A 57,671-nucleotide genomic window follows, 5' to 3' on the forward strand; every position below is an offset into this window, starting at 1 on the left:
TGGTGTTCTTTAGCTGAATTTATCAATCCAGAAATGGTTCCTCCAGTACCAACTGCACAACAAATATAATCGATTTTTTCATCTTCATTTGTTAAAATCTCTTCACAACCCTGTACCGCTAATGCATTCGTCCCTCCTTCTGGAACGAGATAAAAATCACCAAATTCTTTTTTTAAATGTTTGATAAATGCTTCGGAAGTTTTATTTCGGTAGGCTTCTCTAGAAATAAATTGAAACTCCATACCATTATCGAACGCATTTTTTAAGGTTTTGTTTTGAGCAAGTGTCTTCTCTAGATCTTTTCCTAATTCATCACCTCGAATAATTCCTATGGTTTTAAATCCAGCTATTTTTCCTGCAGCAGCAGTAGCAGCAATATGATTTGAAAAAGCGCCTCCAAAAGTTAACAGTGTTTCTTTTCCTTGTCGTTTTGCTTCTTCAATATTGTACTTCAGTTTTCTGAATTTGTTCCCTGAAACAAATGGATGAATAGTATCTTCTCTCTTTACAAAAAGCTCAATTCCTTTGTTTGCTAAAACAGGCAATTGAATTTGCTGATTTATGGGTGTAGGTATGTTGAGTTGAAAAAGCATTCAAAAAAATTAACACCACAAAAATACAGGTTTAATCTATTTCTAGCTTATATCCTACTCCGTGAATATTGGTAATTTTTATAGAAGCATCCTCTTTTAACTTTTTACGAAGTTTTGAAATATAGGTATCTAAACTTCTACCTACCACAACGCCATTTTCTTCCCAAACTTTTTTCATCAACTCCTCTCTTTTAATCACTTCGTTGGGTCTGTCAATAAAAATAGTTAATAACTCGCATTCTTTATTAGATAACGGAATTTCTTCCGCTTCTTTAATCAACTTGTTTTGTTCAGGATAAAATGTAAACCTCCCTAAACTTAACGAATTGTTCAAAGCTGTGTCGGTAACTATTTTTCTTTTCTTTTTTTGATACACACCAAAACCCAAAACCGAAATTAAGAGTACGAATCCGTAGAAGAAATATTGATTCTTATTTTCCTTTTTAAGAAACTGGACATCTATAAAATAGCAACTGGTAGGCAACACTCTTCCCTTACAAGGTACAATGGCATTTTCTTCACTCTGCATCATTTCGTAACTGTAGGCTACTTCCTCATTCAAACATTCTTTGACCTCAATACGGTAGTTGGATGGTAATTCTGATTGAGAAAAACTTCTTTTTACAATCGCTACCAAACTATCAGGTGATACCTGTAAATTACTTTGAAAGGTTAATTGATATTTATGCTTGTTTAGTTCTTTTATAGGCAACACCAATGAAGTAGAATCTTGATTGGTTAACAACAATTGATGCCCCACATTTCGCAATGAAACTCTTACTTTTTCAGTAAACTCATTATTGGTTTTACAAGAAATAAGTTGTACTGAAATTAAAAATATACCTATATAAAAAATAGCTCTCTTACTCATACAACTTACAAATAACACATTTTTTCTCTTCTTTTTAAGAGAATTGACATTTCTTTTACACTTTTTTGACATTTTTTCACACTTGTTTTTCCGACCAGAGGGAGGAATCTCATTAATAGCAGTGACTCACAATCTTAAGATTTCTCAGTCGCTCATAAAACCGCTTATTCGAAATGACATTATTTTACTATATTGAAGCTCGAAAATTGAAATGAAATAAAATTGCTGAAATCTCTTCTTATCGCATTATAATACAGGGATAACAAAACTTTTATTTCTTATATAACGAGTTGCCAGTAATTTGAAAAAAAACAAGACGAAATAAAATTTATGAAAAAAATAGTAGCGCGGGAATTTTTAATTCTTCTTGGAACATCAATTTTATTTTTTATCACCTTGTTTGTATGGATAAAAATCAATCAATGGAATTTGAGTAATGAACGCAAAATCAAAATTGAAATTAGTAATCTGAAAAAACAAGAAAATTTTCCTTACAGATTGAAAATTAAGTCATTCGTTGTGAGTGAATCCTTGCCAAATAAAATATATGAGAAAAGACAAAACCTTTATAAATATTTAAAAGAAACAAAACTAACAAATAAGGATTTTGAAAATTTTTCAAATACTTACATAAACGAAAAAAGCACAATTCAATTACATCAATTTTTGGTCGATAATGATTTGACAGATTTATCACAAATTGACTTTCATCAAAAATATTTTGGAGATTTAGCCTTTAAAAATATTGATTATAATGACAACACATTTGTGACTGATTTGAAAATAGATTCTACTTTAGCTATGCGAACTTACGACTTGTTTAGCGTATTAAAAGAAAATAAAATTTCAGTTTCTAAAGAAGAATTTTACACGAAAATATCTAACGATAGTGAATCAGAAAAATATTTAGAAAACATAAATTCTTCAGAAATTCAACTAAAAAAAATACAAAACTCATTTTTCAATAAAACAATAACAGAGAATTCTATTAAAATATTGATTTTAGGCTTCATTTTAGTTTTCTTTGTTTTAAGATATTTAATTTACGCTACTAAATGGAGTTTAAGGCAAATAAATCAAAATGGATAAAAAACTACTGGCAACACTGTGTATAATTAACGACTGGTTCTCGCCTACTTCTGAAAATCCTCGCGGATTTTCTTTTAGGTCTGTATTTGCTAAATTTGGTACTTAAACACGCCACAAATCATACACAAAAACCGTTACAACCAAAACAAAAAATATGCACTTAAAAGATAAAACAGTTTTAATTACTGGAGGAGCTTCTGGAATTGGTAAAATAATGGTTCGTTTACTATTAGAACGAAAAGCCAAAGTTATTATCTGGGATATTAACCAAGAGAATATTGATAAAACAGTAACGGAGTTTTCTAACCTAGGAGAACTATTTACGTATACCGTTGATATTTCAAGCCTTGAACAAATTCAAGACACCTCTAAAAAAGTTAAAGCAGAAATTGGTGTTGTTGATGTTTTAATCAACAATGCAGGAATTATAGTTGGTAAATATTTTAAAGACCATACAGCAGCTGACATTGCTAAAACCATGGAAATTAATGCAAATGCGCCAATGTTTATCACACTTGAGTTTCTTAAAGATATGCTGGATCGAAATTCAGGGCATATTTGCAATATTGCTTCGTCTGGTGGACTGGTTTCAAACCCTAAAATGTCGGTGTATGCAGCTAGTAAATGGTCGCTTATCGGTTGGTCGGATAGCCTGCGTTTAGAGATGGAACAACTGAATAAAAAAGTGAATATTACCACAATATTGCCTTACTACATTAATACTGGTATGTTTGACGGTGTAAGGTCTAAAATTCCAATTCTTGAACCTGAAGCAACAGCATTAACCATTGTTAAAGCAATTGAGAAGAATAAAAAGCTAATCAGTATTCCTGGTTACATTTACAGATTTACACGTTTTGCTCAAGCGGTAACGTCAATTACTATTTTTGATTGGTTTGCAGGAAACGTCTTTGGAATTTATAAAACAATGGAACATTTCTCTGGTCGAAAAAAGTAATATTAAAAACTAGCTACTTGTTCTTCTACTTGCTCCCACTCTTCCATTAACTCATCTACTTTAGCTTTTTTGGCTTTGTAGTTTTCAAAGAAGTTAGGGCGAGCAGCAACTTCGTCGTAGTTCTGAGCGAGTTCTAAATCTATTTGTTCAATTTCAGCTTCTAAATCCGCTATTTGGTTTTCTATTTTATTGAGCTTATTTTTTAGTTTTTTAAGCTCCTTTTCTTGCTCTTTTGATAATTGATACGCTTCTTTTTTAGATGTATCTTTTTCGTCTTTTACCACCGTTCTTTTTTCAGCATCACGTAAACTTTCCATTTTGTGTTGCTCTAAGAAGTAATCGATATCGCCTAAATATTCTTTTATTTCTCGATCTTTAAATCCATACACGGTTGTAGTTAACCCTTGCAAGAAATCACGGTCGTGAGACACTACGATTAAGGTTCCATCAAAGTTCTGTAAGGCTTTCTTTAATACGTTTTTAGAAGCAATGTCTAAGTGGTTGGTAGGCTCATCCATTATCAACACATTAAAAGGTGATAATAACAACTTACACAAGGCTAAACGATTTCGTTCTCCTCCTGATAGTACTTTGGCTTTTTTATCTACCGCTTCTCCACCAAATAAAAAGGCTCCTAACATGTCTCTCACTTTTAATCGGTTGGTATCATTGGCAGCATCTTCCATAATTTCCAACACCGTTTTTTCAGGCGGTAATTCTTCGGATTGGTTCTGTGCAAAATAACCTATCTCTACATTATGTCCGAGTTTTAAACTTCCTTCAAACGGAATTTCCCCCACCATCATTTTTGCTAAAGTAGATTTTCCTTGCCCGTTTTGACCAACAAAAGCAATTCTGCTATTACGCTCGATGAGTAAATCAACATCTTTTAATACTTCTTTTTCTCCGTAGTTCTTCGTTAAGTTTTCAGCTTCTACAATAATTTTACCTGGTTCTTTTGAAATTTCAAAACGAACATTCATTACTGCATTATCATCTTGATCAACTTCAATACGCTCTACTTTCTCCAGCTTTTTAATCAGCGATTGCGCCATGGAAGCTTTACTAGCTTTTGCACGGAATTTTTCAATCAACTTTTCGGTATGTTCTATTTCCTTTTGCTGATTTTTCTGTGTTTGCAACTGCTTTTCTTTGATCTCAGCACGTAGTTTTAAGAACTCAGAATACGGTTTTTTATAATCATAAATCTGACCTAACGAAATTTCTATGGTACGATTGGTTACGTTATCTAAGAACATCTTATCATGCGACACCAATACGATAGCCCCTGCATAGTTCTTCAAAAAGTTTTCTAACCAAATAATCGACTCGATATCTAAGTGGTTGGTAGGCTCATCGAGTAATAAAATATCGTTGTTCTGAAGAAGAAGTTTTGCGAGTTCGATACGCATACGCCATCCACCAGAGAAGGTATCCGTCAACTTATCAAAATCTTCACGTTGAAATCCTAATCCTTGTAAAATCTTTTCAGTTTCTCCTTGGTAGTTATATCCACCAAGTAGCTCATAACGTTCTGTTTTCTCGTTTAAATCAACAATTAATTGATTATACGCTTCACTTTCATAATCAGTTCTTTCCGCTAATTGACGGTTGATTTCATCAAGTTCTAGTTCAATTTCTTTAATTTCAGTAAATGCTTGGTAGGCTTCTTCTAAAATAGTTCTTCCATAATCAAAATCAATATCCTGACGTAAAAAACCGATACGCACATCTTTATCAAATGCCAACGTACCACCACTACTTTCAATATCTTTTGCCAAAACTTTAAGTAGCGTAGATTTACCTGCTCCGTTTTTTCCAATCAATCCAATACGATCTCCTTTAATTAATTTAAAGGTGATTCCAGAAAACAAATCTGTTCCCATAAAGGAAACTGATAAATCGTGTACGTTTAACATAATTTTAGCAAATTACCAAGGTTTTGTAACTGTGGTTACAAAATACTGTTTTATTTTTGTTGAAATTTGTGCAAACTTACAAAAAGCAAATAGTTAATCGAACTTAATATCTATAAGAAATGTTTGGAAAAGGAAGTAAATTATACAGTATTTTCAACAGCAAATGCCCTCGTTGTCATGAAGGTGAATTTTTCAAGTACAAGCTAAATTTCAACCCAAAAAAAATGACTACGTTACACGAAAATTGCCCTAAGTGTAACTTTAAATACATGATGGAACCTTCTTTCTTTTTTGGCGCCATGTATGTTAATTATGCATTGGCAGTAGCACTTTTTGTTGCTATTTTTATTATAGCAAAGGTTTTTATCGGATTGTCTATTTTACATAGTTTTATTGCTATTGTAATTGTTTCTTTAATCTTAACTCCAGTTACTATTCGTCTTTCAAGAATTATATGGATTAACCTTTTCGTGAGTTACAAAAAAGATGCTAAAGAATTACAATCAGAAAAGTAGTCTTGTTGGCTATTAGCTCTTTGCTTTTAGCCTACAAAAACTAAATCAAAAAATCTAGCGATCTAACAATCCAATCATCTAAGATTCTAAAAATCTTTTAATATCAATCTCACTATCTAGTTTTTCACCGTTTTCAAGGTGATTAAACAAATTTTCAGCAACAGTTGGCGCTACCATAACTCCACGTGTACCTAAACCGTTTAAAACCGCTAATTGAGCGTATTTAGGGTGAACGCCTACTAAAGGCCTTCTATCTTTTACCGTAGGACGTATTCCTGCTGATTGCTCTATCACTGTATAAGGCACGGAAATAATTTTCTGAAGCTTATCTTCCAACTCTTTTCTCCCTTCTTCTGTTGGAATAGAGGTTTTATCTGTCCAATTAAACGTTGCTCCAACTTTATAGTTATCATTTCCTAAAGGCATTACAAAAACACTTCCTTTTAACAAAAAATCAATTTGTAAGTCGGGTGCATGAATAGTTATTGTTTCTCCTTTAGTTCCGTTCAATGGTAAATAATTAAAAAACGGATTCTTTTTCAATCCAAAACCTTCACTAAACACAACCTGTTTAGCAATGATATCTTTGTACTGAACTTCTGAATTTTCTTCAACATTTAATTTTGAATAGTCAAAAGCTTCTTCAACAAGATTCCCTAAGGAGTTGATATACTCTTTATAGGCAGTAACTAGCAATGGTGTATCTATTCTTCCTGTTCCTGTTAACTCTCCAAATCCATAATCGCCAATTACTCCTTTAATTTTTTCTTTTTGAATCGTAGGATTCATATAATGAGATAACATCGGCTTGTCTGAAGCTATAAACCAATTATTCTCATCCCCCACACTTGTAAACACCTTTTTTGTCTTGAAACTATAATCTAACGTTATGTTTAATTTTTCTTCTAACTTTTTATAAAAAGGAAGTGCTTTTTGCAACTGCTCATGTCCGTTCCACACAGGTGTAAATCGCTTTAAAATTACAGGATTATAAACCCCTCCTGCTACTACAGATGATACTTGTGAGTTGTTCTCAAAAACTACAAAACTCTTGTTATTCTCTATCAGTTTTTCTACTAATGCTATTCCTGACAGTCCTAACCCAACAACTATATAATCTACCTTTCTATTCATACTTCAAAAATACTATTATTACAACAAAAAAGAGCTTGCAATGCAAGCTCTTTTTTGTTTATGTATATAGCAGAATTCTAGTAATTCCACATATCCATTTCACGATCACGAATACCTTCTTTAATTCTATTCGCTTCTAATAATTGGAATAAAGAGTTTCCACGGATATAATCAGAAATAGCTCTGTCTCCATAAATATTTTCTTCCTTTAGAATTGTAGAATTAAAACGTCTTGCGTTTAACAAGTTGTCATAAGAAAGTGGTTGTGCTGAATTTTCAGGATTGAATACTTTAGAATTGTGTAAAGTTTCTCTTGCATCTGGAAAATATACCCAGAACAATTCGTATACATTTTCTTTATCGTCAATTTCTTCAACTCCCATTACTTGTACGTCTGGTCCCATAGGAGCTAAGGCTAATAAACGATACTTTAACTCACCTTGACGCTTATCAAAATACCATAGACCTTTTAACATATATCCTTTGATATCTTGAGATTGTACATAGTAAGGATCAACATAATCACCATTTTGGCGCTCGTTATAAGTCATTACTTTAACTTCCTCCATCCCTATTTTAGTAGTGAAATAAGAGTCGTTATAAACTTCTTTAATTTCACCATTTTTAATTCCTTTTAATAGAGTATCGAATAACGAACGTCTTGTTAATCCGGCATTCATAGTATCAATTGGAAAATAATATGGCAGATTTATTTTTTGATTTAAATCTACATATTCCCACACCACTTTAGACCATAACACATCTCTATCACTAATATAGCCATAAGGAAGTGGTTTGTCATCTTCTGAAGCGATTTGTGCTTCAGATTTAAATCCAATTTCATCTACCTTTTTAGCATTTAAAAGGTTAGCTTGTGCACTTGCATAACTTGTTGCTGCAAATGCGAATAAAACCATATAAAAACGCTTCCAATTCATACTTTCTTGTTTTTACTTATTAATTTGTAATTTCTATAGCAACAGGTAATACTTTTTTGATGCTATAATTAGAGCCAGAAACTGATGCTTTAATATCAAAAATAGTAATTACATCATTTCTTCTAGCTTTTGATAACGCTGCTTTTGCTCTAGGACTTAATCTGGTTCCGTTAACTGGAATAGCTACTTGACCAGGAACTTTAATTTTAAAGCTAGATACGTTTAATTTTAAATCGAATAAGAAGTCTGGTAAACCAGCTGCAACACTAACATTTCCTAAACTTGCCTTTGGCATTTTTACTGTACCGTATTGTCCTCTTACCATACCTACCGCTGGTGGTATGTCTTTAATTCTAAATTTCTTTACAGAACGTACTCCTTTATCTGATCCTGCTGGTGTACCAGTTACAACGATATTTACTTCGCTTCCTTTACCTGGATACATTGCATATTTATCTCCACTTACTCTTTTTAAACCTGGAGCTGATGCACTAATTTTATTACTTGGTACTCCTGGAATAGAAATAGTTAATGGGTTAGATAAACCACGATATACTACATTCATCTTATCTGCTGAAACTAATGCTTCGTTTGGTCTTGGAATTACAGCATACGCTCCTTTGATATCTATCTTAACAATAGAATCTCCTTCTTTAAATTGGAACTCTCCTTTTAATTCTTTATCTCCTACGTTTCCTGCTGGACCGTCTAAGATAACTTGACCTGCTTGAATTTTTTCTTTCTCAATTTCTTCACCATTTACGATAACTTTCTCTGCAGTTAAGTTAGGGTCTTTCTTTCCTAAAACAATCTTACCTGATAAGTTTTCTCCTGGATAGTACGCGCTCTTATCGAAAACAACCATAGCCTCATACTTGGTCATAGAAACTGCACTTTCAAGCTCTCCTTGTAATAACGCTGTTAACGCATCAGATTCTGTAGCTTTAATATCTGCTTGAATTTGAGTTAATTTTGTTAAAGAAGCAATTAATGGGAAACCTTCATAGTTATACTTTAACCAATCGATTTTATCTCCATCTTTATTAGTTACTTTTTCTGTACTGAAACGAGCTGCTACTACATCAGCAACATCTGTTCCTTCTAAAGCTGTCATTGCTTGATTTCTAAATCCGTCAATTTTAGCTACAAATTCTTTACCAGCTTCAGTTACTTTTCCACCTTTAAAGAATAATTCGTCTAAAAACTTAGACTTATCCATTGTTTCATATGCTGTTTTATCTTCTAAATCACCTGTCATCCGGCTCTTTAAATCTCCAACATATGCATGTAATTCATCCGCAGCTACTTTTAGCTTATCTGTTTTTTCTTTAGCCTCTCCATACTGCTTTGCTTGTTCAGCAGCTTTTTGAGCTAAAGTTTCATAAGCCGTTTTATTTTTTTCTGTTGACTTTATGTTTGCTTCGGTTAATTTTTCATTCATTAATCCAAAGGCTGATAATACCTCTTTACTCATATTCATTGCTAACATTGCAATAAATACTAAGTACATCAGGTTAATCATCTTCTGCCTTGGTGATAGTTTTCCTCCTGCCATATTAATTAGTTTGTTTCGTTAATTATTTAGATAAACTAATTAATTACTTGTTAGACATTGCAGATAACATTCCACCGTAAACTCCATTTAACGAAGATAAGTTCGTTGCTAACGATTGCATTTGCTCTTGTAAACGTTGAGAGTTTTCAACCATAGCAGAGTTTAAATCAGCTTGCTTACTAGCATTCTCTACTTGAGTTTGGTATAAACTGTTTAAAGATTCCATTTGAGCTGCTGCTCTAGACATTTGTTCGTTATAGCTGTTTGTAGCTGAAATTGATTGAGAAGCTGATGCTAATGGCTCTACCGCTCCTTGAAAACTCTTAATGCTATCTCCTAAACGAGATACTAATTGTGCGTCTAATTTAGCTTCACTTAAGATATTATCTAATTTTTGAGATAACATACTTTGTGCTTCAGCAGGAGTCGTTTCTTTTGCTTTTTTTCCTGTTGGTTGTCCATCTGCTAATTCTGGATATACTTTAGTCCAATCTAAATCGTCTTCTACTGCTTCGAAAGCTGATAATGCGAAAACTGCTGCTTCCACAATCATACCTATCATTAATACTTCATTTCCAAAAGGCCAGTGTAAAATTTTAAATAATGCTCCAATGATAACTACTGCGGCTCCTAAACCGTAAGCCATATTGAACATCTTCTTAGTTGATTTTGATTGTGCCATAATTTTAATTTTTAAATTTTTGGGGATTAATATTTATTCTTGTTTTCTTCTTAATTACTCTTGTTTGTTCCTAAATAGTCTTGAACAGTTCTAAATCCGATATAACTTCTTGCTGTGTCTGCATATTCCCAATCACGAGAACTTACTTCTAAGAAATAGGCTACATCTTTCCATGAACCTCCACGGATAATTTTCCTTCTATTTTCCTTAATCTCTACGTTCGGGTTCATTGTAGACCCCATGTAGTAAGACATTTGGTTATACGCTGTATTTGTCCATTCAGAAACATTACCTGCCATATTGAATAATCCATATTCATTTGGATTGTACGACATTGCTTCTACCGTATATAAAGCTCCGTCTGCTGCATAGTCACCACGTACTGGTTTAAAGTTTGCTAAGAAACATCCTCTATCACTTGTAGTACTTGGCCCTCCCCAAGGATATTTAGCATAGTCTAAACCTCCACGAGCTGCATATTCCCATTCAGCCTCTGTTGGTAATCTGAACGCTGGTACTAATCCTAACTTTCTTCTTGAACGTTGGAAGTTATTTTTAGTTTGAGTTCTCCAGTTACAAAATGCTTTTGCTTGATTCCAAGTTACACCTACTACTGGGTAGTTTTCGTATGCTTTGTGAGCAAAATACTCTTGGTGCATTGGATCGTTGTATGAATAGTTGAAGTCTTTAATCCAAACTGTGGTATCTGGATATACGTTAATTACTTCATTCTTTAAGAAATCTTTTCTGTTCTTCCCTGTTCTTGCTGCTGCTTCGTTATCAAACCAGTAGTATCTGTAGTTTAATAATTTAGTATTGAATGTTCTAATTCCGTTTAAAGCCTCATCTTTCTTAATATATAAAGAATCCATTACTTCTACGTAATCAGCATCTGGGTATTCAGGTGCTTCCCAAATAATTTCTTCTTCCCAGTTTAATGGTTTTAAAGAATCTAAACCAGCTCCTAACTCGTAGTAGTTTTCACGCATGTACTTTTCGTAAGGAGTTTCATTTACTGTATCTTTTGATGCAAACGCATATAATTGAATACCTTCTGCTCTTCCTGCTCCTTCTCCTTCACCAGCTCCCATTGATGCAAATTCTGCTTGGTACGCTAATTTAGTTCTTGTAATAGAATCTCTTACCCAGAATACGAATGCTTTATACTCACTATTTGTAATTTCTGTTTCATCCATGTAAAATGGTTGTACAGTTACCGTTTTAGTTGGTGCATTCATAGCTCCCATAGGATCTTCATCTTGTTTACCCATAGTAAAAGACCCTCCTGGTATTTTAGCCATTCCGTATGGTTTTTCGGCAAACCATTTTCTTGTAGACTTTACTCCTACTAACTCTCCTCTATCTCCACTTGAACCACAAGAGTAGATGATAGACACCAATAATGCAAGTAATGCTATTTTTTTCATATTATATCTTTTCTTATAAAAGAGGCGTAAACCTATTATTTTTTTTATTAAAAAACAATTACGAGTTATATTTTTTCACACATTAGGCAACTTTCTTTTAAACAAGCTTTTGCAAAGCCTTGTACCACCTTTCAGGTGTTTTTTGCTGTAATGCGAGTTCATAATCTCGATAGTTACATGGTATTAACGCATGTCTTTTGTGTTTATTATTCGATATTAAATTTATTTCCATCCACCAACGACCACTTTTATCACTTTTATAAAAGTTTATTGGGTCGTCATCGCTTAAAAGCACGGTAAATTTTTGATAACTTTCTTTGGTTGCAAACGGATAATCTTTTGCTCTAGAGTTCATTCCTTCTATAAAGTACCAAATTATTTGAGCTATCAATTTTGCTGTTTGACTGTTGGAGTCTAACATAACATTGTACTCGTAAATTCCGAAAGAAGTTACTTTATCACTTATCCCTGCATATCGTGCTATTGCACAAATTTCTTCTCCATAAAATCCGTTTGGTGAAGCATTTTCGTTTGCTGGCGCTTCACTTTGGCGAATACTTGCTATATCTACACTCACCACATCTGCATCTCTCATTATAGGCTCTACTAAAGTAATATCTTTTACTTCTCCTAACCTATAAGCATCGAAATACAATTTATCTAACAATTCTATTTCTTCTTGTGAGTTGAAATAGGTTTGATATCCTATATTACTGAAGTTAAAAAGATTGTTAGGTTCTTCCATAACAATTCTGCTTACATACGATTTTGATGTAAGCTCTTCTTCTAACGAGCCTAAATCAAATCGACTATCAACCGCTACTAAATTAACGGTTTGTTCTAAATTATCGTAAGCCCTATAATTCGCATAGGTAATATCTTGCCCACCACCTATGATGATCGGCAAAATATTATTCTTCAGTAAGAATTCTATTGATGATTTAACCGCAAAATAAGTATCTTCTACGGTATTTCCTTTTTCTATATTTCCTAAATCAGCAATTTGGGTAGTCCATTTACCAGCATACAACTGATAAAAATGTTTACGAATTTGGTCTAAACCATTTCCACAACCTTCATTACCTACGGATCCCCTTCCGTCTTTAACTGCTAAAATAGCGATTGAAACGTCTGTTAAATCTGGAAAACCATTTTCAACAGTATGAAGTTGAACTATCTTACCTAATGCTGAAGGTGCTTGCTCAAGCACGTGAGCAGCCACAGATTCTTCGATAGGTGTAAAGAAGTCAATATTCATTTATTGGGGGATTTTTAGGGTGCTAATATAGCAAACTATTTTTTATAGAACGCTTCTTTATTTCTTTTTGGTTACTTTCTTCTTTGCGGTTTTCTTTTTTGGAGTTTTTGCCTCTATCATCTTAACTGCCTCTTCTTGCGTTAACTTCTCAATCTCTGTAGTTTTAGGTAATTCAATCTTTATTTTACCTTTAATTACATTAAAACGACCCCAACGTGCTTTTTCAACTCGAATACCAACTTCCTCAAAATTATGAATTAGTTTTTCGCGTTCTTTTTTCTTTTTGTCTTCGATTAACTCTTCTAAATCTGACTGACTTAAATTATCAAAATCGTATTTTTTGTTAACGTTGATAAAAATTGAATTCCATTTGATAAAAGCTGCCAAATCGACCAACTCCTTTTTGAATTGGCATTCCTTCGTACTCACCAATAGGAGCATCTGCTTTACGTTTAGCTTCAATTAATTCAATGGCTCTGTCCATATCTACCGACATAGGGTTTTCATCTCTGTCAAGCGACACGTATTTTCCATCAAATTTAATGTAAGGCCCAAATCGACCGTTTGCTACTTCTACTTCCATACCTTCATAATCACCTAAAACTTTTGGCAACTTAAACAAGTCCATTGCTTCTTCGTAAGTGATAGAATTCATGGTTTGATCACCTTGTAAGCTCGCGAAACGTGGCTTTTCTTCATCGGTAGCTTCACCAATCTGAACCATTGCTCCGTAACGACCTAAACGTACATATACATTTTTACCACTTTCAGGATCTATACCTAACAAACGCTCTCCTTTTGCTCTTTCTGCATTCGCTGCAACATCTTCTACAACCACATGAAAGTTTTTGTAGAAATCTTTAATCATTGCTGTCCAATCCTCATTTCCTTCAGCAATTTCATCAAATTCGTTTTCAACTTTAGCAGTGAAGCCGTAATCTAAAATTGTTTCAAAATTAGCTACTAAGAAATCATTTACAATATTTCCTATATCTGTCGGAACTAATTTCCCTTTATCAGAACCTACTCGTTCTGTTAAAACTTGCTCAGATACTAGTTGATTTGCTAAACTTAGCTGGATATAGTTTCTTTCTTTACCTTCAACAGTTCCTTTTTCAACATACTCTCTTCTTTGAATCGTTGAAATTGTTGGTGCATAGGTTGACGGACGTCCAATACCTAACTCTTCTAACTGTTTTACCAAAGCAGCTTCGGTATATCTTGCTGGCGGACGCGTATAACGCTCTGTTGCAGTAATTAATTCGTTTATCAATGATTCATTTACTTCCATCTTAGGCAACATTCCTGCTTGCTCTTCATCTTCATTATCTGTTCCTTCTAAATATACTTTTAAGAAACCTTCAAAAGTAATTACCTCTCCATTTGCTGTAAACTGCTTCTTGTTTTTTGTATTGTCTATTTTTACAACCGTACGTTCTAACTGTGCTTCGCTCATTTGTGAAGCTAGCGTACGTTTCCAAATTAAACTATATAGCCTATCTTGATCATAATCTACAGAAACCTCGTGACGTGTCATATCTGTAGGACGAATCGCCTCGTGCGCCTCTTGAGCTCCTTTTGTTTTGGTTGAAAAATTACGTGGCTTACTGTATTCCTCTCCGTAAGAAGCAATAATTTCTTCTTGCGCTGCATTTTTAGCATCATCAGATAAGTTAACGCTATCTGTTCTCATGTAAGTTATCAACCCCGCTTCATATAAACGTTGCGCCATCATCATCGTTTTTGCCACTGGAAAACCTAGCTTTCTAGATGCTTCCTGTTGCAATGTTGACGTTGTAAATGGTGGTGCTGGTGATTTCTTTGCTGGTTTTTGTTGTAAATCTGCTACCGAAAACGCTGCATCTGCACAAGAGTTTAAGAATTTTTCTGCTTCTTCTTTGGTTGAAAAGTTCTTTGCTAACTTTGCTTTAAACTTTTTCCCTTCAGCGTTTACAAACTCTGCATCTACACGATAAGAAGCTTCTGTTTCAAAACTTTCTATCTCACGTTCGCGCTCTACAATTAAACGTACTGCTACTGACTGAACTCTACCTGCCGATAAACCAGGTTTTACTTTTCTCCATAATACTGGAGATAACTCATAACCTACAATTCTATCTAACACACGTCGCGCTTGTTGCGCATCTACTAAATTATAATTAATAGTACGTGGATTTTCTATTGCCTTAAAAATTGCTTGCTTCGTAATTGAGTTAAAAACAATACGTTTTGTGTTTTCCTCCTTTAGTTTTAATTGTTCTGCTAAATGCCATGCAATAGCTTCTCCCTCGCGATCCTCATCGGAAGCTAACCAAACAGTTTCTGCTTTCTTTGCTAAATCTTTTAGTTTTTTTACTACCGCTTTTTTATCGGTAGAAACTATATATTTTGGTTTAAAATCTCCTTCAACATTCACCCCTAATTCCTTAGATGGTAAGTCTGCAATGTGTCCAAAACTCGATTCAACCTGAAAATCTTTTCCTAAAAACTTTTCTATTGTTTTTGCCTTAGCAGGTGACTCAACTATTACTAAATTTTTTGCCATACGTCTTTATCTCATTATCACTTTACACCTTATTAATATAGGTATAATTCAGTTTGCAAAAGTATATAGTTTTTTTTTAATGTTTAATTTTTAGTAAAACTTTACCTTTTATTAAACAAAACTATCCATGTCAATTTGTCACAAATAATACTTTTTGGTTGTATATTTGCACCCTATTTAGTACGATTTTAGGATTTATGGAACACGTAGAAAAAATAATTGATGAGAAACAACAAGGAAAAGCCCTTGTTACAGAACACAAAGAAGGAAACAACAAAAAGCTTTTTATAGAAAGCTATGGTTGTCAAATGAACATGAACGATAGCGAAATTGTGGCGTCAATTTTAGCAGAACAAGGTTTTAACACCACTCAAAATTTAGAAGATGCTGATTTGGTACTGGTAAACACCTGTTCTATTCGTGAAAAAGCTGAAACCACTGTTCGTAACAGACTTCAAAAATACAACGCTGTTAAAAAGGTAAATCCAACTATGAAAGTTGGGGTGCTTGGTTGTATGGCAGAGCGATTAAAAGAGAAATTTTTAGAGGAGGAAAAAATCGTTGATTTGGTTGTGGGTCCTGATGCATATCGTGATTTACCTAATTTAATTGAAGAAGTTGATGCTGGGCGTGATGCAGTAAATGTAATTTTATCGAAAGAAGAAACCTATGCTGATGTTTCTCCTGTACGTTTAAACTCAAACGGAGTATCTGCCTTTGTATCTATTACTCGTGGTTGCGATAACATGTGTACATTCTGTGTAGTTCCTTTTACTCGTGGTCGTGAGCGTAGTCGTGACCCGAAGAGTATTATTGAAGAAATCCGCAGTATGCAAGAGAAAAACTTCAAAGAAATTACGTTACTAGGTCAAAATGTTGATTCCTATTTATGGTATGGTGGTGGATTGAAAAAAGATTTCAAAAAAGCATCTGAATTAGCACAAGCTTCTGCAGTTGATTTCGCTCAGTTGTTAGATATGTGTGCTACTGAATTCCCAAAAATGCGTTTCCGTTTTTCTACCTCAAATCCGCAGGATATGACATTGGATGTGATTCACGTAATGGCAAAACACAAAAATATTTGTAAATACATTCACTTACCTGTTCAAAGTGGAAGTAATGCAATGCTTGAGGCGATGAATCGTCAACATACTCGTGAAGAATACATGGAGTTGGTTGATAACATCTATAAAATCATTCCTGAAATGGCATTAAGCCAAGATATGATTGCTGGTTTTTGTGGAGAAACAGAACAAGATCACAAAGATACTTTAGACTTAATGCGTCATGTAAAATACAGTTTCGGATTTATGTTTGCCTATTCTGAAAGACCAGGAACCTTAGCTGCTAAAAAAATGGAAGATGACGTTCCCTTAGAAACTAAAAAACGTCGTTTACAAGAAATCATAGATCTACAACAAGAGCACAGTTTATACAGAACAAAAGAGAATCTTGGTAAAGTTCAAGAAGTATTGATTGAAGGGACATCAAAAAAGAATCCTAACGAATGGAAAGGTCGTAATACACAAAATACCGTGGTAGTTTTCCCTAAAGAAAATTATAAAACGGGTGATTTTGTTAATGTACGTATTGACGATTGTACCTCTACTACCTTAAAAGGTACAGCTGTTGGGTATTCTGACAATAACTAATTTTTAGAAAAGAGAGTCAAGAGAAAAGAAAAAAGACACAATCTTTTCTCTCTATTCTTTTTTCTCTATTCTAAAGAAAGAAATGGAAAATTTACAAGCTATAAAACAACGTTTTGGCATTATCGGTAACGATATACAGTTGAATCGCGCTATTGAAAAAGCGATTCGTGTAGCTCCTACCGATATTTCAGTACTTGTTACTGGAGAAAGCGGTGTTGGAAAAGAAAATATCCCGAGAATTATTCACCAATTATCACACCGAAAACATGCAAAATATATTGCTGTTAACTGTGGAGCAATTCCTGAAGGAACGATTGACAGTGAATTATTCGGACACGAAAAAGGAGCATTTACAGGAGCTACACAAACCCGTAAAGGGTATTTTGAAGTAGCTGATGGAGGAACCATTTTTTTAGACGAAGTAGGTGAACTTCCTTTAACTACCCAAGTGCGTTTGTTACGTGTGTTGGAAAATGGAGAATTTATAAAAGTTGGTTCTTCTCAAGTACAAAAAACAAACGTGCGTATTGTTGCTGCTACCAATGTAAATATGCAAGAAGCTATTGCTAAAGAAAAGTTTAGAGAAGATTTATATTACCGTTTAAGTACTATAGAAATTTCTTTGCCTGCATTGAGAAATCGTGGGGAAGACATTCACTTATTATTTAGAAAATTTGCAGCCGATTTTGCTCAGAAATACCGAATGCCAACCATTCGATTGGACGAAAATGCTGTAAGAATTTTATTAAACTATAGTTTTCCTGGAAACATTCGTCAGTTAAAAAACATTGCGGAACAAATATCTATTGTTGAAGAAGACAGATTAATCACTCCTGAAAAATTAGTTCAATACCTACCTGATAATCAAAGTAATTTACCTGCTATTGTTGGAGGAAAATCAACCAGTCAATCAGATTTTGCTACCGAACGAGATATTATGTATAAAATTTTGTTCGACATGCGTAATGATATCAACGATTTAAAAAAGTTAACACTCGATTTAATGCAGAGTGGTAATTTAGAGGAAGTCCAAGAAGAAAATCATCGACTAATTGAACGTATTTATCAGGATCAAGATTTATCAGAAGTTTCAAATGTTGAAGTAGTTCAAATACCAAAAGTTTCTCAACCTCAAGATGATTATGATTATGCTGAAACTATTGAAGAAGATGAAAGTTTATCATTACAAGACAAAGAAATTGAAATGATACGTAAATCGCTCGAAAAGAATAACGGAAAACGTAAGCTAGCAGCGAAAGAATTAGGAATTTCTGAACGAACTCTATACCGAAAAATTAAACAATACGACTTATAAGCTAATTTGTTTATTTTTACAACTCACTCACAATTTCAAATGAAAAAAACTCTTTATATACTGTCTTTATTTATTGGTTTAACTACCATTATTGGTTGTGGTGCTTACTCTTTTACGGGTGGTAACACAGGAAATGCGAAAACAATCCAAGTTGATTTTTTCTCAAATCAGGCACCTTTAGTTGAACCAATACTTAGCCAAAAGTTCACACAAGATTTACAAGACCTCTTTACTCGTCAAACCAATTTAACGTTAGTTAAAGCTGGAGGAGACTTACATTTTTCAGGTGAAATTGTCGATTATCGCATCACTCCTATGAGTGCTACTGCACAACAAACTGCAGCTCAAAACAGATTAACAATTTCTGTGAATGTAAACTTTGTGAATGCTCTTGAAGAAAAAGATAATTTTGAAAAACGTTTTTCTTTCTATTACGATTACGGAGCTAACCAACAGTTAACTGGATCGGTATTAGAGACAGCTTTAGATGAAATTATAGAGCGTATTACGCAAGATATTTTTAATGCTTCAGTAGCTAAATGGTAAACTAATTGGATAAGGATAAATACATACAATTTTTAGAGAAACCTGAATTACTTTCGACAGAAAGCTCTTCAGAAATTACAGCTCTTATCCAAGTGTATCCTTATTTTCAATCTGCCAGAGCATTACGTTTAAAGGCTTTAAAAAACCAAGAAAGCTATAAATACAATAACGAATTAAAAATCACTGCTGCTTATACAACTGACAGAACAGTATTATTTGATTTTATTACTTCAGAAGCTTTTAAAGAAACTCCTAAAAAGGAAGAAAAAGTTAGCTTAAAAGATAAAATTCTTCCGAAGAAAAAGACAACAGAAGTTGAAACTATCAAAGAAGATTTAGCTATTGGAAAACCACTTTCTTTTACACAAAACGAAACCTTTTCCTTTAATCAATGGTTACAATTATCTTCTAAAAAGACTATTATAAGAGATGTTGTTCCTCCTCAGAAAGAAGAAAAAAAGCAAGAGAAAGAAACACCCCCTATAAAGTCTGAACACGAAGCTATTATTGATCGTTTTATAGAAACAGCTCCCAAAATATCCCGGCCAAATAAAACATCTACAACTGATGTTAAAATAGCCGACAACCAACAAAGTAACCAATTAGCTACTGAAACTTTAGCCAAGGTTTATCTTGAACAAAAGAAATACGATAGCGCAATTCAAGCATATAAAATTTTAAGTTTGAAATATCCAGAAAAAAGTGGTTTCTTTGCAGACCAAATTAAAAGAATACAAATTTTACAAAACAATAAATAGATGACAACGTATACTTTACTTTTAGTTTTAATATTGATTGTTGCAATAGCATTAATCTTAATTGTGATGGTTCAAAATCCTAAAGGTGGAGGATTATCTTCATCATTTGGAGGCGGTGGTGCTCAAAATATTGGAGGTGTACAAAATACAAACAGCTTTTTAGACAGAACTACTTGGACATTAGCTATTACTATGTTTGCTTTAATTTTATTAGCAAACTTTGCCATTCCAAGAGGTAATGCAGCTGATACTCCTCAGTTAGATGACACTTTAAACAATATTGAAACTACAACTACTCCTGCTACTCCAGCAGCGACAGATACTGTTAAAGACAGCGCTCAGTAGTTTGTAATAAAAACATAAAAAATGCCAACGTAAATGACACGTTGGCATTTTTTTTATATGTAAACCTAAGCTCTTAGAAAAATTGTCAGCAAAAAATCAATGGCATAATTTCTGACAAAAACTAAGCAGTAAATTTTAATTTAATCAATCAAAATATATAAAATGGGATTAAACATTAAACCTTTAGCAGACAGAGTTCTTGTTGAACCAGCTGCAGCAGAAACTACTACAGCATCAGGAATCATCATTCCTGACAACGCAAAGGAAAAACCACAAAAAGGAACTATCGTAGCCGTAGGAAACGGTACCAAAGATGAACCTTTAACTGTAAAAGTTGGTGATACTGTTTTATACGGAAAGTACGCTGGTACTGAACTTAAATTGGAAGGAAAAGATTATTTAATTATGAGAGAAAGCGACATCTTCGCTATCATCTAAAAATTTCTTTGCTTTTAGCTTTTTGCTATTAGCCCACTAAACAAAAACTAAAAAACCAAGCCTACAGCTATAAGCTAACGGCTATAAAACTAAAACAAACATGGCAAAAGATATAAAATTTGATGTAGACGCTCGCGACGGATTAAAACGTGGAGTAGATGCATTGGCAAATGCAGTAAAAGTAACTTTACGAACCTAAAGGACGTAACGTAATTATTTCTAAAGCATTCGGAGCTCCTCACGTAACAAAAGATGGAGTTTCTGTAGCTAAAGAAGTAGAGTTAGAAGACGAGCTAGAAAACATGGGAGCTCAAATGGTAAAAGAAGTAGCTTCTAAAACTAACGACTTAGCAGGTGACGGTACTACTACTGCAACTGTTTTAGCACAAGCTATCGTAAAAGAAGGTTTAAAAAACGTAGCTGCGGGAGCAAATCCAATGGATTTAAAACGCGGTATTGATAAAGCAGTAACTGCTATTACTGAAGATTTAGCAAAACAATCTAAAGAAGTTGGTGATTCATCTGAAAAAATTCAACAAGTAGCTTCTATCTCTTCTAATAACGACGCTGTTATTGGTAATTTAATTGCTGAAGCTTTTGGTAAAGTTGGAAAAGAAGGTGTAATTACAGTTGAAGAAGCTAAAGGAACAGATACGTATGTTGATGTTGTTGAAGGAATGCAATTCGATCGTGGATACTTATCTCCGTACTTCGTAACTGATGCTGACAAAATGATTGCTGATTTAGAAAATCCATACATTTTATTATTCGATAAAAAGATTTCTAACTTACAAGAAATCTTACCTATTTTAGAACCAGTAGCACAATCAGGAAGACCTTTATTAATTGTTGCTGAAGATGTTGACGGACAAGCCTTGGCTACTTTAGTAGTAAACAAATTACGTGGTGGATTAAAAATTGCCGCAGTTAAAGCTCCTGGATTTGGTGACCGTAGAAAGGCAATGTTAGAAGACATCGCTATTTTAACTGGCGGTACTGTAATTTCTGAAGAAAGAGGCTTCTCTTTAGAAAATGCAACTTTAGAATTATTAGGAACTGCTGAAACAGTGACTATTGATAAGGATAATACTACAATCGTTAATGGTTCTGGTGACGAAGCACAAATTAAAGCTCGTGTAAACCAAATCAAAGCACAAATTGAAACGACTACTTCTGACTACGATCGTGAAAAATTACAAGAGCGTTTAGCTAAATTAGCTGGTGGAGTTGCTGTATTATACGTAGGTGCAGCTTCTGAAGTAGAAATGAAAGAAAAGAAAGACCGTGTTGATGATGCATTACACGCTACTCGCGCTGCTGTAGAAGAAGGTATTGTAGCTGGTGGAGGTGTTGCTTTAGTACGTGCTAAAAAAGTGTTAGAAACCATCACTACTGATAATTTAGATGAAACTACAGGTATTCAAATCGTAAACAGAGCAATCGAAGCTCCGTTACGTACCATCGTTGAAAATGCTGGCGGAGAAGGTTCAGTAGTAATCAATAAAGTATTGGAAGGAAATCAAAACTTTGGATACGATGCGAAGTCTGAAACATACGTAGATATGTTAGAAGCTGGTATTATTGACCCTAAGAAAGTAACTCGTGTAGCGTTGGAAAATGCTGCTTCTGTTGCAGGTATGATTTTAACTACGGAGTGTGCTTTAGTAGACATTAAAGAAGACAACCCTGGTGGTGGAATGCCTCCAATGGGTGGTGGAATGCCAGGAATGATGTAAGTCGAGAAGCTCGACACTTAAATATTTAAAAACCTCGAGAATTAAATTATCTCGAGGTTTTTGTTTAAATAAACAACAATCAATTCTCGTAAAAAACTTGACTGTCGAATTACAAGTTTTTTGTATAATTGACAAAAAATAACATAGGCTATGGAAAATAATAGAATTACAGAAGAAATTCGTAATTACAAGCTTTATAAAATCCAAATTACAGACCAAAAAATACGTGAATTTGAAAATACTTTTAAAAAAATAGAAGAAAAATCTATTTTTAAAAGTATCAAAGATTTTTCTTTAAACTCTTTTAAAATTATTTTGCTTTTACTGTCAATTTTAACAGTTAGCTTTTCTATAATTTTCTTCTTCCCGGAACTTATAATTTCTATCATAGAGAAATCAACTAAATCTTCACTATCTCAAGATAATAAAACGGTTCTTTTATTAAATCATAATATATTTTCTTACATTTTCTTTTCTACCAGTATGATTTTATTCATTTTAACCTATACTGTAAATAAAAACATAAAAAATCGCAACTATACATTTAAGTTACATCAATTAACTAATGATATAATAAATCATTTAAAAGACATATCTAAAGATGAGAAGACAAAATATGAAGCGTATGTAGAAAATACCAAATAAAAAACTAAAATTTAATTTATTCACAGGGTTATATCTTTCTCTCTACAACATAATCAATCATTTGAAGTAGTGATTTTTTGTAGTCAGAATCTGGGTAATTATCTAAAATTGCGAGGGCTTTATTTTTGTAATCCAACATTTTAGCTGTGGTGTATTCTAATCCTCCATTTTGTTTTACAAAGGCAATCACTTCTTTTACTCGCTTTTTATTAGTGTTGTGCTTTTTAACAGAGTTAATCAACCAAGATTTTTCTTTTTTAGAGCAATTATTCAAGGTATAAATTAACGGAAGTGTCATTTTTTGTTCTTTGATATCTATACCGGTAGGTTTTCCTATTTTATCCTCTGTGTAATCGAATAAATCATCTTTAATTTGGAATGCAATACCAATGTACTCTCCAAACTTACGCATTTGTTGGACTGTTTCATTGTTCGCTCCTACCGAAGCTGCACCAATTCCACAGCACGCCGCTATTAAAGTGGCTGTTTTTTGGCGAATAATTTCAAAATACACCTCTTCAGTAATATCTAATTTACGTGCTTTTTCAATTTGTAATAACTCGCCTTCACTCATTTCACGTACCGCAATCGAAATCAATTTCAGCAAGTCAAAATCTTCATTATCTATAGAAAGTAATAATCCTTTAGAAAGTAAATAATCACCTACTAAAACAGCTATTTTATTTTTCCATAAGGCATTCATTGAAAAGAATCCTCTACGACGATTACTATCGTCAACCACATCATCGTGTACTAATGTTGCAGTATGGATTAACTCTACTACTGACGCCCCACGATAGGTACGTTCATCAAATCCTCCGTTAGAAACCATTTTTGCAACCAAAAACACAAACATTGGTCGCATCTGTTTTCCTTTTCTACGAACGATATAATACGTAATTCTGTTTAATAATGGAATTTTAGATAGCATCGAATCTTTGAACTTAGTTTCAAAGAGTTCCATTTCTTTTGCTATGGGAAGTTTTATTTGCTCTACTGGCTTCATGGCTAGCAAATGTAAGAAATAAATACCTAACTTTTATTCGCTAATTGTCCGCAAGCAGCGTCAATATCTTTACCTCTAGAACGACGTACATTCACCACAATATCATTCATTTCTAAATTAGAAATGTAGTTATTGATAGCTCTTTCTGAAGCTTGTTGAAACTCGCCATCATCAATCGGGTTGTATTCAATTAAATTAACTTTACACGGAATGTATTTACAGAATTCAACCAACGCATTGATATCTTCTTTACGATCGTTAATTCCGTTCCAAACTACATATTCATAAGTTACTTTTCGTTTGGTTTTTTCATACCAATATTCCAATGCTTCTCGTAAATCTTTTAACGGAAATGTAGCATTAAATGGCATAATCGAAGTTCGAACTTCTTCTATGGCTGAATGTAACGAAACTGCCAAGTTAAAACGTACCTCATCATCTGCCATCTTCTTTATTATTTTAGGAACTCCTGAAGTAGACACAGTAATTCTACGAGCAGCCATTCCTAAGCCCTCTGGTGAGGTAATTTTATCAATTGCCTTGATAACATTATTGTAATTCATTAAAGGTTCTCCCATTCCCATAAACACAATATTTGATAATTTATGATTATGGTACAACCTACTTTGTTTATCAATGGCAACTACTTGATCGTAAATTTCATCAGCATTCAAATTACGCATACGTTTTAAACGCGCAGTGGCACAAAATTTACAATCTAAACTACAACCTACCTGACTTGACACACAAGCGGTTGTTCTTGTTTCTGTAGGAATCAAAACCGACTCAACAATCAATCCATCGTGTAATTTGATAGCATTTTTTATCGTACCATCATTACTACGTTGCATTGCATCAACTTCAATATGATTTATTACAAAATTATCATCTAACATTTGACGTGTTGCTTTTGATAAACTTGTCATATCATCAAACGAATGAGCCGCTTTATGCCATAACCATTCATATACCTGATTTCCTCGAAAGGCTTTATCACCATTCTCTACAAAAAAATCACGTAGTTGTTCTTTCGTTAATGCTCGTATGTCTTTTTTCTTCGCTGTCATCAGGTACAAAAATACACAAAACCTCACAAGTTACTTGTGAGGTTTTGCTAATGATTATAAAAGTTATTCTATAAAATTAACATCGCATCTCCGTACGAGTAAAATTTATATTTTTCTTTGATTGCTTCTTGGTAAGCTTCCATCATAAAATCGTGACCTGCAAATGCTGAAACCATCATTAATAAGGTAGATTTTGGTGTGTGAAAGTTTGTTACCATACAGTTAGCAATGCTAAAATCGTATGGAGGGAAAATAAATTTGTTTGTCCATCCTTCATAAGCATTTAATTGCTTGCTAGAAGATACAGAAGACTCAACAGTTCTCATTACCGTAGTACCTACAGCACAAACTCTTCTCTTTTCTTCTATTGCTTTGTTTACGATATCTGCACTTGCTTGCGGAATAATGATTTGCTCAGAATCCATTTTGTGTTTAGATAAATCTTCTACTTCCACAGGGTTGAATGTTCCCAATCCAACGTGTAAAGTAGTTTCAGCAAAATCTACTCCTTTAATCTCTAAACGTTTCATTAAGTGTTTAGAAAAGTGTAAACCAGCTGTTGGAGCTGCTACCGCACCTTCGTGCTTAGCAAATATTGTTTGGTAACGCTCTTCATCTTGTGGCTCTACCTCTCGCTTGATATATTTTGGTAACGGAGTTTCTCCTAAATCGATTAATTTTTGTCTAAATTCTTCGTAAGAACCGTCAAATAAGAAACGTAACGTTCTACCACGAGAAGTTGTATTATCAATTACTTCTGCTACTAAACTATCATCATCTCCAAAGAATAATTTGTTTCCTATTCTTATTTTTCTTGCCGGATCTACTAATACATCCCACAAACGATTTTCAGCATTTAATTCGCGTAATAAGAATACTTCAATACGAGCTCCTGTTTTTTCTTTATTTCCGTACATACGAGCAGGAAATACTTTCGTATTGTTTAACATCATTACATCTCCTTCATCAAAATAATCGATTAAGTCTCTAAACAACTTATGCTCAATTTTTTGAGTATCACGATGTAATACCATTAAACGTGCTTCATCTCTATGCTCTGATGGGTATTCTGCCAATAATTCCTTTGGCAAGTCAAAATCAAAATTTGATAATTTCATTTGTAAAATTTTCTTAACGGAGGCAAATATACAATTTCAACATAGGGGTTGTCAAGTGATTGCCTGTTTATTTTATCTCTTCACTTTTTATTCCAACAATAGCCATATCTTCCCAAAAACTTCGATATGATTTTGTTACCACCTCAGCTTCTAAAATTTCTATCGGAACTTTTAAAGCTAACGGAGCAAATGCCATTGCCATTCGATGATCGTTATAGGTTGCTATCTGAATATTATCTTTAATTACTTCGGAAGCTTTTAAATGTAAACTCTCATTAGTTACCGAAATAATAGCTCCTAATTTTGTTAACTCTTCACGTAAGGCTTCTAAGCGATCTGTTTCTTTGATTTTTAATGTATGTAATCCTGATAAATCGCAAGCTATTCCTAATCCAAAGCAAGTAACTGCAATGGTTTGAGCAATATCTGGAGCACTTTTTAAATCTTGCTCTAACACATTTGAATTATGTTGTCTTTCTTTAGTTAACGTTATGGAATTTTCTTCAAAAGTGGTACTTACTCCAAAATGTTGATAAATCTTAGCCAAACAACTATCTCCTTGTAAACTGTCTTTTTTATATGCTGATAACTTTACAGAAGAACCTACATCACTCAACGCAATCATCGAATAAAAATAAGACGCCGAACTCCAGTCAGATTCTACAACAATTGTTTGTTCTTTTACGATTGATTTGGGCTTAATTTTAATGAACTGTCCTTCAAACTCAGCTTCAATCTCTAATTGATGCAACAACTGCAACGTCATATTGATATAAGGAACTGAAGTAATTTTGCCTACCAACTCAATCTCCAATCCGTTTTGTAAACTAGGAGCAATCAACATCAACGCAGAAATATATTGACTACTCACATTTCCGTTAATTGAAACTTTACTTTGGGTTAGCTTCTTACCTGTTATTTTAAGTGGTGGATATCCTTCCTTCTCTACATATTCTATATCTGCTTCTAAATCACGAAGTGCGTTGACCAAAATTTCAATTGGTCGATTATGCATGCGTTCTGAACCTTGCAATACTTTCGTTACTCCTTCTTTCGTTGCAAAAAAGGCCGTTAAAAAACGCATAGCAGTTCCTGCATGACCGATATCAGCTACGTCACTACTCGACGATAATGCGTCTTGTAAATGATGCGTATCGTCAGAATCTGATAAATTTTCAATCTGCAAACTCGGATACAATTGCTCTAAAATCAACAATCGGTTTGATTCACTTTTTGAGCCTGAAATTGTAATTTCTTTACCTGATGCAAACAGTTCTGTTTTTAACTTTAAATCCATTGAAGTTTACTTCATTTTCTTGTTAACTAGGTATATACTGTAAATTGCTGTAATAACAATTTTACTTAACCAAAAACGAATCCATTGTTTGTTTGCAAAATGCACATTATAAACAGTTTCAAAGTCCCCAGAAAAAATAGCGCCTCCTGTTTTAAACAACAGAGAAAACAATGCTACAACAACTAAAAAAGGGGTTCCTACTTTTACTACATTAATCCAAAAGCTTCCTTTTTGTATATTTTTTATAAGACTCATTTATTGTAATTTTTCGTTGTTATGATGACGGTCGTGGTCTCGTTTGGTTTTTAAATCTAATTTCTTATCAAACGCTTCTTGTAAGTTAACTCCTGTTTGATTTGCTAAACATAATACCACAAACATTACATCCGCTAATTCTTCCCCTAAATCTTTATTCTTGTCGCTTTCTTTTTCGCTTTGTTCACCATAACGACGCGCAATAATTCGAGCAACCTCACCTACTTCTTCAGTTAATTGCGCCATGTTTGTTAGCTCATTAAAGTAACGAACCCCATGGTTTTTAATCCATTCATCTACTTGTTTTTGTGCGTCTTGAATATTCATATTTTCTGCTTTCTTATTAAATATTCAAAGATAAAAACTTCTATTTCTTAATTGATTCGCCAAGGCGGATTTTTTCTGTGTTCTCCTGCTTTAAACAGAATTAATTTATTACCATCTGGATCTAACAAATGGGCTTCTCTCCATAACCATGTTTGATCTTTAGGTAATTGGGTGAATTGAATTCCTTTTTCTTGTAATTTCTCTACTAATTCATCTAAATTATCCTCTTCAAAATACAATGTAATACCTTCTCCTTTGGACAACTTTTCTACTTGATGAATTGAGAAAGTTGCATTACCATCAGGCACTTCAAATCGTACATATCTAGGACTTGCATCTACAATAAGATGCAAGCCTAATTTTTTATAAAATAGTACAGATACACTTACATTTACAGACGGAATTGTTACTTGATTTAAGTCCATGCTATTACTTTTTCTCTTTTTACAATTCGCATTAACATAAATAAAAACAACACCCCTATTCCTGATAATACAATCATAAAATTCCATGTATTGTCAAACCCAATATTATCTATTAATTGCATTCCTGAATTATGCCCAAAAATATGAGACATTGAAAATGCAATACTATAATACGCCATATACTCTCCTTGGTTTCCTTTTTTGGCTCGCTCCATTACAAAGGCGTTTGAAAAAGGAAATGCAATCATTTCACCAATAGTCATCAACAACATTCCTACAATTAAAATTCCACCCCAACCTGTTAAGTTGATTACCACAAAACTTAAGCCTGTAAGTAGTAAACCAAAAAACATTAAGAACTCTTTGGAATACTTACTTTTTTCTAACCAAGTAATCAAAGGCATTTCTAATAGAAAAATGAAAAAACCGTTCATTCCCATTAATAGTCCGATTTCTAATTCTGTTAAATGATGTACATCTTTGTAATACAGCGGCATGGTAGAAAAATATTGCAAGAAGATAAATCCGAAAACAAACATTCCTACAAAGAACACCCAAAAAGCCTTATCTGAAAATACAGACTCTGGATTTTCTGCTTTTGTTTCATCTAACACTCTTGCCTTTTTAGGATGCAATACATTTACCAATAATATAGTTGCTAAAACACAAGTAATTCCATCTACCCAAAACAATCCGCTATAACCCATTGAGGTTATTATTAATCCTCCAACAGCGGGACCTGCAGAAAAACCTAAATTAATTGCCAAACGGATTAAGGTTACCGAACGTGTTTTATTTTCTGGTTTACTATAAGTATTCAAAGCCACAAACATAGCAGGTCTAAAAGTATCAGCAACTAGCATTACCAAAAAAATACCAATACAAAATCCCCAAAAAGTTTCTACAAATTGTAAGGCTATAAAAAGTAATCCTGTTAAAAACAAACTGGTTTTCATCACCTTGTAAAACCCTATTTTGTCCGCTAGTTTTCCTCCTAACCAAGATCCTGCAACAGACCCTAACCCGAAGCAAGTCATAATCCAACCTACATCATTTAAGGAAAAATGTAAACTTTCTCTCAAATACAATGACATAAACGGAATTACCATTGTACCTGCTCTGTTTATTAAAGTTATTAAAGCGAGCCACCATACTTCGCTTGAGAGACCTTTGAAAGTATCTAAATAATTAAAATAAAGTTTTTTCATGTGGTTTGGTGTTGATTGTTGATATAAAAATAAAAAGTCCGACTATGAAGTCGGACTTTTTATTATCGTTATATTTTATATAAACATAATTATAATACATACATAGCCCGATCTGTCCTGTGTCTCACCACAGTCGATTTACATTGCTTATATGTATTAAAAATTGTCATTTTCTTAATTATTGAATTGTAAAACTAGTAAAAAAATAATTACATCAACACAAAAAAGGTTAAATAATTTCGTAAAGCACTGGTTTACTTGGCGTAGCATCATTTTCAAACGGTGCTATCATTAGGTTTAAAAAATAGGTTCCATCCTTAATTTTATTTGACACATAAATAAATTCAGTAATGGTTGCCTGCATTCTAATTATTCCCTTTGTATTCCAAAAAGCATTGTGTGCTAGTAATTTTCCTTCGTCCTTCTCTTTATCTACCGAAGGTAAATCAATCAACAAATGCTCTATTCCTTTTTCTTTGAGATACTCTGAAGCTTCTTCTAACAAATAAGGCGGATTGGTATGAGAGTATCGCATCGATTTTTTTTCTGACAAATTCGGAATTGTTCTAATTACAATAGCATCTCTTTTTTTATTTCCTAAAGCATATTGCAGTTGCTTTTTAGAAATTACAAAATCTTTATTTTCTACTTGTTCTGGAGCAATGGTAACTACTTCTGCCAGAAAGAAAAACTTTTCTAAGTTTTTATTTATCGAATGTACTTCTTCAGTAATATGTCCTACACACTCTGTGTGTGTGATATGTGAGTGCGGATTGAATTGTATATTGTTGAAATTCACATCTGCCCCTTGCTGAACACTTCCTGTCCAAGCTCCATCCGAAACAGGAAATATTTTAGGATCGTCAAGATACCAAGCATTTACATTCTCTTTGGTTGTATCAATCGCTATTGAAATATCAAGTGGTTTTGATAAATCAATTTTATATTTTTTTGAGTTGTATTCAATTGTTGCTACCATACTCAAATATAATTAAATTATAAACAACTCGCTAGACAACCCATCTGCTAAGAACTTTCCCTTTTCTGTAGTCTTCAAAACTTCATTTGTAATGACTAGTAGACCTTGATTAATAAACTTCTCAGTATTTTTAAGAAGTTCCTCTCTAAACTCTTCTCCAAAATCCTGTACTATTTTTTCTAATGACACTCCCCAAATGGTTCTTAACCCTGTCATTAAATATTCATTAAACTGATCTTTTACAGTGAGCTTCTCTTGCTCTAAAGGGAGTTTTCCTTCTTGAATTGCTTTTATATATTTTGCATTGTTAGCTACATTCCAACTACGGTGTGTTTTATTAAACGAGTGTGCAGAAGGACCAATTCCCATATATTTTTTTCCTAACCAATAACTAGTATTGTGTTTTGAAAAATAATTTGGTTTTCCAAAGTTGGAAATTTCGTAGTGTACAAATCCGTTTTTTGCTGTTTCTGCTACCAAAATATCAAAATGTTCTTTGGCTACCGTTTCATCAACATCAGGATACTTCCCTTGCTTAATAAAAGAATCTAAAGCCGTTTTTGGCTCAACAGTAAGTGCATAAGATGAAATATGATTGATACCGAAATCGAAAGCTATTTGCAGATTTTCTCTCCAACGTTCATTACTCATATTTGGAACTCCGTAAATCAAATCGATTGTAATATTATCAAAGTAGCGTGTCGCTACAGACAAGCAATTTTTTGCTTCTTGTGCATTATGAGCACGGTTCATCAATTGTAAATCTTCTTCAAAAAAAGATTGAATTCCAATACTTAATCGGTTAATTGGAGTTTTAGACAACTCAATTATTTTCTCCTCTGATAAATCATCTGGGTTGGCCTCTAAAGTAATTTCTGGATTTGTTACTACTGTATAATTTTCATAGATAGATGTCAGTAACAACTCTATTTCTTGAATAGACAATAAACTTGGAGTTCCTCCTCCAAAATAGATGGTTTCTATCTCTTCATTTTGTAGTTCTTCCTTTCGTAATTCTAGCTCTTTTACTAAGCAAGCAACTAACTCTTCTTTCTTTTTTAAAGATGTAGAAAAGTGAAAATCGCAATAATAGCACGCTTGCTTACAAAATGGGATATGTAGATAAATTCCTGCCAAATTATTTCACTTTTCCTGGGTTCTGTTTTACAAACGCTGCCCAACCTGTATAGTTTTTACCTCCAACTTTCGTTCCTGAATTATAGTAATGACATACGGCAGCTGCCAAACCATCAGTGGCATCTAAGTTTTTAGGCAACTCTTTTAAGTTTAATAGCGATTTTAGCATTAACGCTACTTGTTCTTTACTAGAGGTACCTTTACCTGTAATTGCCATTTTTATTTTTTTAGGCGCATACTCCGTTACAGGAATTTGACGCGATAATCCTGCTGCCATAGCTACTCCTTGTGCACGTCCTAGTTTTAACATGGATTGTACATTCTTTCCAAAAAAAGGAGCTTCCAACGCAATTTCATCTGGATTATAGGTATCTATCAACTCAATAGTACGCTCAAAAATGATTTTCAATTTTAAGTAATGATCATCATATTTTTTTAAGAGTAATTCGTTCATTTGAACAAATTCCATCTTTTTTCCTACCACCTTTATAATTCCAAACCCCATAATGGAGGTTCCTGGGTCAATACCTAATATAATTTTCTCTGTCTTCAAACTCTCGTTTATTTAACTTCTAAAGAAGTAAATTTAAATGTATTTCCATCAAACAATCCTTTGTCAGATAGTTTTAAGGATGGAATTACTAACAACGCCATAAAAGATAAGGTCATATACGGAGCGCGTAATTTGCTACCTAATTGCTTTGCCATCGCATCCAACTCTGCATAGGCTTTTCCTATTTCAACCGCTGGTTTATCAGACATGATTCCTGCCACAGGAAGTGGTACCACTTTTTCTTCAGTAGAGGTTACCGCACAAACCCCTCCTTTATTTTCAATCAGTAAGTTCACTGCTTTACAAATCAATTCATCCGATACCCCGACAGAAATGATATTATGAGAATCATGCCCTACAGAACTCGCTATCGCTCCATCATTTAATCCAAAATTTTTAATAAAAGCTATAGAAGGTTCCGCATTTTGATAACGATTTACTACGGTCATTTTTAACACATCGTTTGCTACATCTGAAACTAAATTTCCGTCTTTAATTAACGAATCTGCTTCTATTTCATTTGTTACTAATTCTCCATCTAAAGCTTCAATCACTCGAATCTTTTCAGATGCTGAATGAAATTCAAAATCAGCTACATTTTTTGCATTAGTATCAAAATTATTCAACACTTCAAAATCTACATGTTCTACAAATGATTTTCCATTTTCAGCCACTAATTCTCCATTAATATAGGTTTGTAGCACTTCAAACTTTTGTAAGTCTTTCACCACAATAAAATCGGCATCATCTCCTTCATTTAAAGTCCCAACATCGAGATTGTAATGCTCTACAGGATTTATACAAGCAGCCTGTAATACTTTATAGACATCCATCCCTTTAGCTATAGCACGCTCACATAACTGGTTGATATGTCCTAACAACAAATCGTCAGGATGTTTGTCATCGGAGCAAAACATCATATTTTCATAATGTTCAGGAAGTAAATCGATCAATGCTTCAAAATTTTTCGCAGCACTTCCTTCTCGAATGATGACTTTCATTCCTTTTTGAAGTTTTTCTAAACCTTCTTCATAAGTAAAACATTCGTGATCGGTATAGATTCCTGCCGCTATATATTTATCTAAATCTTCACCTCTTAATCCTGGCGCATGTCCATCAACTGGTTTATTGTAATGTTTTGCCCAAGCGATTTTTTTCAACACTTCTTCATCTTGATAAATGACTCCTGGGTAATTCATCATTTCTGCTAAATATTTGATATCAGGATTCTGCATCATCTTTTTGATATCTTCTGAATCTATCACTGCTCCTGCACTTTCAAAAGAAGTCGCTGGCACACAGGATGGTGCTCCAAAACTAAATTTTAACGGAACCTTCTTTCCGTTTTCAATCATGAAATCCACTCCTTTCACTCCTAACACATTAGCTATTTCATGCGGGTCAGACACCGTTGCTACAGTACCATGAGTAACGGCTATTTTTGCAAACTCGGACGGCACCAACATCGAACTTTCTATATGAATATGAGCATCGATAAATCCAGGTAAAATATAGTTTTCTACAGCATGCCCAACTTCTCTAATTTGTAAAATCTTTCCCGCTTCAACCTCAACTTCTCCTTTAAAAATTCTCTTGTTTTGTATATCAACTATATTTCCTTGTACTATCATGTCTTACTATTTAGCTATGCTAAAATACATAGTATTTATGCATAAAAAAAGCATCCAAATTGGATGCTTTTTAAAGTTTTATTTTTCTGCTGCAGGATGACCTCCCGCTAAAATTTCATCATTCGCATATTCTTCAAACTTCTTAAAGTTGTTTCTAAACGAATCTGCTAATTTATGTGCAGTTTTGTAATATTCTTCATCATTGTTCCAAGCTTTACGTTGACTTAATAACTCGTCTGGAACTCCTGGGCACGTTCTTGGTTGCGCTAATCCAAATACAGAGTGAATTCTGAAATCTTCTGGAGTACTTCCTAACTCTCCGTTTAACGCTGCATTAATCATTGCACGCGTGTACTTTAATTTCATTCTGTGACCAACTCCGTAAGGTTGCCTGCTGTCCAACCTGTGTTTACTAACCAAACGTTTACACCTGTTTCTTTCATTTTCTCACTTAACATTTCTGCGTAACGAGTTGGGTGTAATGGCATAAATGGCGCACCAAAACATGCCGAGAAACTTGGTTGTGGCTCTGTTACACCTGCTTCTGTACCTGCTACTTTAGCTGTATAACCAGAAATGAAGTGATAAGCCGCTTGACCTGGTGTTAATTTTGAGATTGGAGGCAATACTCCAAAAGCATCTGCTGTTAAAAAGAAGATGTTCTTAGGGTTTTTACCAATTGATGGAGTTTGAATATTTTCAATATGGTAAATTGGATAACTCACACGTGTATTTTGCGTAATAGAAGTATCAGCAAAATCAACATTTCCTTTATCATCCATTACTATATTTTCAAGGATTGCTCCTCTTTTGATAGCTCCGTAAATTTCTGGTTCTTTTTCTTGAGATAAGTCGATTACTTTTGCGTAACATCCACCTTCAAAGTTAAAGATTGTGTTTTCTGCAGTCCAACCATGCTCATCATCACCAATTAAACTACGGTTAGGATCGGTAGATAAGGTAGTTTTACCTGTACCTGATAATCCGAAGAAAATAGCAGTATCACCATCTTTACCAACGTTTGCAGAACAGTGCATTGGTAACGTGTTTTTAAATACTGGTAAAATAAAGTTTAACGCAGAAAAAATACCTTTCTTAATCTCTCCTGTATATCCTGTACCACCAATTAATGCGATTTTCTTTCCGAAGTTTAAGATTGCAAAATTATGTTGGCGAGTTCCATCTACTTCTGGATCTGCCATAAAACCTGGAGCGTTAATTACTGTCCATTCTGGAGAAAAAGTTTTTAACTCTTCTGCAGTTGGACGTAAAAACATGTTGTAAGCAAACATGTTACTCCAAGGATATTCGTTTACTACACGAATATTTAATTTATAATCTTCATCTGCACATGCATAACTGTCACGTACAAACACCTCTTTATTTGATAAATAGTTAGTTACTTTATCGTATAACTTGTCAAATTTTTCTGAATCAAAAGGAATATTGATATTTCCCCACCATACCTCATCTTTCGTAATATCATCTTTAACGATAAAACGATCCATAGGAGAACGTCCTGTAAACTCACCTGTATTAACAGCTATAGCTCCAAAACTAGTTTCTTTTCCTTGTCCTTTTTCAATAGTGATGTCGTGTAACTCGTCTGAAGTTAATTGATAACGAACCGTAGCGTCTTTTATGCCTAAGTTATCTAACGATATCGTTTTCGTATCAAGATTTGTCATCTTAAAAAATTTTAGTTGTGTTTAATTTTGGACAAAAATAGTTCTTTTTGATTAAACAGCTATATCAATAAAAGATTTTATCTACTTTAATTTTTAACAACTCTTTTAAAAAAGTTATACGCTAGTAATCCCCAACCAACAATTAATAGCACTCCGCCTAAAGGTGTTACAAACCAAATTGACTTTGCTGGTACACTTAATAAGTAGATTAGATAAATAGACCCTGAGAATAATAAAATTCCTGCTATTAAAAAATAACTTATCCTGTTTTTTTCTTTATTGGTAAACTCTGTGTACATGTTTACGAAAAGCAATAGCAACACATGAAAAAACTGATATCTAACTGCTGTTTCAAAACTCTCTAGAGCTTCAGGTGTTAGTTTTGCTTTTAAAGCATGTGCTCCAAAAGCTCCTAAAATTACAGCAATCATTCCTAAAACTGTCGCTATTGTTAGATTTTTATACATTTATTCTGTTTTTGTTTAATTTTAAACTTTTTTAGCGATATTGTCGCCTCAAATATTATCCACTACAAAAATACATTATAAATGAGAAATATATTGATTATTGGTGCTGGTAGATCGAGCTCTTCACTTATAAAATATTTATTAGATAAATCTTCACAAGAAAACCTACATATTACTATTGGCGACGTTTCGTTAGAAAGTGCACAATCAAAAATCAACAACCATAAAAATGCTACGGCAATTCAATTAAACGTTTTCAATGAGGAACAACGTGCTAACGCTATTCAAAAAGCAGACATCGTAATTTCTATGCTTCCTGCTAGTTTTCATATTGAAGTAGCTAAAGATTGTATTACCTACGGAAAGCATATGGTAACAGCTTCTTATATTTCTAATGAAATGAAAGCTTTAAACGAAGAGGCAAAAGCCAAAGGATTGGTATTTATGAACGAGATTGGTCTAGACCCTGGTATCGACCATATGAGTGCTATGCAAGTTATTGATCGCATTAAAGATCAAGGAGGAAAAATGCTTTTATTTGAATCGTTTTGTGGTGGATTAGTAGCTCCTGAAAGTGATACAAATTTATGGAACTACAAATTTACTTGGAATCCAAGAAATGTGGTTTTAGCAGGTCAAGGTGGAGCTTCTATGTTTATTCAAGAAGGCACTTATAAGTACATTCCGTATCATAAATTATTTAGAAGAACGGAGTTCATGACCGTTAACGGAAGTGGAAAGTTTGAAGCTTATGCTAACAGAGACTCTTTAAAATACAGAAGTATTTATGGGTTAGAAGATATTAAAACTATGTACCGCGGAACCATTCGTAAAGTTGGTTTTTCTCGTGCGTGGAATGTTTTTGTTCAATTAGGAATGACTGATGACACTTACACTATTGAAGATTCTGAAAACATGAGCTATCGTGATTTCACCAATCTGTTCTTAGCGTATTCTCCGTCAGATTCAGTAGAATTAAAGTTCCGTTCGTACTTAAAGATTGACCAAGATGATTTAATGTGGGATAAGTTTGTTGAATTAGACATTTTCAATCCAAACAAAAAAGTTGGGTTGAAAAACGCAACTCCTGCTCAAATTTTACAAAAAATATTAATGGATTCTTGGACGCTTGAAAAAGATGATAAAGATATGATTGTTATGCATCATATTTTTGGATATCAATACAAGGAAGAAAATCATCAGATAGAAAGTAGTATGGTAATTAAAGGTGATGATCAAACCTATACTGCTATGGCAAAAACTGTAGGATTACCTGTAGCCATGGCAACCGTACGTATTTTAAATGGTGAAATTACCACTCCAGGAGTACAATTACCGATTAACAAAGAAGTGTATGAACCTATTTTAAAAGAATTAGAAGACTACGGAATTACCTTTGTAGAAAAAGAAGTTCCTTATTTAGGTTATAACCCTGAGAGTGTAAAAGGGTAGTTAAACTTCAAATATTTACTCTTTTTTAATAAATTAGCAATTGAGGATATTTTCTGGTATTATACTGGTTTATATCCTCAATTGTCATTAAAAAGAATTGTAACCAACAACTTATTTGTACGTATTTTACAATTATGGATAAAAAAATTGAAATCAAAGAAGGTTCTATCACCTGAGTAATTTCAAGAACAATAGGTTTAGTTATCATATCTTATTTAGTTTTCAACTTTTATGACAACCCCAGTATTTACGGTATTTGTATACTTATAATATCCTTTCAATTACTTGTAAGTGATGAAGCCTATACAATTACAGCTGACAGCAGAGGCATTGAAATATCCCATTCAAACCTTCTTAAAATATCAGCTTCAAAACAATATATTCGCTATTCTGAAATTAGTGATATTCGATTTATCCCTAGCAAGTTCTCTTTAACTATTTTCCTTCTCAATGCTATTATTCGCTCTGGCGCAGAATCTCGTAAAGATTCCTTACTTATTATCTATAAAAAAAATGGAGATTTAATTGAAATGAAAGGAATAGGAAATAAAGGAGAGGTAGAATATTTACGAGAATTATTATCAACAAACCTCACTCAACAACAATCATAAAAAAATCATTCTAAAAGTTCGTATTTTTACACTTCAACATCACACTAACAAATGTCTGAAAGTGTTTTAAAAAAATACATCAACAGCTACTCTAAAGAAGAAATGTACTTTAGATTTCAAGAAGAATTCCCTGAATTTGTACAACGAGTCCCACAATATTTATTAGCGAGCTTTTTAGGATTAACTCCAGAGTACTTGAGTGAAATTAAAAGAAAATAACATTTCTTAAGCTAGTTTATTTTTTACTGAAATCTTCTTAACTACCTTTGTGCTCATATTAATTTAAGGGCATAATACTATTATGAAAAATATGAAAAAACTTGTTGTTGTTGGCGGCGGGTTTGCTGGATTAGAACTTATGAAAGGATTGGGAAATTTAGATGATTACCAAATTATTTTAGTAGACAGTAATAACTACAATTTCTTCCCTCCTTTAATCTACCAAGTATCAACGGGTTTTATGGAACCTTCTGCAATTAGTTACCCATTCAGAAAAATTTTAAGAAAATTTAAAAACGCTCGTTTTCGACTAGGTGCTCTTGAAAGAGTGGTTCCTGAAGAAAACAAAATAGTGGTAAGTAATGGAGAAATAGAATATGATATCTTGGTAATGGCAACGGGTACAGAAAGTAATTTTTTTGGAAACAAAAACATTGAAAAGTACAGTTTACCTATGAAAACGATTAGCGACGCTCTGTCTCTTAGAAATGTTATTTTAACTCGATTTGACCGTGCTACGAGAATTCAAGATCCAGAAGAAAGAAAAAAGTGTTTAACTTTTGTTATTGCTGGTGCTGGACCTACTGGAGTTGAACTTTCAGGAATTTTATCAGAAATTAAAACTTCAATCATCATAAAAGATTACCCTGAATTAGACGAAAATGATTTTGGTGATATACATCTTATCGATGGTCAAAGTTCTGTTTTAGCTCCTATGTCTAAAAAAGCACAAGAATACACTTCTGAAAAGCTAAGTGAACTAGGTGTAACTCTGACTATGAATACAATGGTTAACGACTTTGATGGTGAAACCGTGTATTTATCAAACGGAGAAAAAATAGAAACCAAAAACCTTATTTGGGCAGCTGGGGTATCAGCTAAAACATTCGATGGTTTTTCAAAAGAAAGTTTTGGCCCTGGCAGAAGGCTAAAAACAAATCAGTTTAACTTAGTAGATTCATACGATAATATTTATGCGTTAGGAGACTGCGCCTTGATTTCTGGCGATAAAAACTATCCTAACGGGCACCCGCAATTAGCACAACCTGCTTTACAACAAGCTAAAAACCTAGCAAACAACCTTAAAAGAAAAGATGGTAATTGGAAACCTTTTCAATACAACGACAAGGGTTCGTTAGCTATTATTGGACGAAACAAAGCGGTACTTGATTTTCCTGGTCAAAAACAATCTTTAAAAGGTTTTGTGGCTTGGTTAATTTGGATTTTTGTACATATTATGGGGCTTGTAAACTTTAAAAACAAAGCAAGAACACTTTACAACTGGCTTGGTTATTACATTTACAAAGACCAATATTTTAGAATGATTATCAAGCCTACTCCAAGAGATAATAATTAAAAAAGATGAAAAAAATTAGTCTTATAATAGTGTTGGTTTTTGCAATTATAGCCATAGGCTGTGATTCAGAAAAATCAAAAAGTAATAACAACTCCGAAGACATCGTATCTCCGTCTGACACGCTAACTAAACATCTAAAACCCTTCAATCCTGATTTACCAACAATCGGACTTTTAATGTTTAACGGTGTTTTACAAGGTGAAGTTATAGCAACATCCGACGTTTTTGGAAAACCAAACAAAGATGGTAAACAACTTTTTAACGTAGTAGCTATTGCTGAAAAAGCTAAACCAATTACTACTGAAGAAGGAATGCATTTTGTTCCTGACTTTACTTTTGATAATTGCCCAAAACTAACAGCTTTATTTGTACCTAGTGCTTACGATATGTATGCGCAAGTACACAATAACAAAGTGGTAGATTTTATAAAAGCTAAAAATCAAGAAACTCAATACACGGTTAGTAATTGTGCTGGAGCTAATTTAATTGGCAAATCTGGTGTAGCAGATGGTCATAAAATCGTAACGTGGATTGGTGGTGGTGAGCAACTACAAAAAGACTATCCGAATTTAAAAGTACAAAACGACAGCTTGGTAACTTTTGTTAAGGATGGTAAGTTTTTATCTTCCAACGGAAATTTAGCCAGTTATATTTCTGCTTTAGAGCTTCTTGAAATTATGACAAGTGTTGAACACAGACAATTTGTTGAAAGCTACTTATATCTGGACAGGCTTAAAAACTGGGAAAATTAACATTTACTAAAACTTACATCTTTAAATAAAAATCTTTTGTAAGATTAATATAGGCATCAGTGTACTGGTGCCTTTTTGTTTCAATTACCAATTCTTCTTCTTGAATTGTAGTTTCTACAAAAGATAATTCTAATAAACTTCGTTTAACCTCTGTATCGGGTGTTCCTTTTACTCGACAAACTCTATTTAGATGTAAACTGTACTTATTTGCTAACTCAATAAAGTTTCCTTCTTCTTTAAAAGGAATAATCGTTGAGAATCTACCATTTTCAGACAAAATTTTACTCACACCTTCAAGCAATTCTTCAAAAGATAACGAAGAAGTAAATCGTGCTTTGTTCCGTGCTTCGTCTTCCGATTCAAAAGCATCCGTATAAAATGGCGGATTTGACACTATTACATCGTATTGCTCTTCCTCTTCTGCCATTTCTTCTGCAAATTCTACAAAAGAAGCATTGTAACAAAAAAGACGATCTCCCCAATCTGATTGCTCGAAATTTTCAACGGTTTGCTCATAAGCATTTTCATCAATCTCTACCGCATCAATAGTCATCGCGTCGCTACGTTGTGCCAACATCAAAGAAATAACTCCTGTACCAGAGCCTACATCTAACAACATATCAGGAAACTCTCCTAAATCACACCACGCCCCTAACAATACCGCATCGGTACCGATTTTCATTGCTGTTTTATCTTGATGTACCGTAAACTCCTTAAACTGAAATGGCTTCATCTATAAAAATCTGCTTAGAATATTTTCTGCATTGAAAAATAAGTACAATACAATAATTAATAGGATTACTAGAAACAACCCTCTTTTAGGATTTCCTTTTTTTCTATTACCAAAACGTCTTTTAAACTCCATTCTCCTTTATTTGTTTAATGTGATTCCTAGATAAATTCGGAATAACCTTATACTATTTTTGTTGCCCGAAGCATTTCCATTTTTCCAGGACGAACCAGGTAAGCGTTCTACTTTAAAACCTACTGCTTGCATCGCTCGTCTAACACTTCCTTTTGCTGAATAGGTTACCAATACTCCTTCCCCTTTTAGAGCTGCAAACATAATTCGAAAAATATCTTCCGTCCACAACTCAGGTTGTACCCTTGCTCCGAAGGCATCAAAATAAATCAAATCAAATTGATTTTCATCTGTAATTTCAGAAAAAAATTGTTTACGTTTTGTTAGCGAAAAATTATTAGTGATGTTATGCTTCTTTTCCCAAGAAACTTCATGCATTTTATTAAACAACTCTTGTTGTTCTTCAGCCTCTAATTCTGTTACGTAATTTAGTTTTTCAACCTCTTCTTTAGCAACAGGATATGCCTCTACTCCAACATAATCAATCTTACTTTTCGCTTCCAACAACGTAATAAAACAATTAAGGCCTGTACCAAAACCGATTTCTAAAATTGAAATATTCTCGTGATCAACATATCTTAAACCATTTCTGATAAACACATGATACGCTTCTAGTATTGCTCCATGTTTAGAATGATATTGCTCATCCCATTCAGGTAAGTGAATGGTAGTGGAGCCATCGGACGTTATGATTATTTCTCTTTTTATTCCTTAATTATTTAATTAATAATTTTTTAATTCTAGGTATCGGTCCTCTACAGGTAGTTTCATGACAGGCAATACAAGTGTTTATTGCTTGATTAAAGTTTTGCTTTAACGAATCTTGCGAACCACTATATACCTGTTGCATACTTTGTATATACAATTTTGAAAAAGCCTCAAAACTGGCATTTCTATCAGTAGGATCAGTTAAAACTGCATCGTGAATATTAAGGTAGACATCAGGAAAGTTACCAATAGCCTCTCCTTCCAAAATTTTATTCTTAATTGTCATATTACCTTCATACATGGTATTCATTAACGCTGCCATTTCTGAAGATTGATACATAATTAATTCCTCTTTGGGTTGCTTTACTTCCTTTTTGCAAGAAAAAAAAAGTAAAACTATACATAATAAACCAAAAACGTTCTTCATTACTTTTTTATTAACACGCCATCTGCTTCAAAAGCATAGGTGTATTTTGGTTCAGTAATTTGAGCGATTTCTTCTTCTGATTTTCCTGCATCTTTTGCATAGTGTTGTAATTCATCTACTGAAATTTCAGTTACATACGCTTTTCCATTTACCACTACTTCTTTTGCATCTGCATTTAACGGCATAAAAAATCCGTAGTCTTTAAAACGTACCATAGATTCTTGCTCTTCTCCTAAATCCAACTTCATCCAACAACCTTTTTTCTTACATACTTCATTTATTGTTGAAGTAAATTTTACATTTAAAGTATCTCCTGCCTTTAAGTTTTTGAATTTTGCTCGCATTTCAGCTGCAGAAATTGCTTCAGCATCTGTAATCTTTTCTCCAAAAGATGCATATTCTATTTTTTGTACTTCAGTATCATTTGTAGTAGATTTTTCTTCTTTCTTTTCAACCTTACAAGAGCTAAGCGCAATGCTTAAAACCGCAGCCAAAACCAATAGTCTTTTCATTTTCAAAATTTTAAAATTAACATATCAACAAATATACTTATAATTTCTTCAAGCAATACCCGCCTAAAACATACCGCTAGATTTTGTATCTTCGTGGCACTTCTAAAAACAACAACACAATGAATATTGATATTGAGCTTATACAAGAATCAAAAATAGATACAGTAGATTTTAACAATTTGGCGTTTGGTCGTATTTTTTCTGACCATATGTTAGTTTGTGATTTTAAAGATGGTGAGTGGAAAACGCCTCAAATTATGCCTTACGGACCCATGACTTTTGAACCTTCGGCGAGAGTTTTTCATTACGGACAAGCTGTTTTTGAAGGAATGAAAGCTTACAAAGATGATAATGACGACGTTTTCTTATTTCGTCCAGATGAAAACTTTCACAGAATTAACAAGTCTGGAGAACGTTTAGCAATGCCTCCTGTTCCTGAAAATGTTTTTATGGAAGGACTAAAAAAGTTATTAGAGATTGACGATGCTTGGATTAAAAAAGGATTTGGAAACTCGTTATACATCCGTCCTTTTATCATTGCTTCTGAAGGAGCTATTTCTGCTTCTCCTGCTGAAGAATACAAATTCATCATCATCTGTTCACCTGCACAATCGTACTATGCTGGAGAAGTTCGCGTTCTTTTTGCTGAAAAATATAGTCGCTCTGCCGATGGTGGTGTCGGATTTGCAAAAGCAGCAGGTAACTACGCCGCACAGTTTTATCCAACTAGTTTAGCCCATAAAGAAGGATATCAGCAAATTGTTTGGACAGATGCTAATACACACGAGTATCTTGAAGAAGCAGGCACTATGAACGTTTTCTTTAGAATTGGTGATAAACTTGTTACCGCACCAACAAGTGATCGTATTTTAGATGGGGTTACCCGTAAATCAATCATTCAACTTGCTCAAGACAATAATATTGAAGTAGAAGTACGAAGAGTATCAGTTACTGAGGTAAAAGAAGCTGCAAGAAAAGGAGAATTGAAAGAAATTTTTGGTTCTGGTACTGCTGCGGTAATCAACCCTATTAAAGGATTTAAACATCAAGATGAAACTTTTGAATTACCTGACATGGAAGATTCATACGCTGCTTTTTTCAAAGAGAAACTACTAGGAATTCAATATAACAAACTGGAAGACAAGCATAACTGGAGAGTGAAAATTTAGTTTTTTCATTAAAAAAAGTTATATTAGTGGATAATATTCAATTTTGAATATAAAAATCTAAATAAAATGAGAAATATAGTACCAGCATTATTATCTATAGGAATTGGTTTTGCTATTTCTTTTTTTGGTTTACAAAGTTACTCGAACTCTCTATCGGGTAAACCTGTTTTCGCTATAAACGAAACCGTAGACACCCAAGAAGAAACACAACTTCCTGAAGAGGAAGAAACAACTGACACTGAAGATACGCAACAAGAAATTAGCGCGGATATTAATGAGGAAACCCCTTCTATTGAAGAAACTATCCCTGAAGAGGATACTCATGAAAACAAAGAAGAAGATGATGAAGAGAGAGAAGGAGAAGCTGTAGAAGTTGAAACAAATACTTCAACTTCTTACGACTCTAACAACATTCAAAAGAGTTTTGATAATTGGGAAGCCTATACAAAAGACAATATTGATTTAATGTCTACCTATACTCCTTTAGATGAAAAAGGAGCTGCTGTTGAAAAAGGGATGTTCCTAACATTATTACGTACTGGTGCTTTCATTCCTGTTAAACACGAAAATGAAGGAAAAACACAGTATCAACTTACGAACATCAACGATACTTCTGACGAAAAAATAAAGAAATCTATTGTTAGTAAAGCTGCTATAGCCTATCAATATTTTAAAATGGAAGGAAAAAAACTTCCAGATTATAATTTTGTTGATTTAACGGGAAAAGCACATAACAAAGCTGACACAAAAGGAAAGTTATTAGTCATTAAATGTTGGTTTATTACCTGTAAAGTATGTGTAGAAGAATTCCCTGAATTAAATGAGTTAGTAGACAAATACAAAAATGAAAAGATTGAATTTGTTAGTTTAGCTTTTGATAAAAAAGACGAATTAATTGAGTTTTTAGAAACTAAAGAGTTTAAATACCCTACTATTCCTGAGCAAAAGGATTACATGGCTAAAAAACTAAAAGTTAAACAATACCCTACACATTTAATTGTTGACTCTAACGGTATTATTATTAAAATGGTTAATAATGTTAAAACCTTAACATCAGAATTAGAAAGAATTATGGGTAAATAACATAGGGAACAAAATTAAAAAAAGCTCCTCAAAAGAGGAGCTTTTTTATTTATCTAAAATTTCTTTAATATTTGGTTTGAAGTAATTTGGTCCTTTAAGCACCTTGCCATCTTCACGATAAATTGGCTTTCCATCTTCTCCTAACTTACTCATATTACTTCGTTGAATCTCATTAAACACTTCTTCAATTTTGTGTTGCATTCCGTGTTCAATAATAGTTCCGCATAAAATATACAGCATGTCCCCTAAGGCATCTGCAACCTCAACCAAATCGTTATTCTGCGCTGCTTCTAGGTATTCTTCATTTTCTTCTTTCATTAAATTGTAACGAAGTAGGTTTCGTTCCTCGCTAATATTTGCCGTTGGTTCGTTGTTAATTCCTAATCCGAAAGCGGTATGAAATTCGTGTACTGCTGCTATTCTTTTCTTCATTGTAATTAATCTGTTTTATATTAGTTTATGTTGCTTTTTCTGACACTTAAACTAGCAGCAAAAATAATTGCTGTTTTAGTTTTTTCCATTCTAAAATCATTCTTTAACTTTGCTAAAAATACAATTTTATGTTTATACTTATTGCTGCTAAAATGTTTACTACAGGCAGAATCATTTTTGCAAGTTTATTTGTAATAGCTTTTATCGTTTTGATGTATTTCAGCTACAAAAAAGATGCTAAAAACAACAAAAAGCACTACCAGAACGGAGCTTTGTACGTGGCTATAGGAATAGCAGTAGTTATTGCGCTATTGTTTTTATCTAAACTATTAACAAAATAACACAACCTTTTAAGGCTCCATTATAAAATAAAAAACCGATTCTTTTCAGAATCGGTTTTTATTATTTAGCCTTTTAACTTCTTAATTTTTTATTGGTAAAAAATTATAGTTTTTAGCGTAGAAATTCATTTGCTCTTCAAACGTTTCTGGTTGCGTAATTTTAATATCAGTAATATTACCTTCAGCATCTGTTACTGGCTCTAATACTGGATTTACAAATCCGTTATAAGGAGCTGATGTAAATTGTGCGTTACGATCTAAAACTTCTTTATGAATTTCTTGATCTACTTTTACTCCATAGCCTTCAACTAATGCTTTTGCCGCTTCAAAATCTCCTTCGGATTTAATTCTTTGCGTTTCTTTTAATAAACGTCCGAAAATTTCGCGAAGCTTATCATAATCATTGATGTTATAATATGTCTTACCGTCTCTAATAACTTTTTCAATTACATTATCTTTCGCTCCTTGCTCAAAAGACCAAGCTGATACCCATTGGCGATTTACCATGTGATCTTCTTCAATATCATCTCCTAAGTTAATTCTAATTAACTGTGTCATTAATCCGTTTCTGATGTACCCATCGTAGGCAGCTTTACCAACTTTTTGCCAGTCATCAACCAATCCTAACTCTTGTAATTTAGGATCCATTAAATAGTACAATCCTACTAAATCCGCTCTACCTTCTTCCATTGTAGAAGCATAATTCTTTAACGTCTCTTTTGGTTGACCAACTCCGTCGTTAATTACACCTGAAGCATGTCCGATTACCTCGTGTAATGCTGTGTGTAATTTATCAGCTAATTTACCATACTTAATTTCTAAATCGATTTCTTCTTGATCATTAGCAAACTCTTTTAAACGTCCTGTTCCTCCAGCATTGTTATACGAACCAATAATATTCCCTAACGATACTGATTTAGAACCATGTTGTTGACGAATCCAGTTATTGTTTGGTAAGTTCACTCCAATTGGAGTACTTGGAGATGCATCTCCTGCCTCACCAGCAACGTTTACAGTTTTATACGAAACCCCAACTACGTTTTCTTTTTTATGTGCTGGATCTAACGGAGCATTATCTTCAAACCATTGTGCATTGTCTGATAATACTTTCATCTTTTTAGACATATCAAAGTCTTTGATTTGTACGATGTTTTCGTACGAACCTCTGTACCCTTTAGGATCGTTATACACTTCAATAAAACCATTAATCCAATCAATATTTCCTTCGGTAGATTCAACCCAAGCAATAGCATACTCATCCCAAGTATGTAAATCTCCTGTTTTATAGTATTCGATTAACAACTCTAAGGTTTTTGCTTGTTTTTCGTTTTCTGCTACTTCTTTAGCCTTTTCTAACCACTCAATAATTTTATCGATAGCTTGACCGTACATTCCACCAGACTTCCAAACTTTCTCTACTAATTTTCCGTCTTCACGAACTAATTTCGAGTTTAATCCTGCTTCAATTGGTTTATCTTTTGACCCTTTATCCGCTTTAGCGTAAAAATCTTCTACATCTTTACTTGTGATATCTGGTCCGTAGAAATTTACTGCAGATGCCAGTACGTGATCAACTCCTGCTTTTTTGTTTACTTTTTTAGCATCTTTATCGTTAAAAATAACCTCAAAAGCTTCTGCAGATAACTCAGTGTTAGTTTCTTTTAATAACGATTCAAAATATTCTTTAGAAAATTCAGGTTTTAACTTATCGTTAGAATAGTGGTGGTGAATTCCGTTTGAAAACCATACACGTTTTAAATACGTTGTAAATGCTTTAAACTCTTCACTCTCTTTATCACCTTTAAAGTTATTGTTGATATTTTCTAAAGCTGCTCTAATTTCAAGATTGTGACGGTAGTTTTGATCCCACATAATATCACGACCAGACAAACCAGCTTGCGTTAAATAATACACTAACTTTTTTTCTTTTAGTGTTAACTCATCAAAACCAGGAATTTGATAACGTAATACTTTTATGTCAGCAAATTGCTCTACAACATATTCAAACTCTTTTGCTTTTTTTTCAGCTACTTTAGGCTCTTTTTTGGCTTCTGTTCCGCATGAAGTTAACACTCCAGCTGCAACAACTGCACAAAGCATTTGTTTTAGTTTCATTTATAATAATATTTAGTTTATTTTTTTGGAAGGATAAAATTACGAAATTTAAACTTCATGGTATCGAAAACAGTCTGTTGTATGGTCGTTTACCATCCCCGTAGCCTGCATATGAGCATAAATTACTGTGGATCCTACAAATTTAAATCCACGTTTTTTTAAATCTTTTGAAATTGCATCAGAAAGTGCTGTTGTTGCAGGCACTTCTTCTCTTTTTTCAAATGAATTTTTTATGGGCTCTCCATCAACAAAACTCCAAATATATTTAGAAAATGTTCCAAACTCTTCTTGCACTTTCATAAATAATTGAGCGTTGGTAATTGTAGCTTTTATCTTTAACTTATTTCTAATAATTCCTTCATTTTGTAACAGCTCTTCATACTTTTCTTCACCATATTTTGCAATTTTCTGATAATTAAAATCGTCTAACGCTTTTCTAAAATTTTCTCTTTTTTTTAAAATAGTTATCCAACTCAATCCTGCCTGAAAGGTTTCTAAAATTAAAAACTCAAACAATTTATCATCATCATAAACAGGAACTCCCCATTCTGTATCGTGGTATTCTATATACAAAGGGTCATTTCCTACCCAAAAACATCTTTGCTTCATAATCTTTTATTTAATGCTGAAAATTACTGTTAAACAAGTTAAAAATCAATGAATTTCGGAATAATTTTTGCAATTTTATAGTTAATAAACTCATATTGATCATGAAAACACTACAACATATTTTAGCTCTCAGTATCATAGGAATTATGCTGTGGGCTTGTGGTTCTTCTCCCCTAAAGAACACTTCAAATACTAATGAAGAACCTGTTGTTATTGCCAATGACAGTTTAGAATACGAAATTATTATCATAGATCCTGGTTTTACTACTTATTTAAATAGCATAGCCAAACCAGAAGGTTATTATTCGCAAACGTACTTAGAAAATAAAAATCGTTTGTATGTTATTACATGGAATTACCGAGCACAAAATCCACTACAATTCAATCCTAATATTTATGAAAATGTGATTGATTACAGTCCGCATATTGATTATGGTTACGAAGTAAACTACAAATTATTCAATTATTTTGAGTTTGCTCAACGTAAATACAAGATGAGTTTAGGAGCTGGATCAACTCGATTTAATAGGTGATTTTTACTCAAAAAAGCATCTTTGTAAAAACTGTATATTTGCTCAAAAAATCAACCCAATAACATGAAATTTTTAAGAAATCTATTAGCCTCAGTTCTTGGCTTTTTTATTGCCCTTTTTTTACTGTTCGTTTTCTTTTTTGCTATCGCTACTATTGTTGGAGGTTCTGAAGAAGAGATTCTTGTTAAAGAAAATTCAGTTTTAGAGTTAGACTTATCTAACCCTATTAAGGATTATTCTCCTGATTCAAACGATCCTTTTGAAAAAATATTAGCTAAATACAGTAATAAAAAGAAGAAAAGTAGCTTAAACACAATCATTAATGCTATTGAAAATGCTAAGACAGATAATAAAATTAAAGGAATTAGTATAAAAACAACCTTTGTGAATGCTGGTATTGCACAAACGCAAGCCATTAGAAATAAATTAGAAGAGTTTAAAGAGAATGGTAAATTCATATATGCGTACAACGACATTTATACTCAAAAAAATTATTACTTAAGTTCTGTTGCCGATAGTTTATTCTTAAACCCGGTTGGGGCTATCGATTTTAGAGGTTTATCAACTGAAATTTTATACTTCAAAGATTTCGAAGATAAATACGGTATTAAAATGGAAGTAGTTCGTCACGGAAAATATAAAAGTGCAGTTGAGCCATTTTTAGAAAATAAAATGAGTGATGCAAATCGCGAGCAAACTACCTCTTTCTTAAAATCAATTTGGTCAGAAATTACTGAAGATATTAGCAACAGCAGAAACATTTCAATTGAAGAATTAAATACTATTGCTGACAACTCTAACGGAAGAAATGCTGAAATAGCTTTAAAAAACAAACTTATTGATGCTTCTATCTATGAAGATGAATACCAAGAAAAACTAGCAGGAAGTTCTGATGAAAAAGTGAATACTATTTCTATCGAAGATTACATCAACTCAGGAAAAGGAAGAATTTCTTCTACTGCTAAAGATAAAATTGCTGTGATTTATGCACAAGGTGATATCGTGTATGGAGAAGGAAATGAAAGCTATATCGGACAAGGAATTATTAATAAAGCGATTAAAAAAGCTAGAGAAGATGATAATGTAAAAGCTATTGTTCTTCGCGTAAATTCTCCTGGTGGTAGTGCTTTAGCTTCTGAATTAATTTGGCGTGAGTTAGAATTAACTAAGAAAGAAAAACCTCTAGTCGTTTCTATGGGTAACCTAGCTGCTTCTGGTGGTTATTATATTGCTTGTAATGCTGATAAAATTATCGCTGAACCAACAACCATTACAGGATCAATTGGTGTTTTTGGTGCGATTCCTAATTTTAGTCAGTTTGCTGATAATATTGGTATCAATGCAGAACAAGTATCTACTAACAATAGTGCTTCTTACAGTGTTTTTGAGCCAATGAATCAGAAGTTCTACGATGTAACAAAAGAAGGAGTTGAACAAATCTACACTACTTTTGTTAATCGTGTTTCTACAGGACGTAACATGACTTTTGAGCAAGTAAACGAAATTGCACAAGGTAGAGTTTGGACAGGTAAAGAAGCTATTGAAAAAGGTTTAGTCGATCAATTAGGAGGATTAGAAGATGCTATAAAAGCTGCTGCTGAATTAGCTGAAGTTGAAATTTATAAAGTTCGTAACTATCCTCACTACAAAACTGATTTAAAGGATGCTTTACAAATGAATCCTTTTATGAAAGCTTCTAAAGAAGAAATCTTAAAAGAAACAATGGGTGATGAAAACTATCAGCTATACAACAACATTCATAAAATGAAAAACCTAGAAGGAATTCAAGCCAGAATCCCTTTTATATTTCAAATAAAATAATCATAAAAAAAACCTCGACAATGTCGAGGTTTTTTTTTTATAAAATCATAGTGTAAACCTACTCATCATAACTATAGTTTACTTCAGCTTTAACTGACTCATCTTCTCCAACTACTAAACCTGAACCTTTTACTGGATAACCATCTTCATCATAAGTATAATCAATAGTTAATGTCCCTTTTATATTGTCATCAGCATCTTTGTAAATTACTTTTGTTAAGTTGTTTACAGGAAATAAAGCCCTTGCCTTAACTATTTCTGCCGCTTGTGGGTTTACACCAAAGTTTATATCAACTCCATCTAAAATATCAATAATTCCTGCTGCTTCTAAAGTTGAAAAATACATGTTTGGATTTTCGTCATAAAACATTTCTGCAATATAATTTTCAATACTATAAGTATCTGTTTCCCAATCGTAAACTTCTTGTCTAAATAAAACCTTACTTGGATTTTTATTTGAATCGTACTCTAATACTTCTCCTGTTTCATAAGCTTCGTAAGGAGACTCGTATAATTTCTCAATAGAAAAGCTTTCTGAAGTACTACCTCCTTCACTTACTGTAATAGTATTACCATCGTTTTTGTAGTTTATTAAAGTTGCACCTCCTTCATTATCTGTTCCTGATAAGCTTACCAATTTGTTTTCAGAATTATACATAAATTGAGCAGTCATTGTTTCATTCTCCTGATTAGTCGCAGTAATTGTTTTTAGTCTTTTCTTTTTAGCCCCTTCATTGATTTCTTCAAAATCATCAGATGTAGAACTGCTACAAGCCGTTAATAATGTCATTCCTAATCCGATAGCAAAAACATACTTTAAGTTTTTCATTTTTGTGTACTTTTTAATGAACCCTATTAAACTTTTATGTTTGTGTAAAAAATTGGATTTTTAAATTCTGTTACAGCAATTTTCTCAGCTACACACATAGCTAAACTATAAAAAGCGAAAGAAAGACAGCAACTTTTTAGCAAATTTAAAACTTTAAAAAAGTTCGGTTTATATTATTTCTTAATTCCACACAAAAATAGGAGTAAAAAAAATACCTGCAACAAAAATTGCAGGTATTTTTAACTAGTATATTTTGCAGTTTTTTACAAACCGAAACTTTCTTTTACCTTAGATACATAATCTAATTTCTCCCAAGTAAATAACTCTACATCTAGCGTTATACTTTCTCCATTAGGTTGTGTAAACGTTTTAGAAACTACTTCATTTGTACGTCCCATATGTCCGTAAGCAGCAGTTTCGCTATATATTGGATTACGTAATTTTAAACGATCTTCAATTGCGTGTGGACGCATATCAAAAATTTCAGAAACTTTTTGAGCGATCTCTCCATCCTTTAAATCGACTTTTGAAGTTCCGTAAGTATCTACAAAAATACCCATCGGTTCTACCACTCCAATTGCGTATGATACTTGTACTAATACCTCATCAGCAACTCCAGCAGCTACTAAATTCTTTGCGATATGACGTGTTGCATAGGCTGCAGAACGATCTACCTTACTTGGATCTTTTCCTGAAAATGCTCCACCACCATGTGCTCCTTTTCCTCCATACGTATCAACAATAATCTTACGACCTGTTAACCCTGTATCTCCATGAGGTCCACCAATTACAAACTTTCCTGTTGGGTTTATATGATACTTAATATCATCATTAAACAACGCTTGAATTTCAGGAGTTAATTGTGCTTTAACTCTAGGAATTAAAATCTCAACAATATCTTTTCTAATTTTTGCTAACATCGTTTCGTCATCAGCAAAATCATCGTGCTGTGTAGAAACAACAATTGCTTCAATACGTTGTGGTACATTATCATCAGAATACTCAATAGTTACCTGACTCTTAGCATCTGGACGTAAATAAGTAATTTCTTTGTTTTCTCTACGAATAGCAGCTAATTCCTTTAAGATCATGTGCGATAAATCTAACGCTAACGGCATATAATGCTCTGTTTCGTTAGTTGCATACCCAAACATCATACCTTGGTCTCCTGCACCTTGCTCTTCCTTTGAGGCTCTATCTACTCCACGGTTAATATCGTCTGATTGTTCATGAATTGCTGATAAAACTCCACAAGAATTTCCATCAAACATGTATTCTCCTTTAGTATAACCAATTTTATTGATTACTTCACGAGCTATTTTTTGAACATCTAAATAGGTTGATGACTTTACCTCTCCAGCCAATACAACCTGACCTGTAGTTACTAAAGTTTCACAAGCAACCTTAGATTCTGGGTCAAATGCTAAAAAATTATCTATTAAAGCGTCAGAAATTTGATCTGCTACTTTATCTGGATGTCCTTCAGAAACACTTTCCGAAGTAAAAAAATATGACATAAAAACTTCTTTTTAAATTAATTAAAAGAAAAAACTTGAATTGCTAGGTCGCTAAAAGGAGTAGAAAATTACTGCTTTAGCATTTTTATTCTGAACTATTGTTCATTGAGGTTGCAATCAGTCAAATTTTTCCTCAAATAAATATTGGTGCAAAGTTATAGATTATTTTACACACATAAAAACAAACTAAGCTATAAAAAAATAGAAAGTATTGATACTATGATAATAAAAAGTAATTTTTATAAAATGGCATTGGAAAAATATTTGCTTACTTTTGTGGTGTACAAAGTAAGATAATAACTTAGATAAAACATATATAAAATGGCATTAGAAATTACAGATGCTTCTTTCGAAGAAGTAGTATTAAAATCTGACAAACCAGTATTAGTAGACTTTTGGGCAGCTTGGTGCGGACCATGTAGAATGGTGTCTCCTATCGTTGATGAAATCAGTAGCGAGTATGAAGGAAAAGCTGTTGTTGGTAAAGTAGACGTAGACGCAAACCAAGAATTTGCTGCTAAGTATGGTGTAAGAAACATCCCAACTGTATTAATTTTCAAAAACGGAGAAGTTGTAGACAAGCAAGTTGGTGCTGCTCCTAAAAAAGCTTATACAGATAAAATTGATGCTGCTTTATAAAAAGTATTTCAATTCATCTCATAAAAAAGGTTTGGCTATTGCTAAACCTTTTGTTATTTTCGGTACTGTATGATTGATTTAAACAGTACTGCTTCAAAAATTAACAACCTTGAGCTACTTGCCAAACAAGTAGTAGAAGGTTTTATTACAGGAATGCACAAAAGTCCGTTTCATGGGTTTTCGGTTGAATTTTCTGAACACAAACTCTATAATAAAGGCGAAAGTACTCGCCATATAGATTGGAAGCTATTTGCTAAAACCGAAAAGCTGTACACCAAAAAATATGAAGAAGAAACGAATCTTAGATGTCATTTAATTATCGACAATTCTTCTTCTATGCATTATCCTATAAGTAAGAATCAATCAATAGATAGTTTAAATAAGATTGGTTTCTCAGCGGTAGCTGCAGCTTCTTTAATGGATATTTTAAAACGACAACGTGATGCTGTTGGGTTAAGTATTTACTCTGACACTTATGAATACTATGCTCCAGAAAAAGGTAGTGAGCGTCATCGTAAAATGTTATTACATCAATTAGAGCATTTATTATCATCTAATTCTACTTCAAAAACAAAAACCTATCAATACTTACATGAAATAGCAGAGAAGATTCATAGAAGGTCTTTAATTTTCTTATTTACCGATATGTTTCAAACTTCAAAGAATGAAGAAGAGCTTTTTAATGCTTTAAGACATCTAAGATTTAATAAACATGAAGTAGTATTGTTTCATACATATGATAAAAAAACAGAATTTTTGTTTGATTTTGACAATTCACCAAAAAAATTTGTAGATGTTGAAACTGGAGAAGAAATAAATTTATACGCCGAAAATGTACAGCAAAAATATCAAGAATTAAGCACTGAATTTTTCAAAAACCTAAAAAACAAATGCTTACAATATAAAATTGATTACATACCTGTAGATATTAATGAAGGTTATGATAAAGTACTTATCGCTTATCTTATCAGTAGACAGAATTTTTTATAAATAACTCTTTTTTATTTAAAAAAAGGTTATATATTTGCATCCGCTTAGAGCAACGGTCTGGTAGTTCAGCTGGTTAGAATACATGCCTGTCACGCATGGGGTCGCGGGTTCGAGTCCCGTCCAGACCGCTAAAGTTTCTCTAAAACATACAACATAATGCTTCAAGCAACGGTCTGGTAGTTCAGCTGGTTAGAATACATGCCTGTCACGCATGGGGTCGCGGGTTCGAGTCCCGTCCAGACCGCGAAAAGCTTCTCAATTTTTGAGGAGCTTTTTTCTTTTTATACATTTTTTTAAAAAAAGTTTGGTTTACTGAAATTTATTTCTAAGATTTGCCTCGTACAAAGAACACAAATACAATGATGTTACAAAACGTATGGCAAGGTTTCTATTTTTACTTTTACTTTTTTAGTAAGAGCTGAGACTTTGTACCATATTGTTAAACTAACAAGAAAATAATATAGCTAATCAAAGTCTCGAATTTATCGAGGCTTTTTTTTTGACCTAAAATGAAAAAAATAGCCATTCAAGGAATACAAGGAAGCAACCATCATATTGTTGCAAACAACTACTACGGAGAAAACATCGAACTAGTTGAGTGTTTGTCTTTTGATGCATTGGTAGATAGCTTATTGAATTTCCAAAGTAAACAAGCAATTATGGCATTAGAAAACACCATAGCAGGCTCAATCATACCCAACTATGCCCTAATTGACAAATACAATTTGCATATTTCTGGTGAATATTATTTACCTATTCATCATCATTTAATGGCGTTACCAAATCAACAAATTAAAGATATTACTGAGGTTTGCTCACACCCAATGGCCTTGCTACAATGCAAAGAGTTTTTCAAACAACATAAACATATAAAACTAGTTGAAGATGTTGACACCTCTGCTGTTGCGAAAAGAATTTCTGATCAACAATTAAAGGGTGTTGCAGCTATCGCACCAAAAATGGCTGCTGATATTTTTGGACTTTCTATCATTGAAGACGAGATTCAAACCATTAAAAATAATGCGACTCGCTTTGTGATTTTACAAACAAATCACCCTGAAAATGGCAAGAGTGAAATTAACAAAGCTTCATTAAGATTTGAATTAGACCATAAAAGAGGGAGTTTAGCTGCAGTACTCAATGTAATGAGTGATTGCAAATTAAACCTTACCAAAATACAATCGTTACCCAAGATTGAAACCCCTTGGAAATATGCTTTTTTTGTGGATGTAACTTTTGAAAAATATGAAGATTACGAAAAAGCAAAAGCCATCATACAAATTATGGCAGAAGAGTTTAAAATATTAGGTGAATACAAAAACGGAAGATTATGATACAGTTTGCCAATCGCTTACAAACCGTACAAGAGTACTACTTCTCTAAAAAATTACAAGAAGTACGTCAATTAATTTCAGAAGGAAAACCAATTATAAACATCGGAATTGGAAGCCCTGATTTACAACCTCCAACCTCAGTATTAAAAGCTATTCAAGATAGTTTACAAGATACTGGAGCACATAGTTATCAGAGTTATCAAGGATTACCAGAGTTTAGACAAGCTGTTTCTAATTTTTACCAAAACAACTATAAAGTTACCATAAATCCTGCTAACGAAGTACTCCCTTTAATGGGAAGTAAAGAGGGAATTATGCATATTTCATTGGCTTTTTTAAATGAAGGAGATCAGGTATTAATTCCTAATCCAGGATACCCAACTTACAGCTCTGTAACCAATTTGTTGGGAGGAGAACCTATTTTTTACAATTTGGAAGAAGCGAGTAACTGGCAACCTGATTTTGAAGATTTGGAAAAACTCGATACCTCAAAAATAAAATTGATGTGGGTAAACTATCCGCATATGCCAACGGGTGCAGATGCAACCAAAGAAACTTTTCAAAAGTTGATTGGCTTTGGAAAAAAGCACAATATTGTGATTGTAAATGACAATCCGTATAGCTTTATATTGAATGAACATCCTCAAAGTATTTTACAAATTGAAGGCGCAAAAGATATTGCACTAGAGTTAAACTCGGTAAGTAAATCTTTTAACATGGCTGGGTGGCGTGTTGGAATGTTGTTAGGAAAACCTGAATTCTTAACCGAAGTTTTAAAAGTTAAAACTCAAATGGATTCTGGCATGTTTTATGGAATTCAAAAAGGAGCTACTAAAGCTTTAGAGTTAGATAAAAATTGGTTTACTAAACTAAATAACACTTATAAAAAGCGACAAGAGTTAGTTTTTAAATTAGCAGATAAGTTAGGATGTACTTATGATAAAAACACCTCAGGAATGTTTGTTTGGTGTAAACTTCCAGAAGGAAAAACATCTGAAGAAATGATTGACGATTTGCTATATAACAAACACATTTTTGCTGCTCCCGGAACCATTTTCGGCAACCAAGGTGAAGGTTATATTCGTTTCTCACTATGTGTATCAGAAGAAAAAATTAACGAAGCAATCAACAGAATATAATGAACGTATTTATCATAGGACTAGGATTAATCGGCGGAAGTTTTGCCCTAGATATTCAGCAAGCATTTAAAAATGCTACTATCTACGGAATTGACTCCAGCGAAGAGCATAGAGACCTTGCTTTAGAAAGAGGGATTATCCAT

General features: G+C 33.2%; 53 protein-coding genes, 2 tRNA genes and 5 pseudogenes (2 of these 60 only partly in view). 27 read left to right on the forward strand and 33 right to left on the reverse strand.

What is annotated here, in order from left to right; all coding sequences use genetic code 11:
• Together AC3VI6_RS02910 and AC3VI6_RS02915 are read right to left on the reverse strand one after the other, a co-directional pair.
• Positions 1–593: the 5' portion of a 1-aminocyclopropane-1-carboxylate deaminase/D-cysteine desulfhydrase gene (locus AC3VI6_RS02910; RefSeq protein ID WP_497705105.1), read on the reverse strand. It extends 349 nt beyond the left edge of the window; the window shows 593 of its 942 coding nt (coding positions 1–593); it begins with the start codon at positions 591–593; the stop codon falls past the left edge of the window.
• Between the two features lie 31 nt (positions 594–624).
• Entirely contained in the window at positions 625–1,464 is an 840-nt protein-coding gene (locus AC3VI6_RS02915; protein ID WP_520436369.1) for a winged helix-turn-helix domain-containing protein, read from the reverse strand.
• 330 nt (positions 1,465–1,794) lie between these two features.
• On the opposite strand from AC3VI6_RS02915, the gene AC3VI6_RS02920 reads away from it, so the two are divergent.
• Positions 1,795–2,553 (forward strand): hypothetical protein, encoded by a 759-nt coding sequence (locus AC3VI6_RS02920; protein ID WP_497705107.1) that lies wholly within the window; start codon positions 1,795–1,797, stop codon positions 2,551–2,553.
• A 154-nt stretch (positions 2,554–2,707) separates the two neighbouring features.
• A complete protein-coding gene (locus AC3VI6_RS02925) occupies positions 2,708–3,511 on the forward strand; it encodes an SDR family oxidoreductase (RefSeq protein ID WP_497705108.1) in 804 nt (267 codons plus the stop codon).
• 2 nt (positions 3,512–3,513) lie between these two features.
• Here AC3VI6_RS02925 and AC3VI6_RS02930 read toward each other — a convergent pair whose 3' ends face one another.
• Positions 3,514–5,430: an ABC-F family ATP-binding cassette domain-containing protein gene (locus AC3VI6_RS02930; protein ID WP_497705109.1), complete on the reverse strand. Its 1,917-nt coding sequence runs from the start codon at positions 5,428–5,430 to the stop codon at positions 3,514–3,516.
• A gap of 224 nt (positions 5,431–5,654) precedes the next feature.
• On the opposite strand from AC3VI6_RS02930, the gene AC3VI6_RS02935 reads away from it, so the two are divergent.
• Positions 5,655–5,945 (forward strand): DUF983 domain-containing protein, encoded by a 291-nt coding sequence (locus AC3VI6_RS02935; protein WP_366936884.1) that lies wholly within the window; start codon positions 5,655–5,657, stop codon positions 5,943–5,945.
• 78 nt (positions 5,946–6,023) lie between these two features.
• Here the strand turns inward: AC3VI6_RS02935 and AC3VI6_RS02940 are convergent, their stop codons facing one another.
• The 7 genes and pseudogenes from AC3VI6_RS02940 to topA form a co-directional block, all read right to left on the reverse strand.
• Positions 6,024–7,079 carry an NAD(P)/FAD-dependent oxidoreductase gene (locus AC3VI6_RS02940; protein ID WP_497705110.1) on the reverse strand — a complete coding sequence of 352 codons (1,056 nt, stop codon included), beginning with the start codon at positions 7,077–7,079 and terminating at the stop codon, positions 6,024–6,026.
• 77 nt (positions 7,080–7,156) lie between these two features.
• Positions 7,157–8,017: a type IX secretion system ring subunit PorN/GldN gene (gene porN / locus AC3VI6_RS02945; RefSeq protein ID WP_497705111.1), complete on the reverse strand. Its 861-nt coding sequence runs from the start codon at positions 8,015–8,017 to the stop codon at positions 7,157–7,159.
• Positions 8,018–8,036: 19 nt separating this feature from the next.
• Positions 8,037–9,572, reverse strand: coding sequence for a type IX secretion system motor protein PorM/GldM (gene porM / locus AC3VI6_RS02950; protein WP_497705112.1), 1,536 nt, complete (start codon positions 9,570–9,572; stop codon positions 8,037–8,039).
• A gap of 43 nt (positions 9,573–9,615) precedes the next feature.
• A complete protein-coding gene (gene porL, locus AC3VI6_RS02955) occupies positions 9,616–10,254 on the reverse strand; it encodes a type IX secretion system motor protein PorL/GldL (RefSeq protein ID WP_298999122.1) in 639 nt (212 codons plus the stop codon).
• A gap of 50 nt (positions 10,255–10,304) precedes the next feature.
• Positions 10,305–11,681: a T9SS ring complex lipoprotein PorK/GldK gene (gene porK / locus AC3VI6_RS02960; protein WP_497705113.1), complete on the reverse strand. Its 1,377-nt coding sequence runs from the start codon at positions 11,679–11,681 to the stop codon at positions 10,305–10,307.
• A gap of 97 nt (positions 11,682–11,778) precedes the next feature.
• Positions 11,779–12,939, reverse strand: coding sequence for a formimidoylglutamase (locus tag AC3VI6_RS02965; protein WP_497705114.1), 1,161 nt, complete (start codon positions 12,937–12,939; stop codon positions 11,779–11,781).
• A 57-nt stretch (positions 12,940–12,996) separates the two neighbouring features.
• Positions 12,997–15,484 (reverse strand): annotated as a pseudogene (topA, locus tag AC3VI6_RS02970) (type I DNA topoisomerase).
• Positions 15,485–15,681: 197 nt separating this feature from the next.
• Between topA and miaB the strand changes: the two are divergent.
• From miaB to AC3VI6_RS03010, 8 genes and pseudogenes are all read left to right on the forward strand, one after another.
• Positions 15,682–17,136, forward strand: coding sequence for a tRNA (N6-isopentenyl adenosine(37)-C2)-methylthiotransferase MiaB (miaB, locus tag AC3VI6_RS02975; protein WP_497705115.1), 1,455 nt, complete (start codon positions 15,682–15,684; stop codon positions 17,134–17,136).
• An 82-nt stretch (positions 17,137–17,218) separates the two neighbouring features.
• A complete protein-coding gene (locus AC3VI6_RS02980) occupies positions 17,219–18,451 on the forward strand; it encodes a sigma-54 interaction domain-containing protein (RefSeq protein ID WP_497705116.1) in 1,233 nt (410 codons plus the stop codon).
• Positions 18,452–18,490: 39 nt separating this feature from the next.
• Entirely contained in the window at positions 18,491–18,997 is a 507-nt protein-coding gene (locus tag AC3VI6_RS02985) for an LptE family protein (RefSeq protein WP_298999168.1), read from the forward strand.
• Positions 18,998–19,002: 5 nt separating this feature from the next.
• Positions 19,003–19,755 (forward strand): DUF8458 domain-containing protein, encoded by a 753-nt coding sequence (locus AC3VI6_RS02990; protein ID WP_497705117.1) that lies wholly within the window; start codon positions 19,003–19,005, stop codon positions 19,753–19,755.
• Complete coding sequence (gene secG / locus AC3VI6_RS02995) at positions 19,756–20,100, forward strand: preprotein translocase subunit SecG (protein ID WP_274634065.1); 345 nt, start codon at positions 19,756–19,758, stop codon at positions 20,098–20,100. It begins immediately after the preceding gene.
• A 162-nt stretch (positions 20,101–20,262) separates the two neighbouring features.
• A complete protein-coding gene (locus tag AC3VI6_RS03000) occupies positions 20,263–20,538 on the forward strand; it encodes a co-chaperone GroES (RefSeq protein ID WP_028892451.1) in 276 nt (91 codons plus the stop codon).
• 100 nt (positions 20,539–20,638) lie between these two features.
• Positions 20,639–22,274 (forward strand): annotated as a pseudogene (gene groL / locus AC3VI6_RS03005) (chaperonin GroEL).
• Between the two features lie 150 nt (positions 22,275–22,424).
• Positions 22,425–22,919 carry a hypothetical protein gene (locus AC3VI6_RS03010; RefSeq protein ID WP_408036529.1) on the forward strand — a complete coding sequence of 165 codons (495 nt, stop codon included), beginning with the start codon at positions 22,425–22,427 and terminating at the stop codon, positions 22,917–22,919.
• Positions 22,920–22,947: 28 nt separating this feature from the next.
• Here AC3VI6_RS03010 and AC3VI6_RS03015 read toward each other — a convergent pair whose 3' ends face one another.
• From AC3VI6_RS03015 to AC3VI6_RS03080, 14 genes and pseudogenes are all read right to left on the reverse strand, one after another.
• A complete protein-coding gene (locus AC3VI6_RS03015) occupies positions 22,948–23,925 on the reverse strand; it encodes a polyprenyl synthetase family protein (RefSeq protein WP_497705118.1) in 978 nt (325 codons plus the stop codon).
• 26 nt (positions 23,926–23,951) lie between these two features.
• The gene (rlmN, locus tag AC3VI6_RS03020) at positions 23,952–24,992 is read right to left on the reverse strand and encodes a dual-specificity RNA methyltransferase RlmN (RefSeq protein WP_298999232.1); all 1,041 of its coding nucleotides are present in this window, start codon (positions 24,990–24,992) and stop codon (positions 23,952–23,954) included.
• Between the two features lie 68 nt (positions 24,993–25,060).
• Positions 25,061–26,110, reverse strand: a complete 1,050-nt coding sequence (gene queA / locus AC3VI6_RS03025) for a tRNA preQ1(34) S-adenosylmethionine ribosyltransferase-isomerase QueA (RefSeq protein ID WP_435255484.1) — start codon at positions 26,108–26,110, stop codon at positions 25,061–25,063.
• A gap of 67 nt (positions 26,111–26,177) precedes the next feature.
• Positions 26,178–27,407, reverse strand: coding sequence for a 3-phosphoshikimate 1-carboxyvinyltransferase (locus AC3VI6_RS03030; RefSeq protein WP_497705119.1), 1,230 nt, complete (start codon positions 27,405–27,407; stop codon positions 26,178–26,180).
• A 6-nt stretch (positions 27,408–27,413) separates the two neighbouring features.
• Complete coding sequence (locus AC3VI6_RS03035; protein WP_497705120.1) at positions 27,414–27,662, reverse strand: hypothetical protein; 249 nt, start codon at positions 27,660–27,662, stop codon at positions 27,414–27,416.
• Positions 27,663–27,989: a nucleotide pyrophosphohydrolase gene (locus tag AC3VI6_RS03040; RefSeq protein ID WP_435255487.1), complete on the reverse strand. Its 327-nt coding sequence runs from the start codon at positions 27,987–27,989 to the stop codon at positions 27,663–27,665.
• 47 nt (positions 27,990–28,036) lie between these two features.
• A complete protein-coding gene (locus AC3VI6_RS03045; protein WP_497705121.1) occupies positions 28,037–28,414 on the reverse strand; it encodes a VOC family protein in 378 nt (125 codons plus the stop codon).
• Positions 28,405–29,622: an MFS transporter gene (locus AC3VI6_RS03050; RefSeq protein ID WP_497705122.1), complete on the reverse strand. Its 1,218-nt coding sequence runs from the start codon at positions 29,620–29,622 to the stop codon at positions 28,405–28,407. Before AC3VI6_RS03050 ends, AC3VI6_RS03045 begins: the two co-directional genes overlap by 10 nt.
• Before the next feature lie 229 nt (positions 29,623–29,851).
• Entirely contained in the window at positions 29,852–30,601 is a 750-nt protein-coding gene (locus tag AC3VI6_RS03055) for a cyclase family protein (RefSeq protein ID WP_497705123.1), read from the reverse strand.
• 12 nt (positions 30,602–30,613) lie between these two features.
• The gene (gene hemW, locus AC3VI6_RS03060; RefSeq protein ID WP_497705124.1) at positions 30,614–31,738 is read right to left on the reverse strand and encodes a radical SAM family heme chaperone HemW; all 1,125 of its coding nucleotides are present in this window, start codon (positions 31,736–31,738) and stop codon (positions 30,614–30,616) included.
• Position 31,739: 1 nt separating this feature from the next.
• On the reverse strand, positions 31,740–32,291 hold the full coding sequence (ruvC, locus tag AC3VI6_RS03065; protein WP_497705125.1) for a crossover junction endodeoxyribonuclease RuvC: 552 nt from the start codon (positions 32,289–32,291) through the stop codon (positions 31,740–31,742).
• Positions 32,292–32,299: 8 nt separating this feature from the next.
• Positions 32,300–33,922, reverse strand: a complete 1,623-nt coding sequence (ade, locus tag AC3VI6_RS03070; RefSeq protein WP_497705126.1) for an adenine deaminase — start codon at positions 33,920–33,922, stop codon at positions 32,300–32,302.
• Positions 33,923–34,000: 78 nt separating this feature from the next.
• A pseudogene (pckA, locus tag AC3VI6_RS03075) lies at positions 34,001–35,610 on the reverse strand (phosphoenolpyruvate carboxykinase (ATP)).
• 86 nt (positions 35,611–35,696) lie between these two features.
• Positions 35,697–36,077: a DUF423 domain-containing protein gene (locus tag AC3VI6_RS03080; RefSeq protein WP_497705127.1), complete on the reverse strand. Its 381-nt coding sequence runs from the start codon at positions 36,075–36,077 to the stop codon at positions 35,697–35,699.
• An 81-nt stretch (positions 36,078–36,158) separates the two neighbouring features.
• On the opposite strand from AC3VI6_RS03080, the gene AC3VI6_RS03085 reads away from it, so the two are divergent.
• From AC3VI6_RS03085 to AC3VI6_RS03100, 4 genes and pseudogenes are all read left to right on the forward strand, one after another.
• Positions 36,159–37,529: a saccharopine dehydrogenase family protein gene (locus AC3VI6_RS03085; RefSeq protein ID WP_497705128.1), complete on the forward strand. Its 1,371-nt coding sequence runs from the start codon at positions 36,159–36,161 to the stop codon at positions 37,527–37,529.
• 701 nt (positions 37,530–38,230) lie between these two features.
• Positions 38,231–38,359: pseudogene (locus AC3VI6_RS03090) on the forward strand (Crp/Fnr family transcriptional regulator); the annotation flags it as partial.
• Between the two features lie 82 nt (positions 38,360–38,441).
• On the forward strand, positions 38,442–39,716 hold the full coding sequence (locus tag AC3VI6_RS03095) for an NAD(P)/FAD-dependent oxidoreductase (protein WP_497705129.1): 1,275 nt from the start codon (positions 38,442–38,444) through the stop codon (positions 39,714–39,716).
• 5 nt (positions 39,717–39,721) lie between these two features.
• The gene (locus AC3VI6_RS03100; RefSeq protein ID WP_497705130.1) at positions 39,722–40,468 is read left to right on the forward strand and encodes a DJ-1/PfpI family protein; all 747 of its coding nucleotides are present in this window, start codon (positions 39,722–39,724) and stop codon (positions 40,466–40,468) included.
• A 13-nt stretch (positions 40,469–40,481) separates the two neighbouring features.
• Here the strand turns inward: AC3VI6_RS03100 and AC3VI6_RS03105 are convergent, their stop codons facing one another.
• The 4 genes and pseudogenes from AC3VI6_RS03105 to AC3VI6_RS03120 form a co-directional block, all read right to left on the reverse strand.
• Positions 40,482–41,201 carry a tRNA1(Val) (adenine(37)-N6)-methyltransferase gene (locus AC3VI6_RS03105; protein ID WP_435255499.1) on the reverse strand — a complete coding sequence of 240 codons (720 nt, stop codon included), beginning with the start codon at positions 41,199–41,201 and terminating at the stop codon, positions 40,482–40,484.
• 179 nt (positions 41,202–41,380) lie between these two features.
• Positions 41,381–42,038, reverse strand: a pseudogene (gene mnmC2, locus AC3VI6_RS03110) (tRNA (5-methylaminomethyl-2-thiouridine)(34)-methyltransferase MnmC2).
• Positions 42,039–42,045: 7 nt separating this feature from the next.
• Entirely contained in the window at positions 42,046–42,465 is a 420-nt protein-coding gene (locus AC3VI6_RS03115; protein WP_497705131.1) for a hypothetical protein, read from the reverse strand.
• Complete coding sequence (locus tag AC3VI6_RS03120) at positions 42,465–42,977, reverse strand: DUF4920 domain-containing protein (protein WP_497705132.1); 513 nt, start codon at positions 42,975–42,977, stop codon at positions 42,465–42,467. The genes AC3VI6_RS03115 and AC3VI6_RS03120 overlap by 1 nt, the downstream gene beginning before the upstream one ends.
• Positions 42,978–43,096: 119 nt before the next feature.
• Here AC3VI6_RS03120 and AC3VI6_RS03125 point away from each other — a divergent pair, with 119 nt between their 5' ends.
• Positions 43,097–44,146 (forward strand): branched-chain amino acid aminotransferase, encoded by a 1,050-nt coding sequence (locus AC3VI6_RS03125; RefSeq protein WP_497705133.1) that lies wholly within the window; start codon positions 43,097–43,099, stop codon positions 44,144–44,146.
• Positions 44,147–44,212: 66 nt separating this feature from the next.
• A complete protein-coding gene (locus AC3VI6_RS03130) occupies positions 44,213–45,229 on the forward strand; it encodes a TlpA family protein disulfide reductase (protein ID WP_497705134.1) in 1,017 nt (338 codons plus the stop codon).
• 45 nt (positions 45,230–45,274) lie between these two features.
• Here AC3VI6_RS03130 and AC3VI6_RS03135 read toward each other — a convergent pair whose 3' ends face one another.
• Positions 45,275–45,661 carry a pyrophosphohydrolase domain-containing protein gene (locus AC3VI6_RS03135; protein ID WP_435255504.1) on the reverse strand — a complete coding sequence of 129 codons (387 nt, stop codon included), beginning with the start codon at positions 45,659–45,661 and terminating at the stop codon, positions 45,275–45,277.
• Between the two features lie 128 nt (positions 45,662–45,789).
• Here AC3VI6_RS03135 and AC3VI6_RS03140 point away from each other — a divergent pair, with 128 nt between their 5' ends.
• Positions 45,790–46,002, forward strand: a complete 213-nt coding sequence (locus AC3VI6_RS03140; RefSeq protein ID WP_231517319.1) for a hypothetical protein — start codon at positions 45,790–45,792, stop codon at positions 46,000–46,002.
• A gap of 81 nt (positions 46,003–46,083) precedes the next feature.
• Here AC3VI6_RS03140 and AC3VI6_RS03145 read toward each other — a convergent pair whose 3' ends face one another.
• Positions 46,084–48,117, reverse strand: a complete 2,034-nt coding sequence (locus AC3VI6_RS03145; protein WP_497705135.1) for a dipeptidyl-peptidase 3 family protein — start codon at positions 48,115–48,117, stop codon at positions 46,084–46,086.
• A 48-nt stretch (positions 48,118–48,165) separates the two neighbouring features.
• Complete coding sequence (locus AC3VI6_RS03150; protein ID WP_274634041.1) at positions 48,166–48,726, reverse strand: DNA-3-methyladenine glycosylase I; 561 nt, start codon at positions 48,724–48,726, stop codon at positions 48,166–48,168.
• 101 nt (positions 48,727–48,827) lie between these two features.
• Here AC3VI6_RS03150 and AC3VI6_RS03155 point away from each other — a divergent pair, with 101 nt between their 5' ends.
• Together AC3VI6_RS03155 and sppA are read left to right on the forward strand one after the other, a co-directional pair.
• Complete coding sequence (locus AC3VI6_RS03155) at positions 48,828–49,259, forward strand: DUF6146 family protein (RefSeq protein ID WP_497705136.1); 432 nt, start codon at positions 48,828–48,830, stop codon at positions 49,257–49,259.
• A 63-nt stretch (positions 49,260–49,322) separates the two neighbouring features.
• Positions 49,323–51,080, forward strand: a complete 1,758-nt coding sequence (gene sppA, locus AC3VI6_RS03160; protein ID WP_497705137.1) for a signal peptide peptidase SppA — start codon at positions 49,323–49,325, stop codon at positions 51,078–51,080.
• Positions 51,081–51,138: 58 nt separating this feature from the next.
• Here the strand turns inward: sppA and AC3VI6_RS03165 are convergent, their stop codons facing one another.
• Together AC3VI6_RS03165 and metK are read right to left on the reverse strand one after the other, a co-directional pair.
• Positions 51,139–51,909 carry a hypothetical protein gene (locus AC3VI6_RS03165; RefSeq protein ID WP_497705138.1) on the reverse strand — a complete coding sequence of 257 codons (771 nt, stop codon included), beginning with the start codon at positions 51,907–51,909 and terminating at the stop codon, positions 51,139–51,141.
• 263 nt (positions 51,910–52,172) lie between these two features.
• The gene (metK, locus tag AC3VI6_RS03170; RefSeq protein WP_497705139.1) at positions 52,173–53,426 is read right to left on the reverse strand and encodes a methionine adenosyltransferase; all 1,254 of its coding nucleotides are present in this window, start codon (positions 53,424–53,426) and stop codon (positions 52,173–52,175) included.
• Between the two features lie 321 nt (positions 53,427–53,747).
• Between metK and trxA the strand changes: the two genes are divergently transcribed.
• From trxA to AC3VI6_RS03205, 7 genes are all read left to right on the forward strand, one after another.
• The gene (gene trxA / locus AC3VI6_RS03175) at positions 53,748–54,065 is read left to right on the forward strand and encodes a thioredoxin (protein ID WP_125068953.1); all 318 of its coding nucleotides are present in this window, start codon (positions 53,748–53,750) and stop codon (positions 54,063–54,065) included.
• 69 nt (positions 54,066–54,134) lie between these two features.
• A complete protein-coding gene (locus AC3VI6_RS03180; protein ID WP_497705140.1) occupies positions 54,135–55,055 on the forward strand; it encodes a DUF58 domain-containing protein in 921 nt (306 codons plus the stop codon).
• A gap of 54 nt (positions 55,056–55,109) precedes the next feature.
• Positions 55,110–55,183: transfer RNA gene (locus AC3VI6_RS03185), tRNA-Asp, on the forward strand.
• A gap of 42 nt (positions 55,184–55,225) precedes the next feature.
• Positions 55,226–55,299, forward strand: a tRNA-Asp gene (locus tag AC3VI6_RS03190).
• Between the two features lie 265 nt (positions 55,300–55,564).
• The gene (locus AC3VI6_RS03195) at positions 55,565–56,389 is read left to right on the forward strand and encodes a prephenate dehydratase (protein ID WP_497705141.1); all 825 of its coding nucleotides are present in this window, start codon (positions 55,565–55,567) and stop codon (positions 56,387–56,389) included.
• A complete protein-coding gene (locus AC3VI6_RS03200) occupies positions 56,386–57,528 on the forward strand; it encodes a pyridoxal phosphate-dependent aminotransferase (protein ID WP_497705142.1) in 1,143 nt (380 codons plus the stop codon). The genes AC3VI6_RS03195 and AC3VI6_RS03200 overlap by 4 nt, the downstream gene beginning before the upstream one ends.
• A protein-coding gene (locus tag AC3VI6_RS03205; protein ID WP_497705143.1) for a prephenate dehydrogenase crosses the window boundary here: on the forward strand, positions 57,528–57,671 show its 5' end (the start). The gene runs 723 nt beyond the window's last position; 144 of the gene's 867 nt are visible here — the first part of the coding sequence; it begins with the start codon at positions 57,528–57,530; its stop codon lies off the right edge, out of view. Before AC3VI6_RS03200 ends, AC3VI6_RS03205 begins: the two co-directional genes overlap by 1 nt.

The organism is Tenacibaculum sp. TB-56 (assembly GCF_059716275.2).

What these genes read in the sequence shown, in the direction of transcription:
- AC3VI6_RS03195 (WP_497705141.1), top strand. Translation starts at nt 55,565, where the DNA reads ATGAAAAAAATAGCCATTCAAGGAATACAAGGAAGCAACCATCATATT.
- AC3VI6_RS03035 (WP_497705120.1), bottom strand. Translation starts at nt 27,662, where the DNA reads ATGAGTCTTATAAAAAATATACAAAAAGGAAGCTTTTGGATTAATGTA.
- AC3VI6_RS03015 (WP_497705118.1), bottom strand. Translation starts at nt 23,925, where the DNA reads ATGAAGCCAGTAGAGCAAATAAAACTTCCCATAGCAAAAGAAATGGAA.
- AC3VI6_RS03050 (WP_497705122.1), bottom strand. Translation starts at nt 29,622, where the DNA reads ATGAAAAAACTTTATTTTAATTATTTAGATACTTTCAAAGGTCTCTCA.
- porM (WP_497705112.1), bottom strand. Translation starts at nt 9,572, where the DNA reads ATGGCAGGAGGAAAACTATCACCAAGGCAGAAGATGATTAACCTGATG.
- AC3VI6_RS03125 (WP_497705133.1), top strand. Translation starts at nt 43,097, where the DNA reads ATGAATATTGATATTGAGCTTATACAAGAATCAAAAATAGATACAGTA.
- AC3VI6_RS03000 (WP_028892451.1), top strand. Translation starts at nt 20,263, where the DNA reads ATGGGATTAAACATTAAACCTTTAGCAGACAGAGTTCTTGTTGAACCA.
- rlmN (WP_298999232.1), bottom strand. Translation starts at nt 24,992, where the DNA reads ATGACAGCGAAGAAAAAAGACATACGAGCATTAACGAAAGAACAACTA.
- AC3VI6_RS03200 (WP_497705142.1), top strand. Translation starts at nt 56,386, where the DNA reads ATGATACAGTTTGCCAATCGCTTACAAACCGTACAAGAGTACTACTTC.
- AC3VI6_RS03100 (WP_497705130.1), top strand. Translation starts at nt 39,722, where the DNA reads ATGAAAAAAATTAGTCTTATAATAGTGTTGGTTTTTGCAATTATAGCC.
- AC3VI6_RS03150 (WP_274634041.1), bottom strand. Translation starts at nt 48,726, where the DNA reads ATGAAGCAAAGATGTTTTTGGGTAGGAAATGACCCTTTGTATATAGAA.
- porK (WP_497705113.1), bottom strand. Translation starts at nt 11,681, where the DNA reads ATGAAAAAAATAGCATTACTTGCATTATTGGTGTCTATCATCTACTCT.
- AC3VI6_RS02940 (WP_497705110.1), bottom strand. Translation starts at nt 7,079, where the DNA reads ATGAATAGAAAGGTAGATTATATAGTTGTTGGGTTAGGACTGTCAGGA.
- AC3VI6_RS02980 (WP_497705116.1), top strand. Translation starts at nt 17,219, where the DNA reads ATGGAAAATTTACAAGCTATAAAACAACGTTTTGGCATTATCGGTAAC.
- AC3VI6_RS03095 (WP_497705129.1), top strand. Translation starts at nt 38,442, where the DNA reads ATGAAAAATATGAAAAAACTTGTTGTTGTTGGCGGCGGGTTTGCTGGA.
- AC3VI6_RS03055 (WP_497705123.1), bottom strand. Translation starts at nt 30,601, where the DNA reads ATGGTAGCAACAATTGAATACAACTCAAAAAAATATAAAATTGATTTA.
- AC3VI6_RS03120 (WP_497705132.1), bottom strand. Translation starts at nt 42,977, where the DNA reads ATGAAAAGACTATTGGTTTTGGCTGCGGTTTTAAGCATTGCGCTTAGC.
- porN (WP_497705111.1), bottom strand. Translation starts at nt 8,017, where the DNA reads ATGAATTGGAAGCGTTTTTATATGGTTTTATTCGCATTTGCAGCAACA.
- AC3VI6_RS02935 (WP_366936884.1), top strand. Translation starts at nt 5,655, where the DNA reads ATGACTACGTTACACGAAAATTGCCCTAAGTGTAACTTTAAATACATG.
- miaB (WP_497705115.1), top strand. Translation starts at nt 15,682, where the DNA reads ATGGAACACGTAGAAAAAATAATTGATGAGAAACAACAAGGAAAAGCC.
- AC3VI6_RS03140 (WP_231517319.1), top strand. Translation starts at nt 45,790, where the DNA reads ATGTTTATACTTATTGCTGCTAAAATGTTTACTACAGGCAGAATCATT.
- AC3VI6_RS03115 (WP_497705131.1), bottom strand. Translation starts at nt 42,465, where the DNA reads ATGAAGAACGTTTTTGGTTTATTATGTATAGTTTTACTTTTTTTTTCT.
- AC3VI6_RS03145 (WP_497705135.1), bottom strand. Translation starts at nt 48,117, where the DNA reads ATGAAACTAAAACAAATGCTTTGTGCAGTTGTTGCAGCTGGAGTGTTA.
- metK (WP_497705139.1), bottom strand. Translation starts at nt 53,426, where the DNA reads ATGTCATATTTTTTTACTTCGGAAAGTGTTTCTGAAGGACATCCAGAT.
- AC3VI6_RS02925 (WP_497705108.1), top strand. Translation starts at nt 2,708, where the DNA reads ATGCACTTAAAAGATAAAACAGTTTTAATTACTGGAGGAGCTTCTGGA.
- AC3VI6_RS03180 (WP_497705140.1), top strand. Translation starts at nt 54,135, where the DNA reads ATGATTGATTTAAACAGTACTGCTTCAAAAATTAACAACCTTGAGCTA.
- secG (WP_274634065.1), top strand. Translation starts at nt 19,756, where the DNA reads ATGACAACGTATACTTTACTTTTAGTTTTAATATTGATTGTTGCAATA.
- AC3VI6_RS03045 (WP_497705121.1), bottom strand. Translation starts at nt 28,414, where the DNA reads ATGGACTTAAATCAAGTAACAATTCCGTCTGTAAATGTAAGTGTATCT.
- porL (WP_298999122.1), bottom strand. Translation starts at nt 10,254, where the DNA reads ATGGCACAATCAAAATCAACTAAGAAGATGTTCAATATGGCTTACGGT.
- sppA (WP_497705137.1), top strand. Translation starts at nt 49,323, where the DNA reads ATGAAATTTTTAAGAAATCTATTAGCCTCAGTTCTTGGCTTTTTTATT.
- AC3VI6_RS02965 (WP_497705114.1), bottom strand. Translation starts at nt 12,939, where the DNA reads ATGAATATTGACTTCTTTACACCTATCGAAGAATCTGTGGCTGCTCAC.
- AC3VI6_RS03165 (WP_497705138.1), bottom strand. Translation starts at nt 51,909, where the DNA reads ATGAAAAACTTAAAGTATGTTTTTGCTATCGGATTAGGAATGACATTA.
- AC3VI6_RS03085 (WP_497705128.1), top strand. Translation starts at nt 36,159, where the DNA reads ATGAGAAATATATTGATTATTGGTGCTGGTAGATCGAGCTCTTCACTT.
- AC3VI6_RS02915 (WP_520436369.1), bottom strand. Translation starts at nt 1,464, where the DNA reads ATGAGTAAGAGAGCTATTTTTTATATAGGTATATTTTTAATTTCAGTA.
- AC3VI6_RS03105 (WP_435255499.1), bottom strand. Translation starts at nt 41,201, where the DNA reads ATGAAGCCATTTCAGTTTAAGGAGTTTACGGTACATCAAGATAAAACA.
- AC3VI6_RS03040 (WP_435255487.1), bottom strand. Translation starts at nt 27,989, where the DNA reads ATGAATATTCAAGACGCACAAAAACAAGTAGATGAATGGATTAAAAAC.
- AC3VI6_RS02920 (WP_497705107.1), top strand. Translation starts at nt 1,795, where the DNA reads ATGAAAAAAATAGTAGCGCGGGAATTTTTAATTCTTCTTGGAACATCA.
- AC3VI6_RS03135 (WP_435255504.1), bottom strand. Translation starts at nt 45,661, where the DNA reads ATGAAGAAAAGAATAGCAGCAGTACACGAATTTCATACCGCTTTCGGA.
- trxA (WP_125068953.1), top strand. Translation starts at nt 53,748, where the DNA reads ATGGCATTAGAAATTACAGATGCTTCTTTCGAAGAAGTAGTATTAAAA.
- queA (WP_435255484.1), bottom strand. Translation starts at nt 26,110, where the DNA reads ATGAAATTATCAAATTTTGATTTTGACTTGCCAAAGGAATTATTGGCA.
- ade (WP_497705126.1), bottom strand. Translation starts at nt 33,922, where the DNA reads ATGATAGTACAAGGAAATATAGTTGATATACAAAACAAGAGAATTTTT.
- AC3VI6_RS02930 (WP_497705109.1), bottom strand. Translation starts at nt 5,430, where the DNA reads ATGTTAAACGTACACGATTTATCAGTTTCCTTTATGGGAACAGATTTG.
- AC3VI6_RS03010 (WP_408036529.1), top strand. Translation starts at nt 22,425, where the DNA reads ATGGAAAATAATAGAATTACAGAAGAAATTCGTAATTACAAGCTTTAT.
- AC3VI6_RS03030 (WP_497705119.1), bottom strand. Translation starts at nt 27,407, where the DNA reads ATGGATTTAAAGTTAAAAACAGAACTGTTTGCATCAGGTAAAGAAATT.
- AC3VI6_RS03155 (WP_497705136.1), top strand. Translation starts at nt 48,828, where the DNA reads ATGAAAACACTACAACATATTTTAGCTCTCAGTATCATAGGAATTATG.
- AC3VI6_RS03130 (WP_497705134.1), top strand. Translation starts at nt 44,213, where the DNA reads ATGAGAAATATAGTACCAGCATTATTATCTATAGGAATTGGTTTTGCT.
- AC3VI6_RS02985 (WP_298999168.1), top strand. Translation starts at nt 18,491, where the DNA reads ATGAAAAAAACTCTTTATATACTGTCTTTATTTATTGGTTTAACTACC.
- AC3VI6_RS03080 (WP_497705127.1), bottom strand. Translation starts at nt 36,077, where the DNA reads ATGTATAAAAATCTAACAATAGCGACAGTTTTAGGAATGATTGCTGTA.